A 57,671-nucleotide genomic window follows, 5' to 3' on the forward strand; every position below is an offset into this window, starting at 1 on the left:
CAGCGCCGACGACGTTCAAACCCCAGTATCTCACCCCGCATCGCCGACCCCCACCTAAGACACGTCGCTAACGACGTCGTTAAGCCCGTCTCTTAGCAAATCATCAGGAAATCAGGCAGGTGGTCCCAACGGAGTGGTTACGTTTATCTAATAAGAGCGGTTGGTATGAGAGCAATTTATAGCAACAGATCTTGCTCTCTGTGGTAAAAGGTCTCGCGGTCCAACTCTTGCTCACAAGTCCGGCGGCACTGACCCGGCCCGAAAACTGACGTTTGACAATTTGGCCAGATTGCGCATACGAGGCCATCCTTCGCATTCCAAATATGAACGGCGTCAGATTTCAAACGCGTTCCAGAGGAAAGTATGGTTTCATGGGATAGGAAAGCTGAATGGGGTCGCTTGCCTTTACAATTCCTCCCACTTTGGCGACTGCCATGACCCCAGTTTTGCGGATGACGTTCCCATTCGCCTCCTTCATCAAAACAGCAGAAAGTAAACCAGCCTGAAATTCGTTGATCTGTTTGCATGGGTTTCTAAGTCCGGTGACCTCCAATTCAACCGTCTGGCCGATCTTTAAAATCGTTCCTTGCGGTAGCGCCAGTAAATCAACACCCGTCGTCGTGATGTTCTCGCCCAAATCAGCGGCCCCGACTACAAACCCCCTTTTACGAACCTCCGAGAATAGCTCCGAATGGATCAAGTGAACCTAGCGAAGGTTGGGCGCACTGGGGTTAGATGCCACGCGTGAGCGATGCTTTACGGTTTCACCCAAATGAGCGTCGCCTGCGACGCCCATACCCTCAACAATGCAAATTTCTGACATCAATTTTTCGGAAAATCGATGGGCACCATCCTTTGCCACAGCAATAACTCTTGCGCCCAACATAAGGTACCCAATCAAGTTCGCGGTAGATCAAACAAACACTAGCCTCGGCTATTTTGATTTAACGCAGGTTAAACCGAATCATCGGTTCCGCCTCAAAGATCACAGAATGCGTGCCTATCCTGCATGGGAAACGACAGGTTCTATCTGCGTGATACAGTATCTAATCGGGAGGGTCGAGACCTGCCTGCTGAAGGTGGTTGTCACGATATGCGTTTAACCAGTTCCTTTTCGGGGCAGTCCGAATTTGATGGAACCATTTTGGCGCTTCAGAGGTTGTGTCGGTAATGAAACTGACAAAATGAGGAATACAAATGACACGCAATTTTTTGACAACAACCGCCATGATTACAGCCTTGGTTGCAGGCTCCGTCGCTTATGCCGAAGGCAAGCCTGAAGGCCAGGGTGTAGCTGAGCCACAAGCTAGCTCGTCGCTGCAAACAAATGCCGAAACAACCGCCGAAACCAGCACTTATGGGCCACGCGTTGAGGGTATGCCCGCATACGAAGAAGGTCACTCCAAAATCTCGCGCGTACAGCACGATGCACTTGCAAGTGCAGTTGGACATGAGTTCCGTTCAACCGACGGCGAGGTTATCGGTGTTGTGAGCGGCGTGAAGTTTAATGAAAGCGGCGAAAGCGAGCTGCACATCAACACAAGCGACAACGACAAAATCGAAGCTGATACCGTTGTAATCACCTTGTCACCTGAAGGCATCGTGGAAAAAGACGGCAAGCTGGTTTTGGATATGACAGCTGACGAATTCTATACCAGCGCTGTAGATAACGGTACACGCGGTACAGAACGGGTCTTTGTTATCTCGATGTAAGATTTAACGAGTGTATATTCAGCCCGAACGCTGAGGTATACCAGTCCCCGGCTTTATTGGCGGGCAAGAAAGGTCGGAACGTTCAGCGTTCCGGCCTTTTTGTACTTTATGGTAAAATTTATTGGCACCCATAGCGGACACCCGGGCCTATTCACCGTTTCGATCGTTAAAATGTGCGGGGTCGAATCCGGCTTCAGCAGCGGCATAGCAGCGCAAAGTACAGGGCCGTGTTCACGTCATCCAAGCCGTGTGCGAGGCGTCAAAAAATCTTGAGCCGGGAGCACCTTGATAACGCTCGCAACCCATGGACATTTTCGAGACACGGGGATTATCTGTGCGGCATGCTGTCCCTGACCGTATCGATCAGGGCGCTTACTCGATAATTGCGATCTCGGGAGGAAAATCATGGATCGTCGTTCTTTCATTCGTAATGCTGGTGTATTGGGAGCGGGTGCCGCGGCATCGACCCTGGCTGCCCCAGCGGTTGCCCAAGGCAACATCACTTGGCGCATGGTCACAACCTGGCCCAAGAATTTCCCGGGTCTGGGTGTCGGGGCGCAGCGGTTGGCCGACCGCATTACGGCAGCTTCGGGTGGGCGGCTAACCGTTCAGGTCTATTCAGCAGGTGAAATGGTGCCTCCGCTGCAGTCGCTGGATGCCGTTATCGATGGGACCGCCGAAATGAGCCACGGTGCCGCCTATTACTGGCAGAACAAGTCGGCAGCTTTGTCGTTCTTTACCGGCGTACCCTATGGCATGACGACTCCGGAGCTGACAGCTTGGGTTCGCTACTTGGGCGGGCAGGAAATTTGGGACGAGATCTATGACCAGTTCGGCGTTCAGGGCTTCTTGTCGGGCAACACCGGAACTCAAGCCGGCGGCTGGTTCCGGAATGAACTGACCAGTCTTGACGATATCAAGGGCGTAAGATTCCGGACGCCCGGGCTCGGTGGACGGGTTTGGGAAAAGCTTGGCGCGACAGTCACCAACATGGCAGCCGGAGAAATCTTTCAGGCGTTGCAATCAGGCACGTTGGACGCAGCCGAGTTCGTCGGCCCCTATAACGACTTGGCTCTGGGTTTCCATCAGGTTGCCAAGAACTATTACATGCCGTCTTTCGTAGAGCCTGGGCTTGCCACTGAACTTGTGGTCGACAAGAAAAAGTATCAGGATCTACCGGAAGACCTTCAGGCGATTATCCGCGACGTATCTCAGGCGGAATATGATCAGGTGGCCGCGGATTTCGTTGCCAACGATCCACGCGCGCTCAAGACGCTTGTCGAAGAACATGGCGTCATCGTACGCAAGTTCCCCGATGATATCATGGAAGCGGGTGCGAAAGCTTCGGTAGAAGTGGTTGAGGAACTGCGCAACAGTGATGATCCGCTGGTCAAGAAAACGGCGAACAGTTTCGTCGAGGCATTGAATCTGGTGCGCACCCGCACCGAGCAGATTGATGCACCCTTTGTGCAGGCGCGCGAAAAGTATCTGAAATACTAAGCCTGTCAGTAACGTAATGGTGGAAGGCCCGGTATGCTTTACCGGGCCTTCCATTTATCCGGCCTAGCCCGCAATCAATCGGGGTAGCCATGTGACGATTTGCGGGAAAACAAACAGGATCGCGATTGCGATGATCTGCAACACCACAAATGGCAAGATCCCTTTGTAGATAGCGCTGGTCGGTAGATCCGCAGGTGCGACGCCCCGCAGGTAAAACAGCGCAAACCCGAAGGGCGGCGTCAAGAACGAAGTCTGAAGGTTCACCCCGACCATCACACCAAGCCAAATTGGATCGACGTCCAGCGCCAATAAAACAGGGGCGGTGATGGGGATGACGATAAAGATGATCTCGAATGTATCCAGGATGAACCCGAGAAAGAACATGATAACCATGACCACCGCCACGGCGGCCATCGGGCCTCCGGGTAGATTGCTCAGGAACTCATGTACCAGGTTGTCACCCCCCATCATCCGAAACACGATGGAAAAGACCGACGCGCCCAAGAGGATGACAAACACCATACTGGTGATGGTCGCGGTGGCGATCATGGTTTGCTTGAGGATGCTGAAAGATAGCCGCCAACGCAGGGCCGCAAGCACCATCGCGCCGACAGCGCCGACTGAGGCTGCTTCGGTTGGGGTAGCGATACCACCCAGGATCGACCCAAGCACTGCAAGGATCAGCAGCAACGGCGGGATAAGCGCTATGGCGATTTCGCGCAACAGGTCAGCTTTTTCGTCGGCGGGTACAGGTGTTGCGGGGCAGGATGCAGGGTCGGATACAGCCTTGAACAGGACGAACCCGAGATAGAGTGAGACCAGCAGTATACCCGGAAAAAGCGCGCCGGCGAACAGATCGCCCACAGATACGGGGGTTGGTGCAAAGTTGCCTTTTGCCATCTGGACCTGGCTGTTGATACCAGACAGCATGTCGCCCATGAAAATCAGGACCGTCGACGGTGGAATGATTTGACCCAGTGTACCACTCGCACAGATGACTCCGGTCGCCAGTTTGGGATCATACCCTGCCCGCAACATTGCAGGTAAGGAAATAAGCCCCATCGTCACGACTGTAGCGCCCACTACACCGGTGGAAGCAGCAAGCATCGCGCCGACAAGTACCACCGAAATACCTAGCCCGCCGCGCATGTTGCCGAACAGTTTGCTCATCGTCAGCAACAGTTGTTCCGCAATCTGGCTTCGCTCCAGCATAACCCCCATGAATATGAAAAGGGGGACCGCCACCAGGACTTCGTTGGTCATGAATCCGATATAACGGTTGGGCAAAGAGCCAAAATTGGACGGATCAAATACGCCAAAAGCCATGCCGACGCTTCCAAAAAGCAGCGATACGCCGGCAAGGGTAAAGGCGACCGGAAAGCCTAGCAGCAAGAACCCGATTACCCCGAAAAACATCAATGCGGCAAGAAGTTCGCCAATCATAACCGGATCCATCAGGCGGCTCCCTGCGGGTGATCGGCGGCACTGTGGTCGGGGCTGTACTGAATGGATTGTGGAACGAGATGGGCGTTGTTACTCAGCACCAGCACCGACCGGATCGCCATTGCCAACCCTTGCAGGGCAATCAGCGCGACGAACCCGATGATAAAGGTTTTCAGAATGTACAAGCCGGGCATACCGCCCACATTTGCAGACCCTTCGTGATAGCTCCAGGCGCGGATCACAAAAGGGATAGAGTATTGATAGACAACCCAGCAAAACGGTAACAGAAACAGAAATACGCCGATAAGATCAATCAGAGCCCGACGTGCCATGCTTGCCGGTCGATAAAAGATGTCGACCCGCACGTGATCGTCACGCAGCAGCGCAAATCCGGCCACCGCCGTGAACATCGCGCCGTTCAACCAGATATAAAGGTCCTGCATCCAAACATAGCTGGTAGCGAAAAGATATCGCTGTACGACCACGGTGAAGCAGATAATGACGATAGCCAATGCCAGCCAGGCGAATGTTTTGCCTATGACGAGATTCACAGCGCAAATCAGTTTGGCAATTCCCGCAAGAAAACGCACCCCAGCTCCCTTTCCCATACTGATTGTTGTCTTCAGCACTTCAATCAAAGTGCGCCATGAAAATGTCAAGCCATAGAAACCGCTGCGATCGGCGAGCGACACCAAACTTAGCGCGTCGCACGCTGCGACAGGACATCGCACCTATGGGTTGGACCTATAAAGACGGAAGCCAAAGCGCCAATTGCGGGAATAGGATCAACAACAGCACCACAAGGATGGCGCAGCCCATATAGGGGAATGCAGATAGGTATATCTCGCGCATGGTGGTATCCTTGGGGGCCACCCCTTTCATCACGAACAGCAACAATCCAAACGGCGGCGTGGTAAAGCTGATTTCAAGCGCAAGTAATATGACCAGCCCGAACCATACCGGATCGAACCCCAACGTCGTAGCCAGTGGGAAGAAGATCGGCACGGTAAGCAACATCATGGATATCTGCTCCATGAACATACCCAGCAACAGCAAGACGCCGAACATCACCAACAGCATGGCAACCGGTGCGAGGTCAAAAGAAGTAGCCCAACGGATCAACCCGCTGGAGGCACCAGAGAACGCAAGCAGCTGGCTGAATGTCGATGAACCGAACACAATGAGATACGCCATCAGCGTGACACGCAAGGCACCGATTACCGATCGTTTCATCGCCTCCCAGGTCAGACATCTGAAAAGCATTGCCAAGATGATAACCCCTAATGCGCCGAAAGCTGCCGCCTCGGAAGGGGTAATCAATCCGGCTACCATTCCGATCACGATCAACACCATGACCGATAGCATCGGCACCACGTCCCCGAACAGTAACCGCACCTTTTCCCCAAAACCGAGGGTCTCAACTTCGTAAGCTGGCGCAGCGGTCGGATCTATTTTCGTCTGGATATAGATGGTTGCGATATAAAAACATGCCAGGATCAGGCCCGGAATTATCCCGGCGATCAGCAATGCCCCGACATCGATACGGGCAAGTGTCGCCAACAACACCGCAAGAGCTGATGGCGGGATGATGATTGCCAAGCCGCCGGTGCCCAGAATCGGACCGATTGACATATGCTTTTTGTACCCGCGCGCAGTCATTTCCGGCACCATCAGGCTGCCCAGCAAGGCCGTCGACCCCATCGAAGATCCAGACAATGTGGAAAATGCAGTTCCGCCCAGTACCGTCACATAGGAAAGTCGCCCGGGCAACTTGCCCAGCAGACGGTCAATCGCGTTGAACATGCGCTTGCCCAGTCCGGTATAAAAGAAAATCTCACCCATCAGAAGAAACAACGGGATAGGCACCAGCGCATAGTTGGTAAGCCCGCCGAAACCATTGTTCAGCAGAAGGGTTACGCCTTTTGCGCCGCCCATGAAAAACCAGGCCCCGACGATGTTGGCCGCCAGAAAAGCCAGCGCGACAGGCATGCCAAGCGCCATGAGCACCAATATCGACCCCAGCAGCACAGCCAGAGATTCAAACCATTCCATTATTCGTGTATTCCTGCTTCGCCTGAGTGCATGAGATCATCGCCGAACACGAAGCGTGAGAATTCGATCGCCATCAGGCCAAAGCTGACGGGAAAGGCGAGAGTAAGTATCCATTTGGGAAAGTAATAGGCGCGGACATCCAGGTCATTCCGCGCGATGTTTCCCAGGAACAGCTCAGCTCCTTTGTAGGCAAGGATCGCGGATACCAAAACGCAAAGCGCGGCGACCAGTCTGCTGACAAGCCGCCGCATCGAGGGAGGCAACGCCGATGTAACCAATTCGATGTGAACATGCCCTTTTTCCCGGACCAGCCACGGTGCGCCCAACATGGTCATGTACAAGATCGCGTATTCAGACGAGGTGAAAAGCCAAGCAAAGGGCTGCAAGCCCGCGTTGCGCATCACGACAGACAATATGACTGAGATCATCAGCCACACCAGCATGACCCCCGCGATTCCCGCCATCGCATATAAGAACGCCCGATATAATCGACCGACGAGCTGCATACCCTGCCCCTTGTTTGAAAAATCGGCGCGTCGCTTGATACCGACGCGCCAAAAAGTTCTTATTCGACTTTTGATTTGTCGTAGAACAGTTCGATCAGCTTGTCATAGTTGCCGTCGCCTTGCGGGCTTTCAGCCATCAGGCCTTTCATGCGGTCCCATGTCTTTTGCGTGGCCGCTGCCAAATAGTTTTTCGCGGCATCGCCTTCCAGGGTTACAACTTTCATGCCTGCCTCTTCGAGCTTGGCAAAGTCTTCGTCACGTACCTTGCCCAGTTTCGCGGCAGACGACTTTTCATGCTCGATAGCGACGTCCTGCAGTATCTTGCGCGATTCATCGGATAGCGAATTCCATTTCTCGAGGTTCACGATGGTACCCAGATCGGTAGAGAAAAAGCATGGCTCGATCCGATAGTTCAGGAATTCATTCCACTTCAGGTCGATCAAGCCAATTTGCGTCCAGCCTGTCGCGTCGACGACCCCTCTTTCCAGCGCGGAATAAACTTCGGTCGTCGGCAGGTCGATCACCTGTGCGCCGAGATACTCAGTGAAAAACGCATTATACACCGCGTTGCCGCGCAGCTTGAGGCCAGAAACATCCAGGTTGCCGTCTGCATCAAGTTTTGGTTCGTCTCGGGTCCACAGGTTGTAACATACACCGGAATCGAACCACCCGAGGTATTTTACGCCCATCTTCTCTTGGTGGATCTGATCAATCAGTTCGATGCCGCCATTGGCGCGTGCCTCGACTGCGGTAACGTTCGATGTAACCAGCGCATCCTTCTCCGGTAGGGCACCTGCGTAAAAGCTCCCGGGTGTATACACCATATCCACAACACCGGACCTTACAGCGTCAGGTTGCTGGAACATGCCGATCGCCTCAGGCCCCCCGCGCACTTCGATCTTAACCACGCCCTCGCCGGCGGCATTCACCTTGTCGACAAATTCCAGAAAGGATTTGGTATAAACCAGCGACTCTGGGAACGCATGCACTGCTGTCAGCGTATCCTGAGCGAACGCAGTGCTTGTCAAAGCAGTTGTGGCCAGGATGCCACCGATAATTGTATGTCTCATGTTTCTTACTCCCGGTTGTTAAGGGTGTCTTTGCGACTTCCCGTTTCGTTTCCGCCCCGCCCTGAACCGGGCAAAGGCACCTTAAGACGCAGGCAGTGCCCACGGGTGCGCGGCAAAGCGGGCCGCGCGAAAAGCTTGTATTTCGTCGTCGTGCTGGGTTGTGAGATCTATATCGTCCCACCCGTTAACGAGTTTTTTGCGCCAGACGGGATCAAGTTCGAATGAGAATTCCTGACCTGCAATCTGAACCGTGGAGGCGGACAAATCCACAGTTGCATCCGCATCTTCACGACCAATGACCGCGATTAATGCCTCGATATCATCTTCGGGCAGTTGCGCAGGTAGCAGACCGTTATTCACCGCATTGCTCCGAAAGATATCGCCAAAGCTCGGGGCGAAAACAGCCTTGATGCCAAAGTCTACCAGCGCATAAACCGCCGCCTCTCGGCTGGAACCACTGCCAAAGTTGCGCCGCGTAACAACGATATCAATGTTTGTATAACGATTAAGGATATGGTCTGCGTCATCCTGGCGAATGTCATGCAATAAAAAGCCGCCATAGCCATCCGCCCGAGGGGCGGACATGAACCGCGCCGGTATCAACTGATCGGTGTCAATATTGGCTTGGGGCAGTGCCACGGCCCGTCCGTTGATCTGGGTCCAACCGCTCACGCCCGGCCCTCCAACAAGGGGCGCACGTCGGCCAGATGCCCGGACACCGCGGCGGCAGCCACCATTGCAGGGCTCATCAGATGGGTGCGGGCTCCGCGCCCCTGTCGCCCCTTGAAGTTGCGATTGGTGGAAGAAGCGCAGCGATCACCGGGCTTGACCCGGTCGCCGTTCATTCCGACACACATTGAACAGCCCGATTGCGCCCACTCCAGACCCGCCTGTGTGAACACCTGTGCCAGCCCTTCCGCCTCGGCCTGTTTTTTCACAGCGGCAGACCCGGGCGAAACCAACCCTGGCACCTTGGCCCGGCGACCCTTGAGAACAGAGGCAGCCATTCGCAAATCTTCGATCCGGCCATTGGTGCAAGAGCCGATGAAGACCTGGTCTATAGGGATCGCATCCAACGCCATGCCCGGTTCAAGCCCCATATAATCGAGCGACGCACGCGCCTGTTCGGCTTTGGCCCCGGACATTTCGGCAGGGTCCGGGATCCGTCCCGTGATCGGCAGCGCATCCTCCGGCGAGGTTCCCCATGTCACCGTTGGTGCCACATCGTTGGCGTCAATCGTGACCTCTTGATCAAATGCAGCCCCTTCGTCGGTTACAAGAACAGACCAATCATCCAGGGCACGTTCCCAATCGGCCCCATTAGGGGCGAAAGTGCGCCCGTTGATATAGTCAAAGGTCAGTTGATCGGGTGCAATCAGTCCCAGCCGCGCGCCCCCCTCGATGCTCAGATTGCACAGGGTTAGCCTGGCTTCCATGCTCATCGCGCCGATCGCCGTGCCCGCATATTCGATCGCATGGCCCCGCGCCCCGTCAGCCCCCAAGGTCGAAATCCAGTGGAGCGCCAGATCCTTGGCGGTTACTGCCGGTCCTAGCGCGCCGTTGATCGTCATGCGCATTGTCCTGGGGCGACGTTGCCAAATAGTCTGGGTTGCAAGTATGTGCGCCACTTCAGTCGCCCCGACGCCAAAAGCCAGAGCACCGAACGCCCCATGTGTCGATGTGTGGCTGTCCCCGCAGTTGATCAGCAGGCCCGGCAGGGTCAGGCCTTGCTCCGGACCGATTACATGAACAATACCCTGCCCGGGGTCGCGCAGATCGAACAAGCGGATGCCGTGGGCGCGGGCGTTATGACCGAGAGTGTCGATCATCCGCCGAATATCGCTGGCAATTTCGCCGCCTCGCGTCGGCGCATAATGGTCGACAACGCCAAATGTCAGGTCCGGCGCCGCCACTGGCATGCCTCGACTTTGCAACTTGGCAAAGGCGTGATGCGACCCTTCATGCACGAGATGCCGGTCCACCCACAACAACGAAGTTCCATCATCGCGGCGCATGACCTCGTGGGACGCCCACAGTTTCGCAAAGAGGGTCTGCGGTCCGTTCATTCGGCGGCCTCTCTCCGAGCAGGCTCTATCACCGGTTCCCAATGCCGCCCGTCGCCCGCCCCAACGCGGCTAAGCGTCATTTCAAGGCGAAACATGTCGGGCCGATAAAGCGCTGAAAGGTATTCCACACCGCGACCGGCCTCGTCCTTGACGACCCTATCCAATGTCAACAAAGGCGCGCCGATACTGATCCCCAAGGCGTCAGCCACATCAGGCGACGCCAGAGTTGCGCCGACTGTCTGATGGGCCGCGTCGACTTTCACCCCGGACCGTTCCAACAACCGGAACAAAGGCGTCGTGGCAAGCTCTGCCTCGGTATAATTCTCGGCTATTTTCTCGGGGACCCACGTCGTCAGGTGCGAAAACGGTTCGCCTTCGACCAAACGCAAGCGCACGGCAGCCTGGACGCGGGCCTGTGGATCCAGCCCCATCGCGGTGGCCACGCCGCCGGGCGCGACCCCATAGCTGAACGACAGCAATCTGGCCGTGGTATTCTGACCCATTTCGACAAGTTGCGGCATCAGGGTGTTGAAATCAGCGGCGAGAGCCGGCTGTACTTTGGGGGCGCAGACTGTGGTGCCCGACCCGGCGCGCCGCGCAATCAGGCCGTCGCTCTCAAGGGCATCCAGCGCACGACGTACTGTGACACGGGATACGTCCAATGTCACGGCAAGCTTTTGTTCGCCCGGTAGAACCGCACCCGGAGCGTGGATGCCTCGCATGATTTCCTCATGCAAGTGCAGATAGACACGCCGAGCTTTCCCGCCTTCGGGAAGCCCCTTGCCTTTCAAGGATGCGGTCTGAGCTGCCATGATATCCCTTTCGGTTTCGTTCAACCCTACCGAGGGATTTTTCAAAAGCAAGATATCTATATTGAAAAGATCAAAATATTTGATCTATGCACATTAGATAATCTGTATTACAAAAAATACATATAACGCAGAGAATGCCCCATGCCCCTCCTTCACGGCTGCATCCTCTGCCAAGACGTCTGGAATGACATCGCAGGAATAAAGGCACATTCATGACCCAGGATATCGACCCTATCACCCTAGCCGTTTTGACGGGCCGCATGGAGCAGATCGCAGACGAGATGGACGCGACCCTGTTTCGCGCGGCTTTCAACCCTATTATCGCCGAAGCACACGACGCGTCGCACGGGTTGTATCATGCCGTATCCGGGGACACTTTGGTTCAGGGAAAATCGGGGCTGCCCATTTTTGTCGGCGTCATGTCCTTTGCCGTGAAAGCGGTGATCGACAAGGCCGCCGAAAATGGCGATTTGGCAGATGGGGACATCTATATCTTTAATGATGCCCACCTTGGGGGCACCCACCTTAGTGATATGCGGTTGGTGCGGCCCTATTTCCACGATGGCAAACTGTTTTGCTATCTTGCGTCGGTCGGGCACTGGCATGATGTCGGCGGGGCGGTGCCGGGCAACTATAACCCGGCTGCCACCGACGCGTTCCAAGAGGCATTCGTTCTGCCGCCGGTCAGGCTTGCTCGGGCGGGCGTTGTCCAAACCGATATCATTGACATTTTGATGCGCAATACGCGGTTGCCCCAATCTGCTCAGGGCGATCTGAACGGCCAGTTGGGTGCGTTGGATCTGGGGGTCAGGCGATTGGATGAGTTGCTGGCTGAATATGGTGCTGACACAGTGCGCAGCGCGCTCGATGCGTTGCAGGATCGTGCCGAATTGCTGATGCGGGGTGAATTGACGGATTTGCCTGATGGCCGTTGGGAGGCGGAAGACTTTCTTGACAATGACGGCATCACAGATGCCCCTCTTCGTATCAAGGTCGCGCTGGAAATTCAGGGTGACCAGATGACGTTGGACTTTACAGGCACAGCGGATCGTTGCGCAGGGCCGGTGAACATCGCTCTGCCCACTGCCGTCGCCACCGCCTATGTCGCGATCAAGCATATCTTTCCCGGATTGCCGGCAAACGCCGGTGTAATGCGCCCGATCGATGTGAAAATTCCCGACGGGTCACTGTTGTCTGCGCCGTTTCCCGCCCCGGTCGGCGGCTATACCGAGACCATCCTGCGTATGGTTGACGTGATTTTTGCGGCGGCGTCACAGGCGGCACCGGACCGAGTGGTCGCCAATGCCTATGGTACGATCAACGCGTTGTCGATTTCGGGCAAACGCGCAAACGGTCAGCCTTGGGTGATGTTCAGCTTTTACGGCGGTGGCCATGGCGGGTCACCCGAAAGTGACGGCTTGAACCACGGTAACGCTCCGATCTCTACGGCCACAATCCCCCCGCTAGAAATCCTGGAAGCCGCCTATCCGGTCATGTTCAAACAATGGGCGCTGCGTCCCGATAGCGCGGGGGCTGGTTTGCACCGTGGCGGTATGGGCGCGATTTACGAGATCGAAGTGCTGGAAGAATCGGCCACGGCATTCCTTTTCGGAGAGCGGGGCCGCTTTGCCCCGAAGGGAGTTGCTGGCGGTGCGGAAGCGGCAATGAACCTGTTTTCCTATGAACAGGACGACGGTTGGCACACTCCGCCGATGGCGTCGAAAATGGTTGGAATAAAGCTGAAGCGCGGCCAGTCAGTGCGGCTCGATACGCCCGGCGGCGGCGGGTACGGGCCCGCGAATGATCGCGCCGCTACTGAGGTTGCCCGCGATGTCGCCGGCGGGCTTTTGACGCCGGACCATGCCACCAAAACCTATGGCGATGCATGGACGGAGGTCCAACAATGAAAAGCACAAATCGCATGATCGGCGTCGATGTCGGCGGCACATTCACCGATATCTTTGTTCTGGACGAAGCCTCGGGAACGGCGCAGGTCGCAAAGGTCCCTACCACGCGCCCTGATCAGTCAGGTGGATTTTTGGCAGGCATCAATGCCCGTGTCGATGATCTGTCAACTGTCTCGGTGGTCGTGCATGGCACCACCGCCGGTACCAATGCTTTGCTGGAGCGCAAGGGGGCAAAAATCGGTGTCATCACCACGCAGGGTTTGCGCGATGTACTGGAAATGCGCCGTCGCGATCGCCCGCGAACATGGGGGCTTCGCGGAAACTTCACCCCTGTGGTAGACCGCGCCTTGCGTCTGGAAGTACCCGAGCGCACGCTCGCTGATGGCACTATCAGGGTTGCGGTGGACCTTGATGCGGTACGCGCCGCAGCGCAGAGCCTGATAGACCAGGGCTGTCTTGCCTGCGCTGTTCTTTTTGCCAACAGCTATGCCAATGCCGATAATGAACGCCAAGCGGTCGAGGCTGTGCGGGATCTCTGGCCCAATTCACATGTTTCCGCCTCGTCGGAAATTCTGCCGGAAATCCGCGAGTTCGAAAGGTTTTCGACGACCGCGCTCAATGCGTATCTGCAACCCGAAGTTTCGGGGTATCTGGCGCGGTTGGAGTCGGCCCTGCACGACGGAGGATTTGACGGCGAATTCATGATTGTCCAATCCAACGGCGGGGTTATGGACGCAGATACCGCCGCGCGATTGCCCGTGCGAACGGCGCTGTCAGGCCCTGCGGCGGGGGTCATCGCGGCGGGGTATATCGCCCAAGCGGCAGGTTTCCCGGATGTCATCACCGGCGATATGGGCGGGACGTCGTTTGATGTAAGCTTGATTGCCAAAGGCCAATCCATGCTATCGCAGCAAACCTCGATTGATTTCGGGATGGTTGTCCGGTCTCCTATGATCGAAATTACCACCATAGGTGCCGGCGGCGGGTCAATCGCGTGGGTCGACAAGGGTGGGCTGCTAAACATCGGGCCCGAAAGCGCGGGGTCCACACCGGGTCCGGTCGCCTATGGTCAGGGCAATACACGCCCGACAGTGACAGATGCCAACGTGGTTTTGGGCCGAATAGACCCTGATAACCCGATTGGCGGCAAGCTGGATCGGCTTGACGTCGAAGCGGCGAGCGCCGCGATCCTGCACCACGTAGGCGCGCCGTTGGGGCTGGATGCATTGCAGGGTGCCGAAGCTATTCTTCGGGTCGCAAACAGTCGGATGGCCGGGGCGCTTAGACTAGTCTCTATTGAACGGGGTTTCGACCCAAAGCGTTTTGCTTTCATGCCGTTTGGCGGCGGTGGGGCGCTGCACGCAGGGGCGATGATGGCCGAAGTCGGGCTGGCCCGTGCGATCATACCCCGCTATCCCGGCGTTACCTCGGCCATGGGGTGTGTGATCGCAGACATGCGGCAGGACTTCGTCCAAACGATCAACGCGGCATTGGCCGGCATCGACCTTCCCGGCTTGGCGCGCTTTATGCAGGACCACGTGGACAGCGGTCTGGCGACTCTGGATGCCGCGCGCACCCATTTTGAGGGGCGCGATACCGAATTCACTCTTGATATGGCTTATTTGGGGCAGACCCATACTGTATCCGTGCCTTTGCCCGTCGCGGTAATCAACGGGCTTGTCACGACACCCACCGAAGCCGATATCGCGGATGCATTCGATACAGCATATCGCGCGACTTATGGCCGGTTGTTGGAAAAAGGGGCGCGCCGGGTGATCAATCTGCGCTCAGCGGTGACGGGTCGCCGCCCGCGCTTTGACCTCGCGACGCTTGCCCCGCAAGCTGGTAGTGTCGATGCCGCTTTCAAAGGGACAAGACAGGTACATTTCGATGGCGCATGGCATGAGACAAAGCTTTACCGTCGGTTGGAGTTGCCAATCGGTGCCGAAATCACCGGGCCCGCCATTCTTGAACAACCGGACACAACTGTGTTGATCGAACCGGGGCTTGTAGGCAAGGTCGACACCTACGGCAATACCCTGATTGAAAGGGCTTTGACATGAACGCGACTTCGACGGCTTTGCTGACCATCGACTTACAGAACGATTTCCTCCATCCGGAAGGGGCCTACGGCCGCGCCGGCCAGGGGGCCGACAGCATCCTCGCCCTGCCCGACCGGATCGCCCCTTTGAAACAGGCTCTGACAAAGGCCGGAGGCACTTATATCTCGGCGCAATTCACGCTGGTGCCGGGCCGCGATGGTAATCCATTGATCGCGGCCCACCTCAAGAAGTTACGCCCGTTTCTGACCAAGGGCGACTTCGCACCCAACAGCTTTGGGCATTCTCTTGTGGATCAATTGGCACCCGCGGATTTCACTGTGGAAAAGGTCGCCTATTCGGCGTTTTATCAAACGCGTCTGGAATATATCCTGCGTGCAATGAAGATCGACACGTTGATCATTGGTGGGATAGTCACCAACGGCGGCGTGGCCAGCACTGTGCGCGATGCGCATCTGCGCGATATCCACACGGTGTTGTTGTCCGATGGATGCGCGGCATTCAATGATGACGTACACAATGCAACGTTGAAATCTCTTGGGTCCGTGACTGAAATCATGACGTGCGCCGAAGCTGCTACCAAGTTCGGAGACAGCCGATGACCCTGCGAAATCGTATCAATGCACCCGATATCCTGATCGCCCCCGGCGTTTATGACGGTCTGACCGCCGCGTTGGCAACGGATGCCGGATTCGAAGCGCTTTATCTTTCGGGGGCGGCTGTCGCCTATACCCGGCTTGGCCGTCCCGACATCGGCTTGAGCACCGCTTCAGAGATGACCGACACGATGGCTTTGATTGCCGATCGTACAGACCTGCCGGTAATTATGGATGCCGACACCGGTTTCGGGAACGCGCTGAACGCGCGCCGCACAATGCAAAGTTATGAACGGGCCGGTGCCTCCGCGCTTCAGGTCGAAGATCAGACCTACCCGAAAAGATGTGGCCATCTTTCGGACAAGTCATTGATATCAAAAGAAGAAATGTCAGGAAAAATAGCGGCGATGGCCGATGCTCGTCGACACGACACGCTCATCATCGCCCGCACCGATGCGATCGCCGTCGAAGGGTTCGATGCGGCGATAGACCGTGCGGGCAGCTATATCGAAGCTGGTGCCGATGTACTGTTTATCGAAGCTCCTCGTGATAGCAGCGAATTGGCCAGGATCGCGGACACATTCAAGGGTCGTGTTCCGTTGCTGGCCAATATGGTCGAAGGCGGTGCTACGCCGATTTCATCTGCGACGGTTCTTCAGGATCTTGGGTTTGACATCGTAATCTTCCCGGGCGGCATTGTGCGAGCGTTGGCAAAAACAGCGCAGGATTATTATGCCAGCCTGAAAGAAAACGGGTCTAACAAGGCATTTTCCGAACGCATGCATGATTTTGACGGGTTGAATGCCGCAATTGGAACGCCGGATATGCTGGCGCTTGGAAAGCGGTTCGATGGCAAGTGTTGATATCGCGGCACCGCCCTCTGGCTTTGACTTTGATGTTGAAACGCTGATCATTGGGTCAGGTGCATGCGGGATGGTTGCGGCCTTGGCCGCGCACGAGGCTGGACAGGATGTGCTTTTGGTCGAAGCAGACGCTGTTCCGGCCGGTTCGACCGCGCTCAGCGCCGGACTTATACCCGCCGCAGATACGGTTTTTCAAAGGGCTGCGGGGATAGAAGACAGCCCCACGCTTTTCGCAGCGGATATTCAGGCCAAGGCGCAAGGTGAAAACGATCCCGCGCTGGTTTCGGCAATGGCCGGCAAGGCAGCACATGTGTTGGAATGGCTCGCGCAAGAGCATGGTCTGCCGTTTTCAGTTGTTACTGATTTTGACTATCCCGGTCACAGTCGTCGCCGGATGCACGGACTGCCGGGCCGTTCGGGCCAAGAGCTGATTAACGCGTTGCGGGCGCGTCTTGAGGCGCTTGAGATACCTTTGATCTGCAATCGCCGGGCAAATCGGCTCTATGCGAATGGAAATCACATCTGTGGGGCTCAGGTTACGCTACCCGATGCCAGCACCGAAACCATCGGTTGCGCCCGAGTGATCCTTGCCTGCAACGGTTTTGGCGGCAACAGGGAAATGGTGGCAGAGTACATGAGCGAAATCAACAAAGCGGTGTGGTTCGGTCATGATGGCAACAGGGGCGAGGCGGTCGTTTGGGGCCTGGCGCTTGGCGCTGAAACCCGACATTTGGGTGCCTATCAGGGCCACGGCAACGTCGCGCACCCCCATGGTATTCTGGTCACGTGGGCCACGATCACCGAAGGCGGCGTCCAGGTAAACAGCGCGGGGCAACGGTTCTGGAACGAGGCACAAGGATATTCCGAAGCGGCACGCGCGGTGCTATCGCAACCAGACGGCGTGGCATGGGTGATTTTCGACAGTCGGATCGCGGCGATTGCCCGCCAGTTCGAAGACTTCAAGACCGCCGAAAAACAAGGTGCGGTAATCATGGGTCACAGTGTCGATGAATTGGCCAAGCGAACGGATCTGCCAGCCCCCGCGTTACAGAAAACGATCGCGGATATCCCCGTGGAGGGAAGCGACGTGTTTGGCCGCGTTTGGGGGGGCCAACCTTTGACGGCACCGTTTTGTGCGGTCAAGGTAACCGGCGCGTTGTTTCACACCCAGGGTGGATTGGCGACGGACCCTGACACGGCGCTTGTGCGCAACAACAAGGGCGGTATATTTGAAAACCTTCATGCCGCAGGGGGCGCGGCCTGCGGTGTTTCGGGCAGCGGCGACAGTGGATATTTGTCGGGCAACGGGCTTTTGGCAGCCGTCACCCTGGGGTATATCGCGGGTGTCTACCGCGGCGATGCAAAGCCCGGTATCCTTACCTAGCGCCAGTTCTTGGCCTTTGCGACGGCGTCATCTTTTGTTGTGCTGACGCCACTGTTGGAAATTTGCCTTGGTCTGCGGGTCTGTCGGCGGATAAAGACCAAAGATCGAGGCACCTCGTTGAACCATTTCCAGAACGTAGTCTTCGAAGACGGTCATTTCGGTTGTTTCATTGGCAACTTCTTCGGCAAGATGAAGCGGAATACACACGACCCCTTCGTTGTCGCCGACCATGATGTCACCCGGAAACACTGCAATTCCACCACAGGCAATCGGGTCGTTGATTGCCACGGCGTGATGCTTGGTCAGATTGGTAGGAGCACTGGGGCGTGTGTGATAAGCAGGCATGTCTAGTTCGGATATCTCGGGGGTATCGCGAAAGCCGCCGTCTGTAACTATTCCATTGCAGCCCCGCTGTTGGAGCCGCGTTGCCAGAATGCACCCCGCCGAGGCGGCCGTTGCATCCTGACGCGAGTCAATCACAAAGACTGCACCTTGAGGGCATTCTTCCACGCCCTTCCGTTGGGGATTGTCGCGATCGGCAAATGATTCCAACCGGTCAAGATCCTCGCGGGCGGGAATATAGCGTAGCGTATAGGCGGGCCCCACCATATTTCGCCCCGGATTAATGCGCTGCGGCCCTTGAATGAAAACGTTCCGAAAGCCACGCCGAAACAGGGATGTTGTCAGCGTTGCTGTGCTGACCCGCGCCAGTTTTTCGAGGGTCTCGGGTGTGGGATGGGTCATTTTGCGAACCTCAATTCTTGTATCTGTGTATCGGAGATATTGTCACGGGGCGCGGTTCTGTACGCAAACGGACGCGATATGACGTCGGTTGTGGGAACCAGCTGACCCATCAGCCCCAAGTTTGTGACGCCAAAGTCGAGCAGGTCTGATCGACGTGGCTTGACCGCCTCCGGCTGGGGCCACAGAACGCCGTTCAGGCACAGTTTACGGATTATAGCGCCCCCGGTCTTTGCCCCGGCTTCTGACATGAACGCTTTCTGGTCAAGCAACGTTGGATAACCCACAACGCGAATTTTGCCGCCGCGCTGATCCTTCGCGCGGGCCAATGGTGGCGTGACCGCCGAATCGAACCCTGCCGCGATGGCACGTGCCGTGGAATTGAAATGAGTGTTGAATTTCACTTACGCCCCTTCCCACGGACAACTACCAAAAACACTACACTATGTTTACAAATATTAACAATAGGGTTTTTGTGGCGATTACCTTACATTTCCATGCAGTGGCTCCAGCGCCAGCCATCGCTTTGGCATAAGCATATCATGACCAATATGACTGAAACCGACCCCGGAAATCACTGCCTGCGATCTGGCGCGACCCGGTGGGAAACATTCGTGAGCAAATATTCCAAACCTAGAGATGCCCTGCGAAGATGCCGATCGCAAAGCTTATTTGTAACAATTTGTATTGTTAATCAAAGGGATTTCACATAGGAAATGTGCAGTGACGACACAGATGTGATGGGCCACCGAAAGCGTTGGCAGACCACCCACCAAGACCGGTGTCTGCAAAAGCGGCGGCGTTCGGGGCCCGCCCCCTGTGTCAGGTATTTGCAGGAGAAACGAAATGAATTTAGCAGGAAAAACTGTAATTGTGACTGGCGGCGGGCGGGACATCGGCCGGGCTTGCGTTATGGAGCTGGCAGCCCAAGGAGCCAATGTGGCGATCAACTACTTCGCGAGTTCAAAAGGGGCTGACAGCGCAGTCGATGAAATCAAGGCCGGCGGCGGCGAGGCATTTGCCCAGCAGGGTGACATGACGAAAGAAGCAGACGTAGCGGCCTTGGTCAGCAAGACCGTCGAAACGTTCGGCCAGGTCGATAGCCTGATCCACGTCACGGGCGGTATCCTCAAGCGCGTGCCGCTTGCCGAGATGTCGTTGGACCATTGGCAGGCGGTGATGGACGTCAATTTGACATCCTTCGTGCTGATGGTGCGCGCATGCCTACCACATATGTCCCAAGTAGCGTCGATTGTCGGCTTGGCCTCTCAGGCTGGTCGTGACGGCGGCGGACCCGGCGCTTCTGCCTACGGAGCCGCGAAAGGGGCGTTGATGACGCTGACGCGTGGCCTTGCCAAAGAACTGGGCCCCAATATCCGGGTTAACTCCATCTGTCCGGGGATGATCGACACCGATTTTCATAACATCTTTACGAAACCCGAGGTGCGTACACATGTCGCGAATGTCACCCCTCTTAAGCGAGAAGGGACGTCGCAGGAGGTGGCCAAGCTGGCAGTCTTCCTGGCGTCCGATGATGCGGCTTTCATTACGGGTACCAATGTCGATATCAATGGCGGAACCCTCTTTTCCTGACAACGATTGCCTCGCACCGGTGGATCAACCGCCGATGCGAGGTCCAGGCACCCCAGCTTGCCTTGGCGAAGCGGGCGTAGCCGACTTTATCGGTAGATCAGTGTCGGCAGCCACATCGTTATACCGGGAATGAAGGTAACCAGCAGCAATACCACCACCAGCGGTATCAGAAACGGTGCGGTCCCAACCACGCATTGTTCGAAAGGGATCTTCGCAACGCGTGCCAAGACATAAAGCACCATGCCTACCGGCGGTGTCAGAAGCCCCAGCATCAGATTTAACACCATGATGACGCCAAAGTGCACAGGATCAATGCCCAAGGTCACGGCGATGGGTAGCATGACTGGCACCAATATGGTGATGGCGGCTACTGTCTCCATAAAGCAACCGACCGCCAGCAGGATAAGGTTCATCACGATCAGGATCACCCACGGCTTGTCTGATACTGCCAACAGTCCTGCGGCGAATTGTTCGGGGACGCGGTTGCTGGTTAATATCCAGGCAAAGATCGCCGCCGCCCCTACCACCAACAGCACAACGGCCGTGGTTTCGATAGTGTCAAAGCTAACACGCAAGAACCGCCGGATGGTTAGGGTACGGTACACGACGATTCCGAGAAACAGTGCCCAAGCACAGGCGGCTACCGCGGCCTCGGTCGGGGTAAAAGCCCCTGACAAGATGCCCCCGACGATAATCACCGGAGTAAGCAGTGACAAAAACGCCCGTCTGAAGGTAGAGAACAGGATCGGCCAGTAAAACGCCTGATCGCGTCCGAAACCACGGGTGCGCGCCATGATGGCAATCATGATCATCAGGGCTACGGCCATCAGCAGGCCCGGTATGAACCCAGCGACGAACAGTTGCCCGATACTGGTCCCCGCCACGACCCCGTAGATTACCATCGGCAGAGATGGGGGGATGATCGGCCCGATGGTTGATGAAGCTGCGGTAATGCCAACCGCGAATTTCGGATCATATCCGGCGTCACGCATTGCCTTGATTTCAATCGCGCCAAGTCCACCCGCATCGGCCACAGCTGCACCCGACATGCCCGCAAAGATAACACTTGCACCGACGTTGACATGGCCAAGCCCCCCACGCATCCAACCAACCATTGCCAATGCAAAGTTGAATATACGTTCCGTGATTCCGGCCGTGTTCATCAAGTTGCCCGCTAAAATGAAGAACGGCACTGCCAACAGGGGAAAGCTGTCGACCCCGTTGATCATGCGATGCGCGACCACCATGGTCGGAGGCGACCCGTTGGCAAATATAAAGACTGCCGAAGCACCGGCAAGAGACACAGCGACGGGAACTCCGAAGACCAGCAGCCCAAAGAGCATTACGAAAAGCCAGATGATGTCCAAGAGAGCGCTCCTAGTCCATTGCGCGGATATCATCCGCATGTTTTTCAGGGTCGATCAACTTTGAGGTACCGTCACGCAGGTGGACCCAGGTGTTCCACGCGGAATAAAGCGCCATGCAGACAAACGCTGCAACGACGACCCAGTAAATCGACGCTTTCGGCAGTTCGATCGACACCATCAACTGACGGGTCCGGCCAGCGATTTGCGCACTGAGAATGGCAAGGACAATGAAAAATGCCGTGGTAATCACATCAATGACGAACTGAGCAATTCTTCGACCGGTGCGCGGCACCCAGCGGTAAACAAACTCAACCGCGATATGGCTTTGCTTTCGTGTCGCCATTACCGACCCGATAAACGTAACTCCGATCAGTAGAAAACGCGCAATTTCTTCGGTCCAGGCGACTGAATCGTTCAGAACATATCGCGTGAAAAACTGTAAGAAGACGATCCCCGCCAGTACCCAAAACAGGATCAGCACTATGCCGTCATCCCATTGTTGATCAGACAGATCAATTTCATCGTCCTCAAGTTCCAGCGGCGCTGTAACTTGCGTATCTTTTGCAGGTATTTTCATCGATGACCCTCGGACAGGTGGTCAGGGCGCGCAAACCGCGCCCCGAAACGATGTGCTATGAAACCGAAGCTTATTCGATCGCTTGCAACCGGTCATAGGTCGCCTGATCCCAAGTCGCTGCTTCGCCGTTATGCAGCTTCTTCACCGCTTCGATAAAGGGCGCGCGATCGACTTCGTTGACCTGTACACCTTGGCCCCGGAACCAATCAGCCAGTTCATTTTCCGCTTTGATAATGGCGTCGGTCGCACAGACAGAAGTTTGCTGTGTAACGTCAGTCAGCGCTTTGCGGTCCGCTTCATCCATGGCATCCCAGGCCGGTCCGCCGACGATCGTAAGCAATGCATCGGTAATGTGACCAGTAAGGTTGATATTGGTCTGGACCTCGTAAAACTTTTTGGCCTTGATGGTAGGAAGCGGGTTCTCTTGGGCATCCACTGTGCCCTGCTGCAACGCCAGATAGACTTCGGCAAAAGCAATGGGCGCGGGATTGGCGCCAACAGCCTGCGGGAACATCATATAGAGAGGTGCGTTTGGCACCCTGATTTTCATGCCCTTCATGTCTTCGGGCTTGAGAACTGGTTTGTTCGATGTGACGTGCCGTGCACCGTAATAGGTCATCGCCGTGATATGGTTGGCGGTGGCATCGGTGTAACCTTGCGACAATTCGCTGAACAGATCGGAGTTGCGGTACTTGTTCCAATGATCATAGTCGCGGAACATGAACGGTGCCCCGCCAATGGCTATTGGACCGTATGACCGACCCGCGAACAATTGTCCGGTATAGATGATGTCCACCGTTCCAAAGCCAAGACCTTCGTTGATGTCCACCTCCTTGCCCAACGACGATGCCGGGAAAACTTCGATGCCATATCGGCCATCGGTGGAGCTCATCAGCAGGTCATTCGCCGCTACGGCACAGGTATGATAGGGTTCGCTTGTCTCATAGACATGCGCCCATTTAAGCTTGGTTTCGGCGGTGGCCATGGCGGGCAAAAGGCCAAGCACCGCGAAGGTCGAAGCAGCTAGCGCAGTTGTACTGTTGAATTTCATAACGTTCCTCCCTGGGTGACGCGGATTTGACAACAAGACTCCCGCGTTCAAATGCCAGCTTTTAACGTTACGTCGAGTAAAGCAAGTACCAATGTCAATATTTGCGCTTTTTTGTAATTATTTGTAAAAAACCACGGTGCTACCCTCGACCATACTGTGTCGCGATGTCGGCCTAGCTGGAAAACGCAGCTTAATTATAAAGGCTTTGATCGGCGCGTACGTGATGATCAATCTGATAACCCGAGGCGTGCTTCGTGGTCTTGAAAGTAAAATCTGCCGCAAGAGCCTGCTTGAAAATTTCAAACGCGTTTCCGCCATTCACAACCTGCGGATCTTCGGGAAAATATGTAAAACTGATGATCTCGGCACCGGACCAGGATTGCGAAATTTGTTTGGCCAGCTCGCGAATTTCGTCGGCATCAAGAAAATAGAGAATATCTGACAGTATGATCAAGTCATGATCTCCGTCAGGTAGGGGGCACGGAAATTCGCGCCGGATTTTCCCGCGACCGGATACCGACTGCCGAGCAGCCAATAGTGCCTTTGCGGCACCGTTTATATCGACATAGTTATCACAACGCTGGCGAAGGCGCCCGGCCAGCGCACCGTTTCCACATCCTAGCTCGACCGCTGAGCGATACGTTTCTTTGGATAATGCAGAATAAATGGCGTTGCATATCTCGTGTCCCAATGGGTCGGTTTGCAATAACCACGGGTCTGTACATTTCCAATATTTGCGCTCGAGCTCTGGTAGTCTTACTTGCATTGGAACTCCTTGAAGTAGCGTTTGCCCTCACCGTCGTGGCGAAGCCTGTTTGGTTTCACATAGTTTTCTGCAAACTTAGGGCCACGAAATTCTGAGAATAATGTGGTATTCCGATGCGCCGGGCCTGTGGTCGGGTTATGCGATGCCGCACAACTCAGCATACTTTCAAGTCGTTGCTGCCAACGCGCAGAGACATAGCCAAGCCGAAAGCACGGTTGGCACTGGACGCTAGGAAATTCGGTTTGCCACTGGCGGATACGTTCTGAAAGTTGGTCCAGGTCGGTGGAATCGATGAGCTGATCATCACCGCTTACAACTTCGTCGTTGGCACCCAAACCGCGCTGCACCAGAACCGGCGTTCCGACCGCATTTGCTTCCGCAATCACCAGCCCAAAGGTTTCGGCAAAGCTGTCTTGTGGGTAAAACAGGCAAAGCGCCCGTCGCATTCTGGCAATCAGGCGGTCATGCGCGAGAGAACCTCTGAGCCAGACCCCTTCGGGGATCTTGCCGGTATCCCATGACAGATAGCCAGGGTCCGCTACCTCGAGCGTGAGCCTGGGAAAACGTTCGCGCAGGGCCGCAAATTGCCGAAACACCTGACGCAGCCCTTTGTGCGGTGAACTGCAAAAGAACAAACGGTCCGGATTGCGCGGGGTATCGTCAGGGACAAGATCATTCGCGATAGGGTTATGAATATACGAGATTTCGGGTTGTGGCCCCGACCCGAAAAAATCCGAAAGCTGTCGCGCTTGGCTATCTGATACGCAGATCACGTCGATATTGGCCTTGGCCAGTGCCGCCCCCATCTGTCGATTGTGACGGCCCGGATGTACATGCAGCCACACCGCGATCGGGGCCTGCGGGTGAAACCTCCGCAGGCGACACGCAACCTTCCACGAATTTATGACAAGAAACGCCTGACATGACTGATCCTCGAAAGCCTTGTCTAGCGGATGCATCGCACACCCTCCGGACCCGTTGCTTGTGGGTGCATTCCGTTGGAAGAGGCTGAAGCGAAATTTGCCCTGAAGCGCGTGAACGATTTTTAGAACGGTGGCCTCTGTGCCCCCCAAAGGGCGCGTCGCGAGCACGCCCAAACCATAAGGAGCGGGGCAACAGGTATCGACGATCCCGATCCTTGGCGCCTGTATACTCATTCGGCCGCCTCCTTCGTGTTAATCACAGGTTGCTTCCAGCTGGTCGCAATGACGTCCCGGACCGTTTTGGCGGTTCGTTTCGACATTGGAATGTCTCTGGCTACCAACGCAGCCGGATTGCTGGCGAATTCGATCTCAAGATCCGGGAGATCGACGGGTACAGGTGCGATCTTGCCTGTGCTGCGCCATTCAGCAACTTTGGCCCAGACCATGTCACGGTCCGCCCGTCGTTGCGCGCTATCGTAATCGGATGCAGCCGACTGGGTCAGGCTGTCCGAGGTTTCGATTTTTGTCAGCAACAATTCAGGGATCACCCAGACAATTGCCCCGTTGAGGATAATGCGATTGCGAAATTCCCGATCTTCTTCAATACAATTTTCAAAACCCCCAAAACGCGCAAAAACGTCTTGCCGGAACAGGCCGGAATTCACATGGGTCCAGTCGCCCGGCACCTCCGCACCCATCTGAAGATTGGGAAAGACGTCATCAATGAGCGACAGGTTCCGCCGAATGTCGACCTGCCGGCCATCAGGTAGAATAAGGGAGTGATGTGTCAACACGGCATCAACATCAATACGTGTGCCGCTCTGCTTGCCGCTGGGTGCCCAGTTCAGGCATTCGTTAGCCATGACGTCTTGGCGTGTCAGCACACGTAATTGACGCAAGACCTTGTCGCGATGCACGATATCGTCCGAGTCGTGGAAGGTGACGGCCGGTCCGCCGGTCAGCAGCAGGCCTGCATTTTTGGCAGACGCAGTGCCAAGATTCTTCTTTAGCTGAATGTAGCTGAAATCAGGTCTCGAAAAATACGGCTGAAGCACGTGTTCCGTCGCGTCGTTGGATCCGTCGTCAACCACTGTGACCAAGCGGTTCCAGTATGACTGGTTCAGCGCCGCTTGCACGGCCCGTTCAATAAGATGGGCGCGGTTGAATGTGGGAATAATGATGTCGACGCGCAGGTCCTTTTCGCTGCTCATGCGCTGATCTCCTTTGCGTCTGGGGTGTGAAAGGCAACACTGCGGTAGCGTGTGAGTTGTTCTGTAACCCACCATGCGGCCGGAAGAGGCAGAGTCAGAGCGCCCACGCCCAATTGAATGGTGAGCGACAACTCACGCACGTTCCAAAGAGCTGAAAGGGCAAGGGCAAATAAAACCATATGGTCTAGTGGCACGTGAGAATGGCAATTATGTGACGACGCAAATTTGCGCGTCACTATGAATTTCTGTGTGCCGGAAAAGCACGCATCGGCGGTGGCGCGTGCCGCAGCGGGTGCCAGGGCGAGACGACTGGTGATGGCAGCGACACCGAGGGCAAGGCTTTCGGTTTCCTTGATGCTGCGGGTCATCAGGCGGCTTATGATGTCTCCGAGAGCAAGCAGTATGGAAACTGCCGCAACGGTCATCAGCACAGTGAAGGCCGGATTGAACAGCGCCGTCGCTAGCAACGCTGCGGCAGGAACAAGACCAAAATTCAGCCATGCGCCAAGCTGCGCGATGATCGCAACGACTTGTCGGGTGCGCAATGCGCCGCTGTGCCAAAGTAGATTTGGCAGATACAGCACCAGCGTACGCAGATTGCCACTGGTCCACCGATAGCGCTGCTTCAGCAAATCAGTTAGCGTCAGGGGCAATAGGCCATTTCCCACCACTTTGGGTATATATCGCCCGGTGAACCCACCCTTGCACAGACGGACCCCCAGTTCCGCATCTTCGGTAGTGGTGCGTCCGGACCACCCACCCACGCAAAGCAAGGCCGCTTTCGAGATGACGCAAAGCGTACCGGTCAGCAAGACGGCTTCGGCATCGTCTGCCATGCGAGCTTCGGAACGGAAATATTCTTCAAGCTCAATATCTACCCCTTGGGCGATACTGTCTGTGCGGCGATACGCCTGGGGGAATTGGACGTAATCCGCTCCGGTCCGCCTCAACGCCCGTTCGGCATCGGCAAGAAAATTGGGCTGCACCACGTAATCCGCGTCAATGGTGACGATATGCGTTGCATCGGGTCTTGTGTGATCCAGGGCTATGTTGAGCGCTCCGGCTTTCGCACCGATAACGCCCTCGCGATGAAGAAAGCGGAACCGATCCCCGAGCAGACTGCATTCACACTCTACCGGAGACCAGAGCGCAGGGTTGGTCGTATTATTGTCGATGACAATAATTTCGACCCTGTCACTGGGAAATTCCTGCCTGAACAGCGCGTGCAACGTCGCATTCACCAATATAGGCGGTTCGTTGTGAATGGCTACATGAACCGAGAATACGGGACAGACATCCCTCCCCTGGGTCTTTGGGCTCGATCCCGCTGAAACCCTGGCCCCCAGCCTGACAAGGATTAGCACGGTCTGCATGGTCAGTACCGCAACCGTCACGACCAAAATCACCTTGGGCAGGATGACGGCGAGCCCAAAGATGGCCCAGAACATTAACGTAGATTTAGCCATTGCACCTCCTCCTTTCGCAGGTCCTATTCCAATGACCGCGCAGGATCATCAGGCACGCTATTCGCGTTTTCATAAATTCATGGAACCAGCCCTGAAGGCTGAGCACAGTTAACGTCAGCGCCGCGCTAAAGGCCGGTTGTCGAAACCAGCCATTTGACAGAAGGCCCACGGCACCAAAGGTTCGTTCTTTCTGGTGCGGTCGCTTTCGACCGACAAATCGCAAGCGTCAGCAAATAGAGCACGCATCGCGTACCCGGAAAATTCGATCATCTATGTGTCCTGAGAATAACTGGGCTCACTGCCCGTGCAGCAAAAAGCGGCACGGACAGTGATGTAGTGACTCTAAACGAGTGGAGCCTGTGAAGGTTCCGTGGTCTTACGCACCCTGAGGTTATTCTGAACGTGACTTACCCCAGAGACCGCGTCACAGCAGTCTTCGGCATGTCGTTTTGCCTGGCGTGAATCTACGGTCCCGGTCAAGGTTACCTCGCTATCCGCAACAGAAACCTCGATATCCGAAGCATCCACATGACGGTCATCTGAAAGCCGCTGGTTTACGTCTTCGGTAATACGCTCGTCTGATCTTCTGTAATTGCGCGGCCCCTTGCCACGGTGATCCTGCTCGCGCCGCCGTTCCGCGTCTTCGTCGCCGAACCACGATTGCACTTCATCGGCGGCCTTATCGAAAAAACCCCGTTCATTGCTCTGTCGGGATCCGAAATTTTCGCCATATCCCTGATTGGGACCGTAATAGTCGGGGCCGTATCTGTTGAAAGACGGCGCGTGCCATGACTCGTTCAACGTGGGATCGTTGACAGCACCCCCCCTGGTTGCAGATCCAAGCTGGCTGTTGCGTGAACGATTCTCAAATTGCTGCTCTGGGTCACGGTAGCGCGAAGGTGGGCGGTTCATAGTTGATTCCTTTGCTCATTATTCAATTGACTGCGAGACCTCCATGATGAGCCATGAACGGCATACCCTGCCTTAAAATGCTTTAAAGGTTCGAAGGTTATCGGCAGAAAAAGCGAAATCGTCACCGACCGGGGGCGTTATGCAGACACGGCAGCGGGCCGGGCGGCAGGCCAAATACAACGTCGCGGCGTTCCGCTTGCCGTCCGTTAAACTGGATCAGGTGGAGGTCAGCACCATCGGCCCGGCGGGGGTTTTCGACAGAAAGTGCAGGCTGGCCCGCTAAGGTGATTCCATCGGAAACATCGTGCGGAAAGGGTGTTTTAGGAAGGAACCTATCAAGTACAGAAGCCGTTGATTAGTAAACGTATGGTAGAATGGTAGGTAACAATGTCTTCTCTTTTCGCAGGAAACAATATCGACACGCCATTATCCGTCGCAGCTGCGGTTCGTTCGACTTTGCTCAGGTGCAGCCTGCCTCCCGTCGCCTTTGACCGTGGAGTTGATATCCAGCACGAAGGCGATAGGGCAGATTTTCTGTATCTTGTTAAGTCTGGTTTCCTTTATTCCTACGGCGTTCTGCCGGATGGTCAGCGCCAGATCATCTTTCTTTACAAGGAAGGTGACATGGTTGGTTTCACCGATCTAGGCAGCGCCCGCACACTGGGGTCCCTACGCAGCCTCAGCGACTGCGTACTACAACCGATTCCGATGAGCGCATTTTTATCTCCTTCCTTTCTGACCCCTGCAATCGCGACATACTTCCTGCACAAAGCTGCTGAGATGCAGTCGGTTCTGGTCAGGTCACTCGTGGCAATGGGGCGAATGACGGCGCGTGAGCGAGTGATATGTCTGTTGCTGATGTTGAATGACCGGTTCGGGAGCACGACCGACAAAGACGAGGTCCAGATACCCCTTACCCAATCGGAGCTTGGGGATTTGATCGGATTGACCAACGTGTCGATCAGCAAGAACCTTAGCCAGCTTTCCGCCGAAGGTCTGATTGAACGCAAGGGTAACCGGATTGTCCTGCGCAGGCGCGTGGATATGCAACGAATGATCGGTTATGAGCCAATTCACTTCCCGCCCGATGTCCTTACACACGGCGCTCGCAGAAACCATAATGCGGTCAATCGCATCCGGTCGCGCCGCATTAAGATGCCATCGAGCTCTGCGCGCGTAGCTCAAGACCGTATCGACCAGCTTAAGGGTTGGGACGGATAAACGATCTCCTCTGTTGTGCGGCGGCACGTTTTGTCAGGCCAAGTACCGGCAAATTCGGATTTGCCGGTACTTGTGATTATTCTACTTTATGATTTGTTCTTAGATTTCGACGTTTCCTGGCTGCTATTCTCGCTATTCGACTTTTTTACCCGCAGGTTGTTCTGGACATGCTCAACCCCGGAAACAGAATCGCAACAGTCTTCAGCGCGTCGCTTGGCTTGTTTTGAATCTACCTCACCGGAAAGTGTAACCTCGCGACCCGATACCGACACGTCGATGTTTGACGCGTCAAGTTGATGATCGTCTGACAAGCGGTCACATACGTCTTCGCTGATGCGTTCGTCAGAGCGTTGATAATTTTTAGGGCCGCGTCCGGAATGCGATTGCCCCGATTGCTGATAATTATCGCCGCCGGAACCGGAATTACCGCGCATCCATGAAGATCTGCCTTCGGTCGAACCGCCGCGGGAGCCCTCATAATCGCCGCCGTCACCCCAGTGAGAGCCGTACTGGCTACGGCCTTGATCCCTGCTGCCCTGATATCCGCGTTGAGAGTTCCCACCGCCTTGATACCCGCTACCTTGATAGCCACCGCCTTGATAGCCGCCACCTTGGTATCCACCGCTCTGGTAGCCGCCACCCTGGTATCCGCCACCCTGGTATCCACCGCTCTGGTAGCCACCGCTCTGGTAGCCACCGCCTTGATAGCCGCCACCCTGGTATCCACCGCCTTGGTATTCGCCACCTTGGTATCCACCACTCTGGTAGCCGCCACCTTGAGAACCTCCGCTTTGGTATCCGCTGCGGCCTTGACCGGATCCATATGCATCTTGACCATAGCCGCTTTGGCCGTAGCCCTGTTGCCGAGATTGGTCTCCACCTCTGCTCATTCCACCACGCTGGTCACTGTCATAGGAATCGCCCATATAGCTGTCCTGATACTGTTGGTTTTGACCCCGGCCGGAACGATTGTTTTGCCAATCCTGGCCGCCGCCTTGCTGTCTTTCCCAGCTGTTGCGATTTCCTTGCTGGTATCCTTCCGAACGGTCTTCCCCCCAATCGGAATCATGACGGCGCGATCCGTCGTTGCCAGCGTTTCTTCCTTGTCCACGGTCGTCACTGTAGGAACGTTCGCGTTGATAATTTTGATTGGCCATCTCGGTATTCCTCCATTGTTTGTTGCCCCAGAAGAAACACTGTGTTTCCTTTGGTCAGATCAACTTTCGCAGTTTTGATGACCGTTTCATTAAAGCTGTTTAAAGCACCTCTCCTCCCCATCCTCTCTTAACGCTGATGAGCGTTTTTTAGCGTATCGGGGCGGTGAAGACTGGGTACGTTCTGCCGCGCAGTGATCAGAAACCGTGGCATATCCTTGCCTGATACAATCCAAGCACCTGGTCCGCCTTGATCATACCTTCCAGGATCAAGGCATTCATTTGGTAGGGAGCGCGCCGGAAACCGTTCCGGTGAAGACGGGTGCATAGCGGAAAAACCAAACATCACCCACCTTGACAAAGGCGGTGCGTTTTCCTCGTTTCTCCTGAGCCAGTACGGGAGCGGGGAAACCATCCGGGGCAATGGCGGCACATTGGTGAGCACCATAGTGAAAACGTTCGCGCCGGTCTGTGGTACCCACCAGCGCCCTGCCAACAAACGCTGATTGCGACGCGCGGCCCACGAAGCTTTCAAATCTCGAATGTCTTCCGTACACCACGTTCAATAGTTTTGCTGACATGGCTCCCCCGAATTCGATCACACCACTGCGAGTCTTCAAATCCCTTCGGCTTTGGTCCAAAGCCTAAGCGGGAAAGACAGCTGCGAATAAAAGACACCTTGATACCCAAGTCACATGATTCCCGCAGGATCAGCATAGCATGAATATTCGTTAACAGCCTTAATCTGGGTTAAGGGCGTATATTCACGTCTGTGCGCGGGTAAAATCGGACGCCTGCAGTCGCGATCAGATTTCTGCAAAAAAGCACTTGAACCTCTAGTTGCTGAAGCTCCTATCTATGATGGGACATTCCCTAGCCGAGGTTTTTCCAATGCCCAATGACAGCCTGCACTCGCATGATCACGCCCATCCGGAGGATGAATCGCCAACCGGTGCCTGTTGTGGTCAGGCGACGCGCAGCACGCTGAACGCGGCGGTGCCTCCGCCGTCCGCCGGGCGCAGTTTTAGGGTCAACGGACTTGATTGCGCCGAAGAGGTGGCAATTTTGAACAAGGTCGTTGGGCCCAACGTCGGTGGCTCTCAATCTCTGGCCTTCGATGTATTGAATGGCAGGATGACAATTCTGGCGGGTGCTGAGTCGTTGAGCGATGATCAGATTATTCAGATTGTCAGCACTACCGGCATGAGCGCGAAAGTGTGGGATGCGGAAAATGCACAAGCCGATCAGGCAGCGCATTTCGCGCAGCAGCGGTTCTACACTGCGCTTAGCGGCGGTTTCTGGGCGGCGGGGTTTCTGTATCACCTGGTTGAAACCGGCACTGCGGGCGCGTTGCGACTGTTTTCAGGGCACGGCGAAACGCCTATGCCGCTGGTCGAAATGGGGCTTTTCATGCTCGCGGTGGTGTTCGGCGCGTGGCTTATCGCACCCAAAGCCTGGTCAGCGGCTCGCAGGGTGTCGCCAGATATGAATCTTTTGATGATCGTGGCTGTTACCGGGGCGATTATACTAGGCGAATTTTTCGAGGCAGCGACGGTTGCTTTCTTTTTTGCGCTGTCCCTGGCCCTTGAATCCTGGAGCGTGGGACGCGCGCGCAATGCGGTGTCGGCGTTGCTTGATCTTGCCCCTTCGACCGCGCGGGTTATCCGGCCTGATGGGACCGAAACAGATATCCCTGCGGCAGAGGTCTCTGTCGGGGATCGGTTTATCGTGCGCGGTGGTGACCGTATCGCACTTGATGGCGAAGTGGTCGCCGGGCATGGCGACGTGGATCAGGCACCGATCACTGGCGAAAGCGCGTTGGTCGCAAAGGAAGCAGGTGACGATGTTTACGCGGGTACGATCAACGGGGTCGGTACGTTGACCATCAGGGCGACCAAGCCGGCAAGCGACACCGTGCTTTCCAAGATTATCCGAATGGTGGGTGATGCACATTCACAACGTGCCGAGGTTGAACAGTGGGTCACTAGGTTTGCCCGGGTCTATACCCCAATCGTGATGGCGCTTGCACTTTTGATCGCAGTGGTTCCTCCGTTACTGTTCGCGGGGGCGTGGAGCTATTGGTTCTATAACGCGCTGGTGCTCTTGGTAATCGCCTGCCCCTGTGCGCTGGTTATCTCGACGCCGGTCTCCATCGTCGCGTCGCTGGCGTCTTCTGCACGTAATGGTGTGCTGATCAAAGGGGGGGCGTATGTGGAAGCGCCCTCGCGTCTGATGGCCCTGGCCATGGATAAAACCGGTACCATCACCATGGGCGAACCCGAAGTCGCGGCCCTGCACCCGATGGACGGCATTGCCAAGCAAGAGCTGTTGAGCACTGCCATAGCTCTTGAGGCACGATCATCGCACCCGCTGGCACGCGCGATCTTGGCACGCGGGGAACAGGACGATATCCGTCAAGCAGTGGCAAGTGATACGCGTACCGTTCCAGGCCGCGGCGTCGAGGGTTGGATGCAAGACAAACCGGTTTGGCTTGGGTCTGATCGGTTTGCGACGGAAAAGGGATTTGGGGAGGCCATACCCCGTGACCTGCTGGAGCAGATTGAAACCGCCGGCAGCACAATGGTCGTTGTTGGGTCAGGTGACCGTCTATTGGGTGTGATCGAACTGCGTGATCGGATCCGCGCCGACGCTAGGGACGTGGTGGCACGCCTTCATGCGCAGGGTGTGCAAAAGATTGTCATGCTCACGGGCGATAACGCACGCACCGCCCGCGCCGTAGCGTCAGAGGTCGGAATAGACGAGGTGCGTGCGGAATTGCTTCCCGAGGACAAGGTAACCGCGATCGAGGAACTGGTCGCGCGGTACGATGTCGTTGCGATGATCGGCGACGGCGTAAATGATGCTCCGGCAATGGCAAGGGCGCACTTTGCCATCGCCATGGGAGCCATGGGATCGGACGCTGCAATTGAAACCGCGGATATTGCCTTGATGACCGACGACATAGGCAAGGTTCCGTGGTTAATCGGTCACTCTCGGCGCACGATGACCATCATACGTCAGAATATCGCGTTTGCGCTGGCGACAAAGGCGCTGTTCGTCGGGCTGACCGCCTTTGGTCTGGCGACAATGTGGGGCGCTATCGCCGCTGATGTGGGGGTGTCTTTGCTGGTTGTCGCCAATGCTCTGAGGCTGTTGCGGGCACGCGATGACCATCCAAACGTGAGCGGAGGTGAAGAAATTACCACCTCCATGGCCAAAGGTGCCTTGGCCCATGGTCATTAGACCCGGCCCGGCCTTGTTGCATGCGGCGCACCCCCTATGGGTTTTTCTGCACGCTCAGCATAAGTTGAAATGTTCTTTCGATCAAACCTATGGGCTATGACGGAAATGTGGTGTAAGCGATCAGCATGAAGCAGTTGTCAGTCATTCATTTTGCAAAAATCGGTTTGACCGTGCTCTTTGCGCTGGTTCTGAATGTGAGTCTTGCCAAAGCTGACGTACACACCGGCGTCGTCGGCGACGCAGATATTGGAAAAATTGCTTCTGCCGCCGATTCTGCGACCCCTGATCATACCGACCGACAGCAAGACGAAGGTGGCGGCGACAGTACTTCACACCATTTCGGTGACTGCCACGTTCACTTGATCGTCGCTAAGAAAATCAGGATGGATGGCATCGCATCGCCCAAAGCGCATGCCTGGTCACAATCCGACGACCAGATGATGCTCTCTCTATTACAAGGGCTTTACCGGCCTCCAAGAAGCTAGGCTCTCTCGGAAACGAACGGTGCTGACTTTCGCCCAAAGTGCGATCACTGGCCACCGACAGGCGATATTTGAACCAGATAGCGCTGTCTAAGTGTCCATGGTCGCGACTAGTCGTTTTCCCAAAATCAGAGACCTTTCAGCGTCAGCTTAAGTGCTGCGCCTTCTATCTGTCTTGGAGTAAAGACCAGAAATGTATAACAAAATGACATCCAATGCCGCGCTGGTGACAAGTGCCCTTTTTTTCACGGCAAGCCACGCGATTGCGGCACCAGCAGAGCCTCACAACAAGTTGGAAAAAACTGTCGTGGCTGCGGTTGGCAAGGAGATATCAAACCTATCCGAAACGGACGGCCATGATCATGAGGCTCCGGAGGAGAGCGAGACCGACGCCGCCAAAACCTCTGCTGAAACGGGCGACAGCCATGCAAACGAAGCGCCCGGTGCTCACACTGAAGAAGCGTCTGACGCCCACGCCGGAGAGGCACCCGACGCCCACGCCGGTGAGGCACCCGGTGCACATGCTGGGGAAGAAAGTGAGGGCGACCTGGTCAAGCTCACCTCTGAAATGGTGATCGAGTCCGGCATCGTCGTAGAACAGGCAAAGGTTGCTACACTGGGTGAATCCCTGAGCTTGCCCGCCGAAATTCGGTTCGACACAAGCCGTGTGGCCAACGTGTCGCCGCGGGTGAGCGGTATCGTGGACCGGCTCTTTGTAGCCGAGGGCGACAGTGTCGCATACGGAGATACGCTTGCCTTGATCACCAGTCGCGAACTGGCTTCGTTGAAGGCGCGGTGGCTGACGGCAGAGGCCAGAAAATCATTGGCGCAACAGGCATTGACCAGGGCCGAAAGCTTGTGGTCGCAAAAGATTGCGTCAGAAGCAAATGTTCAGACCGCGCGCGCGGAATTCGAAACAGCCAAGGCCGAAAGCGATGCCGCCGAGACCGAACTGCACGCTGTGGGCATAGACCATTCTTCGCTTGCCGAGATTAACAAAGCCGCCGATGGCAACAACGCTGACGCCGTTCTAAGGGCACCGCTGGCGGGCATGGTTGTAAGGCGCGCGGTGACATTGGGTGAGACCGTAACCGCCGGTGACGCCAATGCCAAAATTCTGTTTTCTATCGTGGACGACAGCGTCGTTTGGGCCGATATCATCGTCTACAAACAGGATATCAGCCGCGTGCGGGTCGGCGCTCCTGTGGCTCTCAAATCGGATGCCGGCGATATAATTGCCCAATCAGAAGTGGCATTTGTTCTGCCGGTGATTGACGAAGTATCGCGCACCGCTACGGCAAGGGTTGTTGTAGACAATTCCGAAGGTACCTTGACACCGGGACAGTTCGTGATCGCTGACCTCAGTGTTGGTACTTCTACGAGAGTGCTGCGCGTTCCGCAGTCCGCGGTTCAGCTGGTCGAGGACAAATCGGCAGTTTTTGTCCCTGTCGATGGTGGGTTTGCACCGCGCCCTGTCATGGTGGGAACTACCGCAGGTGGCTATGTGGAAATCAAGGCCGGGCTTGAAGAGGGCGACCAGTTCGTCGCGGATGGTGCGTTCACTTTGAAAGCGCAGCTTGAAAAAGACGCCTTTGGCGATGGCCACGGACACTAGGAAAACTGAACATGACTGATTTTATGCACCGAATTGCCGGTGGCTGGCTGCTTGCCGCCATTGCGGCGTTTGCCATGACGATCGGCGGGCTTTTTGCCTTCCGCGCCCTGCCCGTTGATGCTTTTCCCGACGTGACACCATCGCTGGTCCAAGTCTTCACGGAAACCGAAGGGCTCGCCCCCGAAGAGGTGGAAAGATATGTGACCTATCCGATTGAAACCGCGATGTCTGGGCTGCCAAAGCTCAAGAACATGCGGTCGGTTTCGAACTTCGGACTATCGGTTGTAAACATCTATTTCGAAGACGGTACGGATGTCTACTTTGCCCGTCAGGTTGTGGGCGAACGGCTGGCGGAAGCCCGCGGCAATATTCCTGACGGGTTCGGTGATCCCCAAATGGGGCCAATTTCGACCGGGCTGGGGATCATCCTGTACTTCCGCCTGGAAGATAAGACCGGTTCGCGTGACCTGGTAGAGCTGCGCGAAATACAGGATTGGATCATCAAATATCAGCTACAGACAGTGCCCGGCGTTACCGAGGTCCTGTCTTTGGGAGGGTATGAGAAGCAGTATCAGGTCACGCTCAATCCGGATGCACTGCTCGCCTATGATATCCAGATTGCCGATGTGATCGCAGCGTTGAAACGGGGCAACAAGACCGAAGGGGCGCAGTTCCTCGAAATCGGGTCCGAGCAATATACCGTGCGCGGCGTTGGTCTGGCCAAGTCAATCCAGGACCTTTCAGAGATAGTTGTAAGTGTTGAAGATGGTCGCACCGTGCGCGTGCGGGATCTGGGGACCATATCCGTCGGGGGCGGCGTGCGGCAGGGCCTTGCAACCGCAAACGGTGAGGGTGAAGTCGTGGCCGGGCTGGTTCTGAAGCTTTACGGCACGAATACCTCTGACGTGATCGCGCGGGTGCAGGAACGCTTTGAGCAAATCAACTCGGGTTTGCCAGAAGGCGTTGAAGCGGTTCCCTACTATGATCAGGGCACGTTGGTAAACAAGGCGTCGGCAACGGTCACAACGGCCTTGTGGCAGGGGGCGCTGCTGGTGGCGTTGGTGGTGTTCGTTTTTCTTGGCGGTTGGCGGCCCAGTCTGGTGGTTGTTCTGTCGATCCCGTTTTCCGTAGGGTTCGCCTTTATTTCCATGCGTATTCTGGGCATCAGCGCCAATCTGATGTCTCTGGGGGGCGTGGCCATCGCCATCGGCATGATGGTCGACGGCGCGATTGTCATCGCCGAAAACGTTGACCGCGGCTTTCAAGAGCAAAGCAAACCCGAAGACCCGCGGACGCTGGTCGCCCGATCCACCGCCGAGGTGATAGCCCCCTTGGTTGCTGCGGTTGCGGTTGTCATCGTCGTGTTTCTACCCCTGTTTTCGTTGCAGGGGGTCGAGGGCAAGACCTTCCGACCCTTGGCAGCAGCGGCGGCGCTTGCCATGACAGGGTCGCTGTTCTACGCGGCATTGATCGCGCCTTCGATGGCGTTCTCATTGATGCGCAAATCAGCGAAGAAAGGTTCGGGTCAGCCGGATAAACCCGGGCGTATCGCCGCAATGGTCAGTTATGCCGCAAGCTTTTTCGTGCGGAACCGTTTTCTGGCGATCGTTCTATGTGGTGTGCTGTTGGCTGCGGGGGGATTTGCGGGGTCGCGTCTGGGATCTGAGTTCACGCCCTCGCTTGAGGAAGGCGATATCTTGATGCGCTTGACGATGGCTCCGTCAATATCGTTGACCGAGGCGGCCCAGACGACAACTCGGGTTGAAAAACGGCTGCTGAAGAATTTTCCCGAAATCAAATCCATCGTCACCCGTGTGGGACGGGGGGAAGTCGGTGCCCATGCCGACCCCACCAACAGCGCGGAGGCGTTCATTGAATTGAACCCGGCAGATGAATGGCGTGACGGAATGTCTGCCGAAGATCTAAGGACGGCAATTTCCGAGGATCTGGAGACCTATCCCGGCGTCGTCGTCAACATAGGTCAACCCATTGCCATGTCGGTCGATGAATTGCTGACCGGTACCCGGGCAGAGCTCGCGGTCAAGATCTTTGGTCCGGACTCAGAGATTCTGCTGGAAAAATCGCAAGTTCTGCAATCTTTGTTGCAACAGGTCGAGGGTTCGGCCGAGGTGCAGGCGGATCAGATTACCGGAGCGCCGCAACTTGTGGTGACCATGGATAGGTCGGCCCTTGGGCGTTACGGGTTAAATGTCGAAGATGCGTTGGACGGGTTGCGTGCAGCTGTAGGCGGTGCCGAGTCGGGATCGTTATTCGAAGGTGTGCGTCAATTTCCGATTGTCGTCCGGTTTGACAAGGACAGCCGAGACACCCCCGAAGCGATCCGTCGCATTGTGCTTGAATCACCTGCCGGGGCGCAGGTGCCATTGGATACGGTGGCGAATATCGACACTGTTATCGGACCTCGGCAGATCACCCGGGAAGATGGCGAACGGTTTATCACGGTTCAGTCCAATGTTCGGGGGCGTGATATCGGATCATTCGTCGTCGAGGCACAAAAACTGACGGATGAGAAACTGGAGCTGCCTCCGGGCTATCGCTTGGTCTGGGGGGGACAATTCGAGTTGCAACAACAGGCAAACGCCCGCTTTGCTGTGGTCATTCCGATCACTTTGGGCATCGTGCTGCTGATCCTGTTGATTACCTTTGGTCGGCTTAAATCGGCAGTGTTGATCCTGCTTAACATCCCGTTGGCATTGACCGGCGGAGCCTTGGCCTTGTGGCTGACCGGTTTACCGGTGTCGGTCCCGGCAACCGTAGGCTTTATCGCTCTGTTCGGTATCGCCTTGGGAAATGGTATGGTCTTGGTCAGCTTCATGGATGATTTCGCCCGGGCGGGCCATAATTTGGATCGCTTGGCGATTGATGCCGCTGGCCTGCGGGCGCGTCCCGTGCTGATGACCGCCATGACAACCGCCCTGGGGCTGGCTCCGTTGCTGTTCGCGTCAGGGGTGGGTGCCGAAGTACAGCGGCCACTGGCGACGGTGGTGACAGGGGGGTTGGTGTCATCCACCGTCCTTACCCTACTGGTGATGCCCGCTTTGCATCGCTGGTTTGCTCCTAGACCCGGCGGCCATCATTCCTTGGTCGAGGCTGCGCACGAACATGATGTAGCCTCTACTCCGGTTGCACAGATCTAGGAGAGCGTGGCACCTCCTTGGGGGGGGCATGAAATTTACCTACGGTGGCGTGTCAGAGAGACAGACCGCCGTAGGTAACCGCCATATCGGCCCGACGATCATCCCAACCAAACGTCCAGAAACAACATAACTACGAGGCCGATTGCCAATCCGGTGGTTGCTTGTTTTTGGTGACCGCTGCGGTGGGTTTCAGGAATGATCTCGTGGCTGATGACATACAGCATGGCCCCCGCTGCAAACGCCAAACCCCAAGGCAAAACAGGCTGCGCCACGACAATCAGCGCCGCACCGAGAAAACCGGTGATTGGTTCGACCAACCCTGTCAGCGCGGCAATTCCAAACGCCCGTCCCGCCGAATATCGTTCGCCCAACAAGGCAACGGCGACGGCCAGACCTTCGGGGGCGTTCTGCAACCCGATCCCCAAAGCGACAGGAAAACCGCCAGTAAACCCGTCTGCACCGAACGCCACACCGACGGCCAGGCCTTCGGGCGCATTGTGGATGGTAATAGCGATGATGAACAGCCAAACCCGCCTTAACGAAACCGCCTCTGGGCCTTCGCGACCGCTGCTGAAATGTTCATGCGGTATCACTTCGTTGACCACAGCGACGGTCCCCATACCCAAAAGGATCGCAACGCAGACAATCAATGCAGGTATCGCCCCATCGCCATATCGCACTTCGGCAGCATCGAGTGCCGGGATGATAAGCGAGAAAAACGACGCGGCAAGCATTACGCCAGCCGCAAAGCCCAGCGAGGTATCGCGCCACTTGCGCGAAGGTGTGCGACCAAACAGCACCGGTGCAGCCCCGACCGCAGTCATCAGCCCGGCTGCAAGGCTTCCCAGAAACCCAAGTGCAACTGGTGATAAGGTAGCGAAATGATCCATCTTAACGCGTGGTCCGCGATCTGGCGCGGTGTGCAGTCATGTGGTCGGCCCCGCTTTGCACAACCGGCCCTACATTTACCTGTAAATTGTCCACTGCCTGTATATATCCGTAATTTCTGACGACGTGTTCTTGGTTCAAGCTAAAGCGAACAGGGGTTTAGGCAAGAAATCAGTCGTTGGGATTTGCTTCGCACATAAAGTGGAACCTTTTTGATTTCCCACTCGTTCTACAGTCAATAAGCTACAGCCTTGGTAGAGTTCGGGCTTTGGATATACAAGGGGGCAGCCATGCTTGCAATTGGCGCACTTTCTCGTCAGACGGGAACAAAGGTGCAGACTATCCGGTATTACGAACAGATCGGGCTGATGAACGAGGCGGGTCGGACCTCGGGCGGGCAACGCAGGGATTTTGAAAAGGATCGTGATCGGCTAGCCTTTATCAGACACTCGCGGCAACTGGGGTTTTCTCTCGACTCGATCCGAGAGCTTTTGGAACTATCCGATAATCCGTCACGGTCGTGCGCAGAGGTCGATTCAATTGCCCGCCGCCAGCTTCGCCAAGTTGAACAGCGTCTGAAGCGGCTTCAGTCGCTTAAGAAAGAACTCAAGCGCATGGTCGCAGAATGCGAAGGAGACAGCGTAGCTGACTGCAAGGTTCTTGAGGTTCTGCGCGACCATTCAGAATGCCTGACAGACCATGAAGGAATCGGCGCGTGAGCTTGATATGACCCCCGCTTGGATCTACACTTTAATTCCCGCAGCAATTGCAATTCTGGGAGCGATCATCTCGGTTAACGTTCGACCGGGGCCGATCCTTGTCAACGCTATCCAACATTTTGCCGCAGGCGTCGTGTTTGCCGCTGCCGCGGGTGAGATCATGCCGGATGTGATGCATAGCGGGGCGTTGGTCGCGACGTTAATAGGTGGTTTTGCAGGAATTGGCGTTATGCTGGCAATTCGACAGTTAGAGCGCGTCATTGAAGGCCCCGCAGGTTTGCTTACCCTCGTCGGCGTGGACATCCTGATTGACGGACTGGTCCTGGGCATTGCTTTTGCGGCAGGGGCTAAAGCGGGGCTGCTTTTGACTATCGCACTCAGCGTAGAGGTGCTTTTCCTCGGGTTGGCGGTAACCACGGAGCTTTCACAAACTGTAAAATCGCGCGTGCGCATCGTTCTGGTAATCGCGGCTTTGATTTTGTTACTTCCGCTAGGTGCCTTGGTCGCTACGCCAATAGCCGGATTACCTGACCAATATATTACCGCCTTTCTAAGCTTTGGATTGATAGCGTTGTTGTACCTTGTAACGGAGGAGCTGCTGGTCGAAGCACATGAGACCCCGGATAAGCCATGGGTCGCCGCAATGTTCTTCATTGGTTTTCTACTGCTTCTGTCCTTGGAAGAGGTCATGGCCTGATGTAGACCACGCTGTCCTGACTTATGGTCGGCTGCCAAGCATTAAACCAACGTTGACGCAACTATAGCGTTTCGCCACAGTTGGTTCAGTTTTGCTGGTAAGCGGCATCAGCGCCCCGGACCGCAATGAACTACGAAACTTTTGCACCAACTGATTGCCACCACCGGCCCAGAGAATTTTAACTCGGGGTATCAGGTCAGTGCATGATTACAACCACAAGTTCAGCCGCTACGGAACTAAGTCTGCTTTCCTACGTTGGTAATTATCACAAAAAGGAGAACTGATATGACATCCCAAAATCAAGCGCCTGCAAGTCTTATCCATAACGGAGAATACTCTGACATACGCTTCGTCAATATGATGGCAGCTCATCACGCAATGGCTATTTCAATGGCCGAGGTTGCTGTTGATAAAGGCGAACATAAGGACCTTGTTGATTTCGCAAAAAATATGATCGAGGATCAGGAAAAAGAGATCAAGACACTTGATTCAATTCTTGATGATCTTGATAGCTCCGCGAAACTCGCGACGGAACCCCATCCTCATGAACGCAGTATGTTTGGCATGGACAGTGCAAAAGAGCTCGAACAGAAGTCTCCATTTGACAAGGCATTTATCGATTCACAATTGCCGCACCATGCGTCGGCTATCGAAATGGCAGCAGTTGCGTTGAAGCAGAGCTCGAACAAAGACATAAAACAGCTTTCCCGTCAGATCATCGACGCACAAAGTAAAGAGGTCGGGAAAATGATCGACTGGCGTCATAGCTGGTATGGCGAAAAGCGCTAAGCAACAGCACCGTGCCGACGTGAACTAATTTCTGGAGATTTTTCTAGTTAGCACCAGTACCGCGAAAAATAGCGAGGATTATCCAGCTCCTGTTTAGCTCACGTCATGCTTATATCTGAATAGATGTCTCTGAACTTCCAAATTGGACGACTAGGGGATATTCTGATATCCCCTCGGCCTTTTTCGTTACTTGGTTGACCCTCGCGGCCCGGCATGCCCGAAGCATCGTCTTTCATTTACAATGACCAAGCCCATGAGGAAGGTAAAATCGCTGCACGCAAAAGCGAGGCAAAACTTCTACAAATGGCCGATCAAAGAACCTGATACTCGCATACACTCTCGTGACACTTGTTAAGAACGATACCTAAAACATTGGTTTGGCGCGCCAGATCTCTTTCACACAAATCAACCTCGCGGGCAGCTGTAGATTGAGCGTCAATAACCAAAAGCGCGCAATCTATATGTGGGGTGATATCGGCAATATCATGAAATTGCAGCATCGGCGGCGTGTCAACAAGCATTAGTCCGGGTTGGTAAACATGTTCGATAGTCGCCAACGCGTCCGAAAGTTTTTGACTACACAAGAGATCACTTTGAAGGTCAGCCGGGTGTTCGTCTCCGGCGACGGCTAACGAAGTGCCAAAACGTTTGGCGATATGACCAAACTCTTCCTGTGCCAGTAGGCAACTCGATAGAGCAGGACCATTGGCCATCCCCATTAGTTTGGATATTGCGGGTGCCTGGAAATCAAGATCCAGCAAAATAGTGCGGCTGTCGGATTGTTTGGAAAAGCTCATTGCCAAATTTAGCGCGACGTTAGTTTTACCACATCCGTGAGTAGGCGATACAATTGCCAACTTTGTCCAGTTTTGCTTCGACATCTCTGCAAAAGTGCGGGTTCTTAGAACATCGAAATGCAGCGACTCTGGCCCCCGGGACTGCGCGATGATTCGATTTTGAGCGAGTAGGTTCATGTTCAACTCACCCGGCGCTAATGCGTCCCACCGATCTTGTCGCAGCGTGACCGGCTCACATAGATGCCGATGGTCGTTTTGAATAGAGACGTAATCGTCTAGCGAACTAATGTCATGATTGATGCGTAAGCTCTGCGCCATAGTATTGCTCTCCGATGACTTGTAATTTTCAATTTACAAAACGGCATATTAACGCCGAGTTAACTACCTACGAATCCACTTAGCGATACCTGTGGATGTCGCTTTTCATAAGCTTTCAGAAATTTTTATTCGTGCAGACTCAGCACTATGCACGGGTGCTATGCGCGGGAATGTAAGGCAGTGTTGATATAGGAGTAACACCTAGATGACTTATTAGATCTTCTGGCCTCCGAATAATCCTACGATATGTCTCAACTACAATCACCGACAATAATCCGACTATCAATCCTCCGATCGTCGAAATGAATATTATCATAGAAGGAATAATTCCAGTAACACGGGTGGGTAATTGCGCTGGCTCGAATATAGTTAAGCGCTGACCATAGTCTGAAGCGGCACTTTGTTCAGCAGAATGTGCACGGGTAAGGTTGGATGACGCCTCAAGTAACCGGGCTCTTATATTATCACGCGCTTGCTCAAGATTTTCTAATTGAACTGCGTTATATTGGGTGGTGTCTATAAGTTGGGTCAGGCTTTCCAACTTACTTGAGATGTCCTTTCGGTGCGTTTCAAGCAATGTGAGCGCATCGTCCGGTTTCGGCGTGACCACAGATGGCTTAATTCGCGACAATGTATGCAACTTTTCGCCGACCTTGCGTGACTCAAATTTTTGTGGGGGAAGCACCACGTCGAGCCGCTGGCGCTTCTCCATCTCAATTTGCTTTATAATCTGCGACAGCCGCTTGCGCTGTGCCGCGAGTTGCAGTCTATATGATGGCAGGTTATTTGGCAAAGCATCCTTGTTTTCCCGTTTGAAGGTAAAAATCTGATGACTATTATTGTCTAGTTCTTGTTTAAGACGGGACACTTCATTCTGGTGCCACTTAACAATGCGATTGACGCCAAGAGAAAGTCGATCGGCGTCTTGCTGAAGCACTTTTTTTACAAGTTCTCGGGCCCCTTTTAAAGCGACTTCGGCGGAATGGGCGCTGTAACCCACTGTTAAAACTGGTAGCGTGTGACGATCGGCTGATATGTCTATTGACACACTTCGACGCGCGCGCTCATAAACGTCTTCCTGATTTTCTGAATTATCGAGCTCGACGATATCGGCGAACTCCAAGAGTGTCTCACGCCTTAAAGTAAGCTCTTTAATTAACAAAAGTTGCTTAAGGGCGGTAGGTTGTGCGGCAGTTAAGTCTGAACTTGGTAGGGCTGTATCCGCATCGAGTAATAAGCGAGCTTTGCTATGATATGTTGGAGAAGAGAGGAGCGTTACAAGAAAACCGATTGCGGTACCTAAACCAATAAAACTCAGAAGCAGAGTTTTTCGAGAAAGCAGGCGGAATATATAAAACTTCATATCTACGCACTTTCTCTTGATAACTACAGATGTAGAATATTGAGGACTCAATGAGCATGAAGCAGTCAAAAAACTGGTTGCGTGATGATCAGGCATATTTACTGACGCTTAAACACTGTGAAGTGAAAGGTATTAATTATCCGTTAAACACCAAAAGGTAATTTTTATTGGTCATTATCTTCCATCCAGGCTGGGTCCCATCAGACGTTCCTTAATAATCTGGTAACCACATTGATTTAGCAATGCCGTATTCAAACGTTAGACAAAGGCAGCGCGATATGAGATATTTGAGCACGGATAGCATTCTAACGGCAAGACATCGCGACGCTGCATATCAGTCTGTGACGTTAGGAATTTATCGAAACTTCGGTAAGAGGCTAATGGATTTGGTCATTTGTATTCTGTCGCTACCTCTTGTTGCTCCGGTGATTATGATTCTGGCGACAATAATAGCCATGACCGGCAGCACCCCGTTCTTTTCGCAAACTCGAATAGGGAAATATGGCCGACCCTTTAGAATATGGAAGTTGCGAACGATGGTTCACGATAGCGATCAAGTTATCGAGAAATACTTTCATCGTAACCTAGACGCGCAGGAGGAATGGCGAACCACACAAAAGTTGAAATACGACCCGCGCATTACGACTTTCGGTTCATTTTTGCGTAAGACTTCTTTAGATGAACTTCCTCAAATTTGGAACGTTTTACGTGCCGATATGAGCCTGGTTGGTCCGCGGCCAATGATGGTTAATCAAAAACATATCTATCCAGGTACGGACTATTATAACCTGCGCCCTGGTATTAGTGGAAACTGGCAGGTATCTATGCGTAATGAATCGACCTTTGTTGATCGTGCTGCATACGACCGGCGTTATAACTTAACTTTATCTCTTAGGGAAGATACGCGTATTTTAAAGGATACGGTCCATGTCGTTTTACGAGCTACGGGGTATTGACTGTGTTTCCCAATTCCGGGGAGAGAGTCTCGGCTAAATCTGTCAAGCAGCTCACCATAATTATCGTAAGTTACAATACTGCGCCGATGACACTTAAAGCTATCGAAGCATTAGATCTGCATAACCGCAATGTAGATTACGACTGTATCGTGATTGATAATGCTTCGACGGACGGATCGGTCGAGAAGATCTCCGAAGCTTTCCCGATGGTCAGGGTCATAAGTTTGCCGGAAAACGTGGGGTTTGCTTGTGCGAACAATCTAGCAGCCAGTTATTGTACGACGCCATATCTCTTACTTCTTAACCCCGATACTGAAGCGGACGTAGGGGCTGTTTGCGCGCTTATGACCTTTGCTAAAGCCGCCCCTGGTGCCGGCATTTGGGGCGGGCGGACGGTTTTTTCCGACAGAACGCTTAACAAAGCGTCATGTTGGGCCGCGCCCAGCCTACATAGCCTGCTTTTTCGCGCTGTTGGGCTTAGTCGGATCTTTAGCCAAAGCGCCCTATTCAACCCTGAAGAGTACGGAAACTGGCAACGCGATGATATTCGCCAAGTGGATATCGTCGTAGGGTGTTTTCTACTTATCCGACGTGATATCTGGAACATGTTGGGCGGATTTAACAGTAAGTACTTTATGTACGGTGAAGATGCAGACCTTTGCCTTCGAGCGCGTGCCTTGGGGTGCCAACCGATGATCACCCCTGATGCCCAGATAGTTCATCATGTGGGTGCATCCACCAAAAACAATGACGAAAAGGCAATTCTTGTAATGAAGGCCCGCGTCTCTCTCATCCAGGATCATTGGCCTGCTTGGCAAGTACGATATGGAATCCTTTTAATGTGGTTTTGGTCGGCATTCCGGTTTGTAATTACGCGTCCACTTGCGTATTCTGGTAATTCCAAGGGGGTGTTATCGGCGCAGCGCTGGCAATTAATCTGGCGACGCAGAGACACCTGGTTGAACGGCTACGATCAAGCATAATATTGGATAAGTTGTTTCAGCAAAACTTTGGGGGAGTTGCGGTCCACGTCATCAAGTTGATTCCGTGCCATATTCCCAAGATAAACCGAAGTTTGGGAAAATGTTGATTGCCGAGAATAGATGAGACGCGTGCATTTCGATAGTACCCACATGTCAATTAACGCATTTTCAGCTTCTAGAAGTTTGGCGACATCTGTCGCCGGCCAATGCAACCTTTCGCCATTATCCGGTAGGTGCTTATTAATATGATATAGGTTGGCAAATTCCATTTTCATTTTTCGCTGCACGTGGGCGTTATCTGTGGCCAGAAATATCGGTTGGTCGGGTACCTGCATTAGACGCTTGCGAAGTATGGATAGCGCGGAATTTAAAGGGATCTTGCGATCGGTATAACGAACATGGATCCCTATCGGATTCGCTCCCAGTTGGGCAGTCAAACGTGTAACTTCTCGTCCTACCCGCACATTAGGTGTAAAATAGCGGTCAAGATATTCCTTGATTATACACGGAATTGACCGACCCGTGAAACGAGGATCACGTCGAATATGTTTAGTAAGGCGCCGGAACTTCGGAAGGTAAGACCAATACACCGCGATATCTTCGGGCACATTGAGGTCTTCCAGATCTACGCAAAAAACTCGATATGCTTTGGGGCTGGAGTGCGCCTTGGGCATAAATTTATTTATCATGTCTTGGGTACTGGCCGTGAGATATCCAGTCCAGATGGTAGGTGCGACAGCGCAAACCGCTTTATCAACTTCTGCACAGGTCGATTTTATAGGCGTGTTAAATAGAAGCGGATACGCGTTATCTCCAAGTGGGGCATAGCTGCCATCACGCCAATCTATTACGGGCGTGCGCCCTGATAGATCGGCGTATATAAGACCGCATACGGCGGACAGTATGCGATTGCCCAGCCCTCCCTTGCCTTTTATCAGAAGTATTTTTCGGCGCACACTTCCATCCTGAGCGGTGATTTGCAAAATAGACATATCCTCGAATAATGTGTTCTTGCGTTTTCTTGCGAATTCATCGCTATTTCATTTATGCATAATGCGGTCATATGCAGATAGGAGGTGAGGTTCCGAGTATGCCCATGAAAGTTCATTCAACATTCGCCGACGGCCTTCTGCGCCCATCCTCTTGCGTAATTCGCGATCATCAATGAGCAAGCTCATTTTATCGGCAAAATTTTCCGGATCATTTGAACTAGCATATAGGCTGGCCGTACCCGCAGATACGCGCCCTTCGACGAGATCGAATTGAACCACAGGTTTTCCGAGCGCCATGTACTCCATAACTTTATTCATGGTGGACATGTCGTTCATCGGGTTTTTCGGGTCGCATGCCAAACCTATGTCTATTGCGTTCAAAGCTGCGATCAGATCCGCTTGGTATAGTGGCCCGGTGAAAGTGAAATATTCGGCTAAATCAAGGTCACCAACCTGCTGGATCATCATATCCAATGCAGGTCCAAAGCCGATGATCACGAAATGCACATCCGTCTGCTTATGGGCGTGGACAAGATGCGACGCAGCGCTCACGAGGGTTGTCATCCCTTCTTGTTGACCTATCACTCCGACGTAACCAAACACCGTTGCCGCTTTTCCGCGATACGCTCGGTCACCTTCGGCGGGAATAAAGCAATCGATTTTCGGTGCTGACCTTACGACAAATACATCGCTCTCGGATTTTCCACCGCGGGTGATGGCAATTCTACGAAAACTTTCATTCGTAGCCATAGAGACGGAGGCCACGGCAAAATTCAACCGCTCGAGCAGGCGCATCAACCAGTAAACTATGCCGCGTTTTCCAAACTTCGCGATCAGAAGTTCAGGGCAAACATCATGGTGGTCAAACATGTACCGGACGCCGCGCCATCGATATCTTAACGCCAGTATGAATATGAGGTCAGGTGGGTTGCAGCCTTGGATCACATCGAAAGGGCACCGCTTCCAGACTATTTTTGCCAGACGAAACCAGTGCCAGATCGCATTGCTGTATTCCCGGGCGTAATCCAATATTCCTGAACCATCCTCAACAGGAACAGGGTGGCGATAGATATGTACGCCTTCAAGTAACTCATATGGTTCTTCCCAGCCTAAACCCATGGGTGAGATGATGGAAACGATGTATCCTGCGCGAACGCAGCTGGTCGCCTCTAGCCACACGCGACGGTCAAGGGGCACTGGCAGATTTTCAACCACAATCAATATATGAGGCTGAACGGCAGCGGCTGGAGTAGAAGGTGGCGTCAAATTCATGATCTGACTAGTTCATGGTAAGGTAAATTTTGAGTAAATATCTTCGCTAACGGGTCATCAGCCGTTAAGTAAGCGGATGTGGAAACGCTTCTAATCGACGAGAAGTGCGAGAGACTTCGGCTAAACCTTTGGGCATTGGCACGCACATTACTCATGAACGGCAGAGCCACGCCACAGATGCGCTTGTGGCGTGGCTCAGTCCGGGTTTCTCGATTGATATCTAGATACCCAGAAACTGATCCAGTTGGTCCCACAATGAATCGTCCAGCAGGAAATTAATTCTGAGATATAGGCCTTGTTGATACAGGTCGTTTCGACCCACAGTCTCTCCTTTTGCCTTATTGTATCCCAATGCCAAGAGCGCACCCTTGGTGGGCACAAACCCGATTTCCACGCCAAGACCGTTAGTGGAATTTCCGGCATCATCCCAAAGGTGGGAAGCATTTAAACCGATCTGAAACCGATCATCGGCAAGTTCACAGTTAAAGCCGGCCTGCAAAAGTTGCGTCATCGATTGCGCACGATGCCCACCAAGAAATTCGATACGTTGCGATTGACCGGCATATTTCCCGTTTAGCCTAAGGTCTTGATTAACTTCAAACGACGCATCAACAGACCAAAGATGAGTCACTGATTTACTGAACTTTTCTTCTATGCGGTGCTCGTACCAGGCCAACATTTCTAGGCGAGGGTCTTCGATGGGGCGGTACGCCACGCCCACGCGGCTTCTAATGCGGCGGTAGTAACCACCGTTGCGTTTGTCCAATGCCACGCGTGACCTGCCCAGAAAGGTGAAGTCGGTGGATATCTTACCGGCGAGTCCAATGCTTGCGTAATGGGTCTTTCCATTTTTCTCAAAGGTTGAATCAAAGTCTGCATCACCTACCCAGCTTTCAGCGCCAGAGCCCCATTTCGCGCCTACCGCGACACTTGTCAGCTCTTGATCGTTGGCTTCCATACGTCGCGAATGTTCTACACCGAAGGTGAATGTGGTATTTGTGTTGGCCGCCCAAGTTGCCATCAACGCCTGGTTCATCACGGTATCCAGGTCAGCAATGCTTTTCACGAAGTCGGTGTTGCCACGCAACCAATCGTTCAGATCATAGGAGAATCCCAATCTCGAATAAGTAGATATCTGATCATCGCCAAAGGTCATTTCGATATCGCTGTAACTGCGCCATCCGGGAATCGGCTCACGCGACATTCCCAATGTCAGCTTGGTCGGACGGTCGTCGCCGGCCAGCGGCTGGCGCAGTTCAGCTTTTATCACGGTACCGGGACGTGATACCGGTGACCAGTGCGCGCCAATAATTACACCGGTTTGACTGTCTGTATCGCCTGCATCCTGGTTCAGACGATATTCCAGCCCTACAAACCCTCGAAAGTGTTTGTTGAATTGTTTGGCATACACAGCATCAACGAGCAGCTGTTCGTTATCTGAAACCTGGTCACGAATATATTCCATGCCCAACAAAAAGTCGGTTCTGTTGTCAATCTGATAGCTGTAGTCGAGGCGCGAACGTGTGGTACCAGGCAAGGCAAGACCCCCGCGCGACACGAACTCTGGACCTGCATGGATCACTTCGAAATCCAAGTGACCAAACTCGTTTCGGATTCCATAAGAAAAGCGTACAGCGGTGTCAGGAACCCGCTGGTTGTTTTCACTGCGGGCAAATTCGGCTTCCCATATGCCGCCGTTCCGGTCTTCGTGCCGGATATAACTGGATTGCAAGCGCTCGCGGGCGGTATTGCCGACTACAGCGTCAGCGTGGACAGCCCGGGCACCGATCGTCGTACGTTCTCCTACCGCGACATTGATCTCACCACCATACAGCCAGTACCGATCAGCGCCTTCTACGTCGACTTCATATGTGATGCGTATAGAGACCGGATTACCTCGCGCATCAAACTGTCGCACCGGGTCGTCAAAGGTTAGACTGTTGCGGAAGAAGTCTAGCAGATAATCGGTACCTCGACGCAAAGGGGATGACGTGATGACATCGCCGCCTTCTTTGTCGCGCACAAGAATTTCGACGCGCTCGGTGCCTTGAACATAGCCGTCCAAAACCAGGCTATAGGGTCCCGATACACCACGGCCTGATATCTCTTGGACACGTTGCTCAAGCGCTGTACGCGCACCAAACAAAGTAATGGATACTTTGTCATTTTCCCAATGCGCTTTGGCACCCTGCGCCACGCGACGTATTCCGTCTAACTTTAGCGCAGTGGCTTCGGATTCAATCGCGATGTCCCCGTACAAGATATACGACCGACCCTTTTCGACTTTCACGTAAAGGTTCCCTGACGACTGCGCATCATAGCCCCGTTCGGAATTATCGCCGTAAACTGGGTAATACTCGTCGCCCTGAATGTCGCGAAATAACCGGGCTTCTGTATCCTGGTCAGAACGGTATCTCAGGGTCAAAAGAGTTTTTCCGGATATCGCACCCTTCAAGTACACCTCTCCACGTAGCCCGGTGATCGTATCCTCAAAAGAGCTGAAACGCTCTGGATCCAAAAGCTGGCTTTTTTCACCGCCCAATGCGATTGCGCCTTCGATTACGCCAACCATGACACGCTGATCGAGATCCGGAGTGAATGTGATCGACGCTTCAGCGCGGCCGAAAGAGCCGCTGACCGATAAGATGTCATTGCCAGCCACCTGAGGCGGAATAAGGTCAAATGTTGCCTCGCCGTTGTCCAGATACACCTGTACCCCTGGGGTACCGCTGCGAATGTCGGTAACGTCCCAAAGTGCAAGTTTCGCATGAAGCGTCACAATGCCCGAAGCCGAAACCGGCCGGTTGCGCGCATCAAGTACCCTTACAACCACCGGGACTACGTCGGTCGGCGTCGCAGAAGCAGTAGGCGCGGCAATGATCTCCATCTTGGCCGGTTTACTAGGGGCAACGACACGAATTTCGCTCCGCGAGCGTTCTATCCCAAAGCTATCGCGTCCGACCAAAGTTAATCTGTTTTCTCCTGCGGCTAGTTTTACGGCTACAAAATCCAACGCCTGTACGCCGGTTTTTTGCCATTTTGTGCGCTCTCCTATGCGATCTGTGCCGAGTACGCGCCCATTGACCATCAACTCAAGAGATAGGTCTGCCTTGGCCTTCACACGCACACTTTGTATATGCTTTTGCACTGTTTGCCCGTCCACAAGGTCCACGAACCCAGGCGTCGCATCAAATGACTTTATCAAGTCTTCCAACGATTCAAGGATCGGTGCCTGGTCGACATCTGACGCCGGGGATGGGTCAGACCGGCGCTGCTCCTGTTCTGTGCTAAATGACCCCGAACGCAACTGAGTGGTTGTAGCGATGACGCTTTCATTCCGTGCGGAGCGCACAGGGCTGTTTTGCTCTATGATCGGTAGATCAGCTGCAACCAGGGAATTCGGTCTTTGGGTTTTCTTGTAATGCTCGCGCCGGTCCGCCACCTCGCCAAGCGAGGCCGACGTGCATGCTCTAACTGCAAAATTCTCGGTCCGAAGCTCGCCCTTTCTTAGTGGAACCAACCTAGAACCCCCATGCATCAGGTCATTTGTACGCGTTACCATGACCTGAGTTGCATCAGGCAAAGTATCGTCTTGAACCTGAAAAGCGTGCGTTACCGGGCGCAGGCCAAAAAGCGAATACTTGCCGTTGATGTCAGTGACGACCGACAGTCCGCTCTGTGTCACGATCCGTACGCCAGGAATTCCGGGTTCGCGGTGATCACCCGGAATGCCGTTTCCATCGCAATCCATAAATACGGTACCAATCACTGTCCCGTTACGTGCAAATACCCCTCCGGCGTTATCCAGACGCACTGTCGCCAGCGCATGCGGTGATTGGCGCGATACCCCTGTTCCAGCCTGGTTGCCTGTCAATACAGCGGTGTTTTCATTTGGGCCTTCACGGGCCGCTGCTGTGAATTGCATGACGTAGGTCACCTCATGCGCGGACAGCAAGGTGATATCGTCAAGGTCAAAGACCAGATCGCCATTGTCGCTGACCACGGGGTCTGCCCAAATTTCCCCATCCAGACTTACGGATCCGGGTACCAGGCTGCTGCCAAAAGGTGGGGTATCCAAAACTTCTGCATTCACCAGCGCTTGCTGCATGTTGTTGGTGAGTTTTAACGTATAGGTAACAAACTCGCCTGTTGTGACCCGTTTGAAGTCGCTTCTTTTCTCGAGCGAAACCGGCGCACCATAGTGAGGATCTACCGGTATGTCTGACTGGTTCATCACACCACCGGGATGTTGGAAGCTTTCCCCAAAGCCAGCCGTGTTTACCCGACGGCCAAAGCCTGGAAACCCAGTACGCACTGACGGGAATTCCCAGGCCGGCGCGTTGATGACGGTGTATTTGTATTCCCCGGTATCGACATTGCCGAATGCAAAAAAGCCCCGGGCGTCGGTCGTTCTTCGGGCTATTTCTTGCCCGCTGGCTACATCAATCATAGCGATAGTGGTTTCCGCGACCGGGACATTCGTCAGCGAATTGAAAAGGAAGTTTCCGGGGTTTATGAGTAATTCGTCATGCAGAGCGACGCGGGCGCAGTCGCTTGTGGCGATGATCGTACCACCGTCTTTGGTCGCGACGACATGGTCGCCCGAAACGGGTACATCCATGCGTACGAGCGGAATGGCGGGGGTCACGAACTCTCCGGTATTTTTCCCCGTTTCAATCGCTGCAAATACCTCGATGTCACCGGTAAGCTTACTGCGGACCGTAACGACCGTTTCATCGATCTCTTGTGATGCGTTGCAGGCACCGGAAGTCAATCGAAGCCGGGTATCGCGGCCCAGGCTTGCAAAACGCTGATCGGCATTGGTGCCGGGATCTTCAAAGCGTAAACTTCCTGACGCAGCGCCTTTGCGGTTGTAGCGGGTTGTATTGGAAAAGAGTGGGATGACCTGCCCTTTGACAGTCATAAAGGTCTCGGCAGTGTTGATAACCTCGACATCCCCCAAATCTGCTGCCAAGCTGACTGCAAACGAAGGGTCCCCGGAACGGCCCATGGTAAATGGTCCATCGACAAAAAACGCGACGGCATCAATCTCTCCGTCCGGGCGTGTTGTCCGATAATCATGGAGGGGGGCACCAGCCTCATGATAAAGGGGTATCATCCCCCCTTCATCCGGAAAGCTGTGGAAATTCGTATTTAGCGGAATTGCGTCACGCAACAGGATGCCCGTGCGAGACGCGCCATCAATGTGAATCGGCTTCCCGTCTATTTCTTGGTAGGGCTGAACATCCATTTCAGAATTATTTCGCAGACGAAGCGCATAGATCAGCGTAGTCGCGGCAGCCTCTTCTTGAACGGTCTGTTCTTTTTCCAATTCTAACGCACTGCTAGCAACCGTAGACGTGCCGGCTGCATTGTTGACGATCAGCGTTTCACTAGCATATTCGCCAACCGGTTTTCCCGTAACTTGCAGCATTGAGCTTAGTTCGGCATCAGGTTCAGCGGCAAAGGAAAGACGAAACTCATAAATCAACTGGATACGTTCGTTGGGCTGCAACATCATTACGGAAGCTGCCGTGACTGCCTGTTCGGAAGGGTCGATGCGTCCGTTTCGGTTCGCATCGATCACCAGACGCGTGGCGTTTACCATTGTGTCTTCAGCTTGGTCTTCGACGGTCATTTGCGTCTCAAGCGGTACGTTGCCTGAATTCAAGACCTCGAAGTAATATTGCGCCATTGCACCGCGTGTCAGAAAAAGTTCGGATCTTCCCAGAACTTCCAGGTTCGGAACCGCAGCAACTTGGGCGGCAACTTCATTAGACAGAAGAGCCTCGACCACGCCGAGCGAATTATTGAAATACGTGGAGGGCGCGACACTCTTGATTACTGTACCGGCTGGAGCAGATTGAGAAGCAGCAAGCTGAGGCAGACAGAAAATCATTAACGCGATAGGCAAGCAAAGGTAGAATGCACGCCTCACTATTGGTTGAAGAAAACTGCGCATCAGCCTTATTCCTTACCTATCAATGTCTCGGGGAAAACAATGCGCCTCCGGACTACTGGGATAGCTCCGAAGGCGCAGAGGCTTCGCTTAGTTGTCCACCTGAACGGTGAATTCTAGTCTAGCGAAACCGCCGGGGAGCACGGAGCCATGGGCGCTCGAAACATTCCCGGACGAGATTGTGACGGTGCTGGATGCCGGAAAGAGGGTTTCGTTGCATGCACCACCGCAGTTTGTAACTGTGGTATAGGCAGGTGCTGCATCCAATATGGTGACATCCGTAGCTGGTGCGGCACCGGTGTTTTCAGCGACGACCTGATACCTGATACACTGCCCGGGTTCGACATCCTGCCGTGTTTTGGTAAAGGTCCCGACAAAACCGTCACAATTCGGGTCGACATACTGGTATTTTACAAGCGTCATGTCACCAGAGATAATCGTGATACGGTCTTCGACAGAGTTGTTTGTCAGATCGGAATCTGTAGCTGTCCCAATGTTAAGCGCACTTCCAATTGTGATCGTACCGTTTTCAGTCACGCCGCTGGTCGCAGTTGACGGGGACTGCACACGATAGATAACCGAAATTGTATCGCCTGGTGCCAGTCCGTTCACGCCGGCAGATACACCGTCGGTCAAATCATTGAAGTTATCGATCACTATTTCCGATGGATCAATGACCCCGTTTTTGTTTGCATCCCAGAAAACAGCACCTGAAAAATTGGTGAGTCCGCTTTGCGTGATCGAGGCCTCGGTGATGGCGACGTTCCCGTTGTTAGTGATCGTGTGAAGCATGTCGACGATACCGCCGGGCGAAGCTTGCGCACTTTGACTCTCAATGATTTCAACGTCATAGACTTCATTTACCGTCACGCGGTTCACGATACTGTCACCTTGGCCTGATACGGCCGACGTTAGTGCAATCTCTACATCCGTATCGCCGGGCAAGGCATCTGCTGTCGGTGTTACAACCGCGGTGAATGTCCGGCTGGCCCCTGCGGCAATGGTTCCCGTGTTACTAATAACAGAGCCGTCATCAGCGCGGAATTCTACTGTCCACCCTGGTGGAAGTGCTTGAGCCAATGACAGGTTATAGCTGTCTGACACCGGTCCCTGATTTTGTACCAACATATCAAATACGACTGGTGTGCCTGGATCGGTGGTGTACGTCACCCAAGGTGCGCCGCCAGCCGCCGTAGGGGCCAGACCATCGCCTTCTGCACCGACCACAGCATTCTCAAGATCGACAGATGACGGCAATACTGCACCATCAAACTTGGCCGTCGAGGTATCTGATACGCCTGATCCGTCCGAAACAGTCGTTACAGTTGCTGTATAATCCGCGGCACCGGTGGGGGGAACATCCGTTGGCAGCGTTGCGATCAGTGTAACCTTCGCGCTGTCATCAACGGCAAGAGGTCCGACAGACCCAACAATCGGCGTCACACCATCGGCACCCACAAAGCGGAAAGTTGTACCCGGGGGATAATTGACGTTGTTGACTTGAAGGGTGAAGCTATCCGTCTGGTTCGATAGGTTGGTGAGGACAAATTCGTGCTTGATCGAGCCACCTTGCCCGACACTTTGGGATTCAGTGACGATGTCATCGTTCAGTCCATCATCATCGGTTGACGACACCACCGTACCATTGACCGAATTGTCGGCATTGATTGCAGTATCAGCAATCTCTACCCGGTACTGGTCCGCGACAACGACAGAAGCCGTATTCGAGGGGGGGAAGGCAACGGCGTCAACCTCTTGCGTGGCCACGTTGGTGATCGTCCCCGCGTTCGCTGTGTCAGCAATCACAGCTTGGAAGGTCACGCTACCTGAACGACCTGATCCGATCGACGACAGGTTAAAGTTGATTGTTTGACTATTATCATAGGCATAGGCGATCGTTTCACCGGACCCATTCGTTTTATCGACGACGGTCGATCCGTTACTTTCGTCAAGCGGCCCTGTTGCATCCGACCAGGTCGCCGAGTTGGGTACGTAAGTGAGACGACCGTCGAGAACGTCTTGAACGACATAGTTATTGGCGGCAGTCAAACCAGTGCTAGAATAGGTTAACTTGATGGTGACGGTGTCACCGGCGTCCACGATACTTGGGTTCCCGCCCGACGCAGCATCCGCGACCATCGATTTCACCAATTCGACGATGGCGTCGTTTGATATCGTCAAGGTATCAGTATTGGCGCTCGAAATGGCACCATCCAATGCGGAAACTGCCGTGATCGCAATGGTGTCTGAACCTGTCGCATTTGACGGCACAGTTGCTTCGATAACGACCCCGAACTGTTCTCCGGCTGCCAATGTCGGAGTGGTGGTCAACGGTGTTGCACTGTCCGCGACACCATCCATGTTGGTGTCGGGGTAGAAAACCAGCTGAGAGGTGTCCAAAGTGCCGACATTGTTTTCCACTGCCGTCAACGTGAAGCTGTCCGGCCCGTTACCTTCGTTGGTAAGGATGTGAGGGAGGAACGCCT

General features: G+C 54.4%; 47 protein-coding genes (1 of these 47 running past the window's edge). 18 read left to right on the plus strand and 29 right to left on the minus strand.

The window, feature by feature from the left end; translation table 11 throughout:
• Positions 1-340: 340 nt before the first annotated feature.
• Complete coding sequence (locus AC13DE_RS11075; protein WP_483047857.1) at positions 341-700, minus strand: MOSC domain-containing protein; 360 nt, start codon at positions 698-700, stop codon at positions 341-343.
• A gap of 497 nt (positions 701-1,197) precedes the next feature.
• Between AC13DE_RS11075 and AC13DE_RS11080 the strand changes: the two genes are divergently transcribed.
• Together AC13DE_RS11080 and AC13DE_RS11085 are read left to right on the plus strand one after the other, a co-directional pair.
• A complete protein-coding gene (locus AC13DE_RS11080) occupies positions 1,198-1,713 on the plus strand; it encodes a hypothetical protein (protein ID WP_483047858.1) in 516 nt (171 codons plus the stop codon).
• 405 nt (positions 1,714-2,118) lie between these two features.
• Positions 2,119-3,213, plus strand: coding sequence for a TRAP transporter substrate-binding protein (locus AC13DE_RS11085; RefSeq protein WP_446295058.1), 1,095 nt, complete (start codon positions 2,119-2,121; stop codon positions 3,211-3,213).
• Positions 3,214-3,276: 63 nt separating this feature from the next.
• On the opposite strand, the gene AC13DE_RS11090 is transcribed toward AC13DE_RS11085, so the two are convergent.
• From AC13DE_RS11090 to AC13DE_RS11125, 8 genes are all read right to left on the minus strand, one after another.
• Entirely contained in the window at positions 3,277-4,668 is a 1,392-nt protein-coding gene (locus tag AC13DE_RS11090) for a TRAP transporter large permease (RefSeq protein WP_483047859.1), read from the minus strand.
• Positions 4,668-5,246: a TRAP transporter small permease subunit gene (locus tag AC13DE_RS11095; protein WP_446312562.1), complete on the minus strand. Its 579-nt coding sequence runs from the start codon at positions 5,244-5,246 to the stop codon at positions 4,668-4,670. The genes AC13DE_RS11090 and AC13DE_RS11095 overlap by 1 nt, the downstream gene beginning before the upstream one ends.
• A 154-nt stretch (positions 5,247-5,400) precedes the next feature.
• Complete coding sequence (locus AC13DE_RS11100; protein ID WP_446295055.1) at positions 5,401-6,708, minus strand: TRAP transporter large permease; 1,308 nt, start codon at positions 6,706-6,708, stop codon at positions 5,401-5,403.
• Positions 6,708-7,214 carry a TRAP transporter small permease gene (locus tag AC13DE_RS11105; protein WP_446295054.1) on the minus strand — a complete coding sequence of 169 codons (507 nt, stop codon included), beginning with the start codon at positions 7,212-7,214 and terminating at the stop codon, positions 6,708-6,710. Before AC13DE_RS11105 ends, AC13DE_RS11100 begins: the two co-directional genes overlap by 1 nt.
• 59 nt (positions 7,215-7,273) lie before the next feature.
• The gene (dctP, locus tag AC13DE_RS11110; protein ID WP_446314103.1) at positions 7,274-8,284 is read right to left on the minus strand and encodes a TRAP transporter substrate-binding protein DctP; all 1,011 of its coding nucleotides are present in this window, start codon (positions 8,282-8,284) and stop codon (positions 7,274-7,276) included.
• Between the two features lie 81 nt (positions 8,285-8,365).
• Entirely contained in the window at positions 8,366-8,956 is a 591-nt protein-coding gene (gene leuD / locus AC13DE_RS11115; protein WP_446314104.1) for a 3-isopropylmalate dehydratase small subunit, read from the minus strand.
• Entirely contained in the window at positions 8,953-10,350 is a 1,398-nt protein-coding gene (gene leuC, locus AC13DE_RS11120; RefSeq protein WP_483047860.1) for a 3-isopropylmalate dehydratase large subunit, read from the minus strand. Before leuC ends, leuD begins: the two co-directional genes overlap by 4 nt.
• Entirely contained in the window at positions 10,347-11,162 is an 816-nt protein-coding gene (locus tag AC13DE_RS11125) for a GntR family transcriptional regulator (RefSeq protein WP_446295050.1), read from the minus strand. Before AC13DE_RS11125 ends, leuC begins: the two co-directional genes overlap by 4 nt.
• Before the next feature lie 212 nt (positions 11,163-11,374).
• Between AC13DE_RS11125 and AC13DE_RS11130 the strand changes: the two genes are divergently transcribed.
• Genes AC13DE_RS11130 through AC13DE_RS11150 form a run of 5 tightly spaced genes read left to right on the plus strand, consistent with a single transcriptional unit; the run spans position 11,375 to position 17,972 of the window.
• Positions 11,375-13,069 (plus strand): hydantoinase B/oxoprolinase family protein, encoded by a 1,695-nt coding sequence (locus tag AC13DE_RS11130; protein ID WP_483047861.1) that lies wholly within the window; start codon positions 11,375-11,377, stop codon positions 13,067-13,069.
• Entirely contained in the window at positions 13,066-15,132 is a 2,067-nt protein-coding gene (locus AC13DE_RS11135) for a hydantoinase/oxoprolinase family protein (RefSeq protein ID WP_446314107.1), read from the plus strand. The genes AC13DE_RS11130 and AC13DE_RS11135 overlap by 4 nt, the downstream gene beginning before the upstream one ends.
• The gene (locus tag AC13DE_RS11140) at positions 15,129-15,731 is read left to right on the plus strand and encodes a cysteine hydrolase family protein (protein WP_446314108.1); all 603 of its coding nucleotides are present in this window, start codon (positions 15,129-15,131) and stop codon (positions 15,729-15,731) included. Before AC13DE_RS11135 ends, AC13DE_RS11140 begins: the two co-directional genes overlap by 4 nt.
• Positions 15,728-16,588, plus strand: coding sequence for an isocitrate lyase/PEP mutase family protein (locus AC13DE_RS11145; protein ID WP_446295046.1), 861 nt, complete (start codon positions 15,728-15,730; stop codon positions 16,586-16,588). Before AC13DE_RS11140 ends, AC13DE_RS11145 begins: the two co-directional genes overlap by 4 nt.
• Positions 16,575-17,972, plus strand: coding sequence for an FAD-dependent oxidoreductase (locus AC13DE_RS11150; RefSeq protein ID WP_483047862.1), 1,398 nt, complete (start codon positions 16,575-16,577; stop codon positions 17,970-17,972). Before AC13DE_RS11145 ends, AC13DE_RS11150 begins: the two co-directional genes overlap by 14 nt.
• Positions 17,973-17,999: 27 nt before the next feature.
• Here AC13DE_RS11150 and AC13DE_RS11155 read toward each other — a convergent pair whose 3' ends face one another.
• Together AC13DE_RS11155 and AC13DE_RS11160 are read right to left on the minus strand one after the other, a co-directional pair.
• On the minus strand, positions 18,000-18,716 hold the full coding sequence (locus AC13DE_RS11155) for a ribonuclease activity regulator RraA (protein WP_483047863.1): 717 nt from the start codon (positions 18,714-18,716) through the stop codon (positions 18,000-18,002).
• Entirely contained in the window at positions 18,713-19,117 is a 405-nt protein-coding gene (locus AC13DE_RS11160; protein WP_483047864.1) for a hypothetical protein, read from the minus strand. Before AC13DE_RS11160 ends, AC13DE_RS11155 begins: the two co-directional genes overlap by 4 nt.
• 442 nt (positions 19,118-19,559) lie before the next feature.
• Between AC13DE_RS11160 and AC13DE_RS11165 the strand changes: the two genes are divergently transcribed.
• Complete coding sequence (locus AC13DE_RS11165; RefSeq protein WP_483047865.1) at positions 19,560-20,306, plus strand: SDR family NAD(P)-dependent oxidoreductase; 747 nt, start codon at positions 19,560-19,562, stop codon at positions 20,304-20,306.
• Positions 20,307-20,392: 86 nt separating this feature from the next.
• On the opposite strand, the gene AC13DE_RS11170 is transcribed toward AC13DE_RS11165, so the two are convergent.
• From AC13DE_RS11170 to AC13DE_RS11210, 9 genes are all read right to left on the minus strand, one after another.
• Positions 20,393-21,673, minus strand: a complete 1,281-nt coding sequence (locus AC13DE_RS11170; protein WP_483047866.1) for a TRAP transporter large permease — start codon at positions 21,671-21,673, stop codon at positions 20,393-20,395.
• Positions 21,674-21,683: 10 nt separating this feature from the next.
• Positions 21,684-22,250 (minus strand): TRAP transporter small permease, encoded by a 567-nt coding sequence (locus AC13DE_RS11175; protein WP_446295040.1) that lies wholly within the window; start codon positions 22,248-22,250, stop codon positions 21,684-21,686.
• A 70-nt stretch (positions 22,251-22,320) separates the two neighbouring features.
• Positions 22,321-23,301, minus strand: a complete 981-nt coding sequence (locus AC13DE_RS11180; protein WP_483047867.1) for a sialic acid TRAP transporter substrate-binding protein SiaP — start codon at positions 23,299-23,301, stop codon at positions 22,321-22,323.
• 190 nt (positions 23,302-23,491) lie between these two features.
• On the minus strand, positions 23,492-24,067 hold the full coding sequence (locus AC13DE_RS11185) for a class I SAM-dependent methyltransferase (RefSeq protein WP_446295038.1): 576 nt from the start codon (positions 24,065-24,067) through the stop codon (positions 23,492-23,494).
• Positions 24,058-25,224, minus strand: a complete 1,167-nt coding sequence (locus tag AC13DE_RS11190) for a glycosyltransferase (RefSeq protein ID WP_483047868.1) — start codon at positions 25,222-25,224, stop codon at positions 24,058-24,060. Before AC13DE_RS11190 ends, AC13DE_RS11185 begins: the two co-directional genes overlap by 10 nt.
• Positions 25,221-26,201: a glycosyltransferase family 2 protein gene (locus AC13DE_RS11195; protein WP_483047869.1), complete on the minus strand. Its 981-nt coding sequence runs from the start codon at positions 26,199-26,201 to the stop codon at positions 25,221-25,223. Before AC13DE_RS11195 ends, AC13DE_RS11190 begins: the two co-directional genes overlap by 4 nt.
• On the minus strand, positions 26,198-27,667 hold the full coding sequence (locus AC13DE_RS11200; RefSeq protein ID WP_483047870.1) for a glycosyltransferase family 2 protein: 1,470 nt from the start codon (positions 27,665-27,667) through the stop codon (positions 26,198-26,200). Before AC13DE_RS11200 ends, AC13DE_RS11195 begins: the two co-directional genes overlap by 4 nt.
• Positions 27,668-27,781: 114 nt before the next feature.
• Entirely contained in the window at positions 27,782-27,937 is a 156-nt protein-coding gene (locus AC13DE_RS11205) for a hypothetical protein (RefSeq protein ID WP_483047871.1), read from the minus strand.
• A 72-nt stretch (positions 27,938-28,009) separates the two neighbouring features.
• Complete coding sequence (locus tag AC13DE_RS11210) at positions 28,010-28,579, minus strand: BON domain-containing protein (RefSeq protein ID WP_483047872.1); 570 nt, start codon at positions 28,577-28,579, stop codon at positions 28,010-28,012.
• Between the two features lie 387 nt (positions 28,580-28,966).
• Between AC13DE_RS11210 and AC13DE_RS11215 the strand changes: the two genes are divergently transcribed.
• Positions 28,967-29,800: a Crp/Fnr family transcriptional regulator gene (locus AC13DE_RS11215; protein ID WP_446314120.1), complete on the plus strand. Its 834-nt coding sequence runs from the start codon at positions 28,967-28,969 to the stop codon at positions 29,798-29,800.
• Between the two features lie 86 nt (positions 29,801-29,886).
• On the opposite strand, the gene AC13DE_RS11220 is transcribed toward AC13DE_RS11215, so the two are convergent.
• Positions 29,887-30,957 (minus strand): BON domain-containing protein, encoded by a 1,071-nt coding sequence (locus AC13DE_RS11220; RefSeq protein WP_483047873.1) that lies wholly within the window; start codon positions 30,955-30,957, stop codon positions 29,887-29,889.
• Positions 30,958-31,232: 275 nt separating this feature from the next.
• Complete coding sequence (locus AC13DE_RS11225) at positions 31,233-31,535, minus strand: hypothetical protein (protein ID WP_483047874.1); 303 nt, start codon at positions 31,533-31,535, stop codon at positions 31,233-31,235.
• 310 nt (positions 31,536-31,845) lie between these two features.
• Here AC13DE_RS11225 and AC13DE_RS11230 point away from each other — a divergent pair, with 310 nt between their 5' ends.
• The 4 genes from AC13DE_RS11230 to AC13DE_RS11245 all read left to right on the plus strand — a co-directional run bounded on the left by AC13DE_RS11230 (position 31,846) and on the right by AC13DE_RS11245 (position 39,452).
• Positions 31,846-34,197, plus strand: a complete 2,352-nt coding sequence (locus AC13DE_RS11230; protein WP_483047875.1) for a heavy metal translocating P-type ATPase — start codon at positions 31,846-31,848, stop codon at positions 34,195-34,197.
• A gap of 125 nt (positions 34,198-34,322) precedes the next feature.
• Positions 34,323-34,682 (plus strand): hypothetical protein, encoded by a 360-nt coding sequence (locus AC13DE_RS11235; RefSeq protein WP_446314124.1) that lies wholly within the window; start codon positions 34,323-34,325, stop codon positions 34,680-34,682.
• 190 nt (positions 34,683-34,872) lie between these two features.
• Positions 34,873-36,294, plus strand: a complete 1,422-nt coding sequence (locus AC13DE_RS11240; RefSeq protein ID WP_483047876.1) for an efflux RND transporter periplasmic adaptor subunit — start codon at positions 34,873-34,875, stop codon at positions 36,292-36,294.
• Positions 36,295-36,305: 11 nt separating this feature from the next.
• The gene (locus AC13DE_RS11245; RefSeq protein ID WP_446296460.1) at positions 36,306-39,452 is read left to right on the plus strand and encodes an efflux RND transporter permease subunit; all 3,147 of its coding nucleotides are present in this window, start codon (positions 36,306-36,308) and stop codon (positions 39,450-39,452) included.
• A gap of 98 nt (positions 39,453-39,550) precedes the next feature.
• Here the strand turns inward: AC13DE_RS11245 and AC13DE_RS11250 are convergent, their stop codons facing one another.
• Entirely contained in the window at positions 39,551-40,342 is a 792-nt protein-coding gene (locus AC13DE_RS11250) for a ZIP family metal transporter (RefSeq protein ID WP_446314127.1), read from the minus strand.
• Between the two features lie 288 nt (positions 40,343-40,630).
• Between AC13DE_RS11250 and AC13DE_RS11255 the strand changes: the two genes are divergently transcribed.
• From AC13DE_RS11255 to AC13DE_RS11265, 3 genes are all read left to right on the plus strand, one after another.
• Positions 40,631-41,059 carry a MerR family transcriptional regulator gene (locus AC13DE_RS11255; protein ID WP_483047877.1) on the plus strand — a complete coding sequence of 143 codons (429 nt, stop codon included), beginning with the start codon at positions 40,631-40,633 and terminating at the stop codon, positions 41,057-41,059.
• Positions 41,060-41,066: 7 nt separating this feature from the next.
• Positions 41,067-41,756 (plus strand): ZIP family metal transporter, encoded by a 690-nt coding sequence (locus AC13DE_RS11260; RefSeq protein ID WP_483047878.1) that lies wholly within the window; start codon positions 41,067-41,069, stop codon positions 41,754-41,756.
• A 285-nt stretch (positions 41,757-42,041) separates the two neighbouring features.
• Entirely contained in the window at positions 42,042-42,545 is a 504-nt protein-coding gene (locus tag AC13DE_RS11265; RefSeq protein WP_483047879.1) for a DUF305 domain-containing protein, read from the plus strand.
• Positions 42,546-42,856: 311 nt separating this feature from the next.
• On the opposite strand, the gene AC13DE_RS11270 is transcribed toward AC13DE_RS11265, so the two are convergent.
• Positions 42,857-43,660, minus strand: a complete 804-nt coding sequence (locus AC13DE_RS11270) for a tyrosine-protein kinase family protein (protein WP_483047880.1) — start codon at positions 43,658-43,660, stop codon at positions 42,857-42,859.
• Between the two features lie 145 nt (positions 43,661-43,805).
• On the minus strand, positions 43,806-45,023 hold the full coding sequence (locus AC13DE_RS11275) for a GumC domain-containing protein (RefSeq protein WP_483047881.1): 1,218 nt from the start codon (positions 45,021-45,023) through the stop codon (positions 43,806-43,808).
• Positions 45,024-45,403: 380 nt separating this feature from the next.
• Here AC13DE_RS11275 and AC13DE_RS11280 point away from each other — a divergent pair, with 380 nt between their 5' ends.
• Together AC13DE_RS11280 and AC13DE_RS11285 are read left to right on the plus strand one after the other, a co-directional pair.
• Positions 45,404-45,979 carry a sugar transferase gene (locus AC13DE_RS11280; protein WP_483047882.1) on the plus strand — a complete coding sequence of 192 codons (576 nt, stop codon included), beginning with the start codon at positions 45,404-45,406 and terminating at the stop codon, positions 45,977-45,979.
• A 2-nt stretch (positions 45,980-45,981) separates the two neighbouring features.
• Positions 45,982-46,962 (plus strand): glycosyltransferase family 2 protein, encoded by a 981-nt coding sequence (locus tag AC13DE_RS11285; RefSeq protein ID WP_483047883.1) that lies wholly within the window; start codon positions 45,982-45,984, stop codon positions 46,960-46,962.
• Here the strand turns inward: AC13DE_RS11285 and AC13DE_RS11290 are convergent.
• From AC13DE_RS11290 to AC13DE_RS11305, 4 genes are all read right to left on the minus strand, one after another.
• Positions 46,953-47,954, minus strand: a complete 1,002-nt coding sequence (locus tag AC13DE_RS11290) for a NodZ family protein (protein ID WP_483047884.1) — start codon at positions 47,952-47,954, stop codon at positions 46,953-46,955. The genes AC13DE_RS11285 and AC13DE_RS11290 overlap by 10 nt on opposite strands.
• Before the next feature lie 48 nt (positions 47,955-48,002).
• A complete protein-coding gene (locus AC13DE_RS11295; protein ID WP_483047885.1) occupies positions 48,003-49,226 on the minus strand; it encodes a glycosyltransferase family 4 protein in 1,224 nt (407 codons plus the stop codon).
• Positions 49,227-49,446: 220 nt separating this feature from the next.
• The gene (locus tag AC13DE_RS11300; RefSeq protein WP_483047886.1) at positions 49,447-55,188 is read right to left on the minus strand and encodes a DUF11 domain-containing protein; all 5,742 of its coding nucleotides are present in this window, start codon (positions 55,186-55,188) and stop codon (positions 49,447-49,449) included.
• Positions 55,189-55,275: 87 nt separating this feature from the next.
• Positions 55,276-57,671 carry the 3' portion of an NEW3 domain-containing protein gene (locus tag AC13DE_RS11305; protein WP_446295802.1) on the minus strand. 247 nt of this gene lie beyond the right edge of the window, so 2,396 of the gene's 2,643 nt are visible here — the last part of the coding sequence; its start codon lies beyond the right edge, outside the window; the stop codon is at positions 55,276-55,278.

The organism is Sulfitobacter sp. L-8, from assembly GCF_056859255.1.

Excerpts from the sequence above, each read along its gene's own strand:
- AC13DE_RS11080 (WP_483047858.1), top strand. The coding sequence starts at position 1,198 with ATGACACGCAATTTTTTGACAACAACCGCCATGATTACAGCCTTGGTT.
- AC13DE_RS11085 (WP_446295058.1), top strand. The coding sequence starts at position 2,119 with ATGGATCGTCGTTCTTTCATTCGTAATGCTGGTGTATTGGGAGCGGGT.
- AC13DE_RS11090 (WP_483047859.1), bottom strand. The coding sequence starts at position 4,668 with ATGGATCCGGTTATGATTGGCGAACTTCTTGCCGCATTGATGTTTTTC.
- AC13DE_RS11100 (WP_446295055.1), bottom strand. The coding sequence starts at position 6,708 with ATGGAATGGTTTGAATCTCTGGCTGTGCTGCTGGGGTCGATATTGGTG.
- AC13DE_RS11105 (WP_446295054.1), bottom strand. The coding sequence starts at position 7,214 with ATGCAGCTCGTCGGTCGATTATATCGGGCGTTCTTATATGCGATGGCG.
- dctP (WP_446314103.1), bottom strand. The coding sequence starts at position 8,284 with ATGAGACATACAATTATCGGTGGCATCCTGGCCACAACTGCTTTGACA.
- leuC (WP_483047860.1), bottom strand. The coding sequence starts at position 10,350 with ATGAACGGACCGCAGACCCTCTTTGCGAAACTGTGGGCGTCCCACGAG.
- AC13DE_RS11125 (WP_446295050.1), bottom strand. The coding sequence starts at position 11,162 with ATGGCAGCTCAGACCGCATCCTTGAAAGGCAAGGGGCTTCCCGAAGGC.
- AC13DE_RS11130 (WP_483047861.1), top strand. The coding sequence starts at position 11,375 with ATGACCCAGGATATCGACCCTATCACCCTAGCCGTTTTGACGGGCCGC.
- AC13DE_RS11135 (WP_446314107.1), top strand. The coding sequence starts at position 13,066 with ATGAAAAGCACAAATCGCATGATCGGCGTCGATGTCGGCGGCACATTC.
- AC13DE_RS11140 (WP_446314108.1), top strand. The coding sequence starts at position 15,129 with ATGAACGCGACTTCGACGGCTTTGCTGACCATCGACTTACAGAACGAT.
- AC13DE_RS11145 (WP_446295046.1), top strand. The coding sequence starts at position 15,728 with ATGACCCTGCGAAATCGTATCAATGCACCCGATATCCTGATCGCCCCC.
- AC13DE_RS11150 (WP_483047862.1), top strand. The coding sequence starts at position 16,575 with ATGGCAAGTGTTGATATCGCGGCACCGCCCTCTGGCTTTGACTTTGAT.
- AC13DE_RS11155 (WP_483047863.1), bottom strand. The coding sequence starts at position 18,716 with ATGACCCATCCCACACCCGAGACCCTCGAAAAACTGGCGCGGGTCAGC.
- AC13DE_RS11165 (WP_483047865.1), top strand. The coding sequence starts at position 19,560 with ATGAATTTAGCAGGAAAAACTGTAATTGTGACTGGCGGCGGGCGGGAC.
- AC13DE_RS11175 (WP_446295040.1), bottom strand. The coding sequence starts at position 22,250 with ATGAAAATACCTGCAAAAGATACGCAAGTTACAGCGCCGCTGGAACTT.
- AC13DE_RS11180 (WP_483047867.1), bottom strand. The coding sequence starts at position 23,301 with ATGAAATTCAACAGTACAACTGCGCTAGCTGCTTCGACCTTCGCGGTG.
- AC13DE_RS11185 (WP_446295038.1), bottom strand. The coding sequence starts at position 24,067 with ATGCAAGTAAGACTACCAGAGCTCGAGCGCAAATATTGGAAATGTACA.
- AC13DE_RS11190 (WP_483047868.1), bottom strand. The coding sequence starts at position 25,224 with ATGAGTATACAGGCGCCAAGGATCGGGATCGTCGATACCTGTTGCCCC.
- AC13DE_RS11195 (WP_483047869.1), bottom strand. The coding sequence starts at position 26,201 with ATGAGCAGCGAAAAGGACCTGCGCGTCGACATCATTATTCCCACATTC.
- AC13DE_RS11200 (WP_483047870.1), bottom strand. The coding sequence starts at position 27,667 with ATGGCTAAATCTACGTTAATGTTCTGGGCCATCTTTGGGCTCGCCGTC.
- AC13DE_RS11205 (WP_483047871.1), bottom strand. The coding sequence starts at position 27,937 with ATGATCGAATTTTCCGGGTACGCGATGCGTGCTCTATTTGCTGACGCT.
- AC13DE_RS11210 (WP_483047872.1), bottom strand. The coding sequence starts at position 28,579 with ATGAACCGCCCACCTTCGCGCTACCGTGACCCAGAGCAGCAATTTGAG.
- AC13DE_RS11215 (WP_446314120.1), top strand. The coding sequence starts at position 28,967 with ATGTCTTCTCTTTTCGCAGGAAACAATATCGACACGCCATTATCCGTC.
- AC13DE_RS11220 (WP_483047873.1), bottom strand. The coding sequence starts at position 30,957 with ATGGCCAATCAAAATTATCAACGCGAACGTTCCTACAGTGACGACCGT.
- AC13DE_RS11225 (WP_483047874.1), bottom strand. The coding sequence starts at position 31,535 with ATGTCAGCAAAACTATTGAACGTGGTGTACGGAAGACATTCGAGATTT.
- AC13DE_RS11230 (WP_483047875.1), top strand. The coding sequence starts at position 31,846 with ATGCCCAATGACAGCCTGCACTCGCATGATCACGCCCATCCGGAGGAT.
- AC13DE_RS11235 (WP_446314124.1), top strand. The coding sequence starts at position 34,323 with ATGAAGCAGTTGTCAGTCATTCATTTTGCAAAAATCGGTTTGACCGTG.
- AC13DE_RS11240 (WP_483047876.1), top strand. The coding sequence starts at position 34,873 with ATGTATAACAAAATGACATCCAATGCCGCGCTGGTGACAAGTGCCCTT.
- AC13DE_RS11245 (WP_446296460.1), top strand. The coding sequence starts at position 36,306 with ATGACTGATTTTATGCACCGAATTGCCGGTGGCTGGCTGCTTGCCGCC.
- AC13DE_RS11250 (WP_446314127.1), bottom strand. The coding sequence starts at position 40,342 with ATGGATCATTTCGCTACCTTATCACCAGTTGCACTTGGGTTTCTGGGA.
- AC13DE_RS11255 (WP_483047877.1), top strand. The coding sequence starts at position 40,631 with ATGCTTGCAATTGGCGCACTTTCTCGTCAGACGGGAACAAAGGTGCAG.
- AC13DE_RS11260 (WP_483047878.1), top strand. The coding sequence starts at position 41,067 with ATGACCCCCGCTTGGATCTACACTTTAATTCCCGCAGCAATTGCAATT.
- AC13DE_RS11265 (WP_483047879.1), top strand. The coding sequence starts at position 42,042 with ATGACATCCCAAAATCAAGCGCCTGCAAGTCTTATCCATAACGGAGAA.
- AC13DE_RS11270 (WP_483047880.1), bottom strand. The coding sequence starts at position 43,660 with ATGGCGCAGAGCTTACGCATCAATCATGACATTAGTTCGCTAGACGAT.
- AC13DE_RS11275 (WP_483047881.1), bottom strand. The coding sequence starts at position 45,023 with ATGAAGTTTTATATATTCCGCCTGCTTTCTCGAAAAACTCTGCTTCTG.
- AC13DE_RS11280 (WP_483047882.1), top strand. The coding sequence starts at position 45,404 with ATGGATTTGGTCATTTGTATTCTGTCGCTACCTCTTGTTGCTCCGGTG.
- AC13DE_RS11290 (WP_483047884.1), bottom strand. The coding sequence starts at position 47,954 with ATGTCTATTTTGCAAATCACCGCTCAGGATGGAAGTGTGCGCCGAAAA.
- AC13DE_RS11295 (WP_483047885.1), bottom strand. The coding sequence starts at position 49,226 with ATGAATTTGACGCCACCTTCTACTCCAGCCGCTGCCGTTCAGCCTCAT.
- AC13DE_RS11300 (WP_483047886.1), bottom strand. The coding sequence starts at position 55,188 with ATGCGCAGTTTTCTTCAACCAATAGTGAGGCGTGCATTCTACCTTTGC.